Source organism: Peribacillus sp. NPDC076916, assembly GCF_050269675.1.
Lineage (GTDB): Bacteria > Bacillota > Bacilli > Bacillales > DSM-1321 > Peribacillus > Peribacillus aracenensis.
In genome coordinates, this window is record NZ_JBNNIU010000003.1 from 1 (window position 1) to 57,671 (window position 57,671).

Below are 57,671 nucleotides of genomic sequence, written 5' to 3' on the forward strand. Positions count from 1 at the left end.
GAAATGGCGCTGACCGTATCGTTTTTCAAAACATCATCAGTCGCAACCGATTGAGCGAAATCATAAGACTTTGTTAAAATATTCACTAACTCAGTTAGTTTTGGTAACTGCTCAACTAAAGTGTTCAATGATTCCTGAACCTCAGGGTTTAATAATTGGTCCAGTACATCTAATTGTTTTTGGCTGGCATTAAGTTGTTCAGTTTGTGATTGGGTAATCGTTTCTGACATATCCAATTCTCCTTTGCAATAAGCATTTTGTTGATGTAAATAGAAAAACTTGTAAAATATTACACAATGTGTGGCAAGAAAAAATACTAACAAAAATGTAATAAAAGCTAAACTATAGTATATCCCTTTAGTTCCGTGAAAACAGCTGATTTTTAAAAAAAGATTCATAAAATAAACTTTTCTCGCTTATTTAAGTACAGATTCTGCTGGAAGATTCCATTCTTTACCTAAAAAGGACTTTGAGGGTGTCTATCATCATCGCCTGTCATACATATTTCCATCTTGATTTGCCATCCTAAATGATGGAGGTGAAATAATGTGACTGATTCAGAATCTAAACTTACAGAAGAGAATGATGATAAGAAGCTTCATAAACTGGTTGGCAGTATGGAATATACTAAAGCACAACTATCGGAAGGCATGAATGGAATTTCTGAAGTTTACCTCAAAAACAGTGAGGAAGGCACATCGGAAGCACCTGATAAATAATCATGTTGCGTAAGCATAGCGAAACAGTTATGGTTCCTTGATTTTTAGAAACTTCTTACCCTTGTAAGTTGTTTGACTATTCTAAAAATACCCTTGACTTTATGGTGGATTGACGTAAGATAAAGTATATAGCCATAGTGAACAGGTAGTTTTATCTAGCAAATACTACTCTGCCATCGCCTTAAATGGACTTGGGGATTTAAAAGATGAATTCTATAAATAACTGTCGAATCTAATAGACTTCGCCGCCCAGCGAAGCTAAACCTAGATCAAAAACCAGTTATATCAATGATTGCTTATTGATATGACTGGTTTTTTTTATTTCATCATGTTCCTTTTTTGGCTAAGAAAATCCAGCGGCTGACACTCTTTCACACAGTTCCATTAAGTGGTGAAAGGGATACGAAGCAATGTCAAAAGGTATGAATTTTTTAAAATCTTGTAGCAGGGGTGGGAATTAAATGATAGGCACGAAGCAAACTAGGCTCGCAATTGATGTAGGCGGAACATTTACGGATGTGTTCGTTTTTGATGAAAGCACGAAGGAGATTTCAATCACGAAAACGTCGTCGACTCCTCAGAATCCAGAAATCGGCATTTTGGATGGAATTGCAAAGGCGGAAATAGATTGTGAAAATATTAAAGTGTTTTCCCATGGTACAACAGTGGGCACCAATGCCTTGATTGAAAGGAAATTGCCAAAGACAGCATTGATCACATCCACTGGATTTCGGGATGTATCGGAAATCCGCCGAGGAACCAAGCTTGAGTTATGGGATACATATGATGATGTAGCCAAACCGTATATACAAAGAAGAGACCGTTTTGAAGTGGAAGAGCGCATCGATTTTGCAGGGAATGTCTTGACGGAAATCAATGAAGAGGAAGTACGTACACTGGCAAGGAAATTAAAAAGACGCGGTACCGAATCCATTGCGGTTTGCTTCATGAACTCGTATGTAAATGGAAGCAATGAGGCGAAAGTGAAACAAATCATCCAGGAGGAACTCCCGGACGTCTATATATGCATTTCAAGTGAAGTCCTTCCTGAGATTTTTGAGCATGAGCGCATGAGTACGACGATCGTCAATGCGGTTTTAGGACCGACTGTCAGCAACTATATTAAAACCCTTGAAGGTGAAATGAATAAACGGGGGTATGAAGATGATATATTAGTGCTTCACTCCGGCGGAGGGGTAATGACATCCCAAACCGTACCCCGTTATGCGGCAAGGCTCGCAAGTTCCGGAATCGCTGCAGGTGCGATTGCCAGTAAACATATCGCCCAGCTTTGCGGGTTCAATAATGCCATTGGGCTGGATATGGGAGGAACGAGCACCGATATTTCCTTGATGCATGAAGGTGATTTACGGATTACTAAAGATTGGTATATCGAGTATGGATATCCGATCGGTTTCCCAAGTATCGAAATCTTGACGATAGGGGCAGGAGGAGGAAGCTTGGCTTGGGTGGATGAAGGCGGTTCTTTACGCAATGGCCCTCAAAGTGCAGGCGCGGTACCTGGACCTGCTTGCTATAGCAGGGGTGGCGTGGAACCGACCAATTCCGATGCCAATATTGTATTGGGACGACTTGGCACAAAACTATTGGATGGGCAAATGGAACTTGATAAACAAAAAGCGATAGAAGTCGTGGATAAGATCGCCAAGAAATTCGATTATACGATTGAAGAAGCGGCGAATGCCATCACACGGGTGGCCAATGCCAATATGTGTGATGCGCTAAGGCTGATTTCAGTCAGAAGGGGATACGATCCCCGCGACTTTGCACTTGTGGCTTTCGGAGGCGCTGGACCCTTACATGGAGCGTACCTCGCCAAGGAAATGGAAATCCCGACTGTCATCATCCCGCCGCATCCGGGTGTTGCCGCTGCAATGGGATGCCTGTTGGTCGATGTTCGTCATGATATATCCAAAACCTATGTCAAGAATGTCAAGGATGTATCGTTAATGGATTTAGAGAGGGAATTCATCGGAATGGAAAAAGAGGCCGCGGAGTTATTGCAAGAAGAAGGGGTCGCTAAGGAAGCTTCCACATTGGTGCGCTATATTGACATGAGGTATATGGGACAGTGGCGTTCTTTGGCGATAGAAGTCGATTGCCCGATTTCTTCATTGGAAGAGACCCTTGACCGTTTCCATCAAGAGCATGAACGGGAATTTTCTTTTTCCGATAAAGAACAGACCGTGGAAATCTACGGGCTGCTCGTTACGGCTATCGGAACTGTACCAAAACCTGAATTCCCGACTTATGAACCAGGGGGCACACTTGCTGATGCCTTGAAGGAAACGCGTGATGTCTATTTCGAAGAGGAAGGGTATGTGAATACGAACGTGTATAACCGGGAACTCATTCCGGCCTTTTCTGAAATCCCGGGGCCTGCCATCGTGGATCAGCTTGATACAACGACTGTCATTCCGCCAAATTTCACGGCAAAAGTTGATAAATACAGAAACTTGATTCTTTCCCAAAATAAATAAAAAGAGGTGGATTTCATTGTCGAATAAACAGTTAATTGACCAATCTGGAGTTGGAACAGGTTTAGATCCGGTGACATTTGAAGTGATAAAAAATGGCTTCGTTAACCTTGTAGATCAGATGGCTGAACAAATCCTTCGGACATGCTATTCCTTCGTCATTTATAATCGGGATTTCAGTTGTGCGCTTTGTGATGCAGAAGGAAATACAGTCATGCAAGGGACGCAGGATATATCGGTCCATGTAGGAACACTGCATCTAACGGCAAAGGCGGTGCTCGAGGACTTCGGGGGTGATATCCACCCCGGGGACGTATTCTTGGTCAATGACCCGTATCGGGGCGGTACTCATTTCAATGATACACGGGTTCTCTTGCCAGTCTTTCATGAGGACAAGCTGATTGCGTTCATGCAGACGAATGGCCACTGGGCCGACATGGGCGGCTCGACACCTGGCTCCTTCGATATCAATGCCAAGGAACATTTCGGCGAGGGAGTGAGAATTCCGCCGCTAAGGATATATAGTAAAGGAACATTTTTAAAAGATGTGGTCAATGTGCTCGTTTCAAATATGCGCGTCCCTGAGGAACGAGTCGGCGATCTTCGTGCTCAAGTGGAAGCGGCCAAGGTAGGCGAGCGCCAGTTGTTTGCCATCATCGAGAAGTATGGAATCGATACGACTTTGTCTGCCTTTGCGGAAGTGCAGAATTATGTGGAGCGCTTGGCGAGGGCCAAGGTTGCGGCTTTACCGAATGGAACCTGGGAGACTGTGGATTATATTGATATGGACCCGGAAGCCGGAGACGGCCTGATTCCGATCAGGGTTAAGATGACCATCACGGATGACGAGATCCATTATGATCTTTCTGGTTCACATTCTTATATCGGCTGCTTTTTGAATGCCGGTTTCGGGGCATCTTTATCAGCAGCATACTCGGGAACCAAGACATTTTTTCCTGAAATCCCTTTGAACTCCGGCTTTTACAGAGTGGTGAAGATTGAACTTCCGGAAAACTCCGTCGTCAATGCCCCGGCACCGATTGCCGTAACCGGTTTTTGTTCAGGGGCCTATGAAAAAATCATGAGTGCGTGCTTCGAACTCTGGTCCAATATCATGCCGGAAAGAGCGATTGCATGCTCATTTAACCTGGAGTATTTACTTATCGGCGGTTGGGATCAACGCCAGGAGCAAGATAAATACTTCATGTGGTATGACTGGATGGCCGGCGGTCATGGAGGACGCCATGACCGGGACGGTGTGAACGCCACTTCGCCGACATTCGGTTTGGGCCTCAGTGTACAGCCTTGCGAAGGGCAAGAAAGATTGTCACCCGTCGTGACGATGAAGCATGAAATCATCACCGACTCTGCCGGGCCGGGGAAATACCGCGGCGGGTGCGGTGTAGAAAAGGGCGGTACACTCACGAATGTCAAAAACACCGTCATGTCCTATTGCTGTGACCGTTCCCGTTCAATAACATGGGGGATCTTTGGAGGGCTTCCTTCTTCCCCGCATGGAGCATGGCTGAATCCTGGCAAAGAGGACGAACGCTATTTAGGTGCGATTTTCTCAAATGTGAAGGTGCAGCAAGGAGATTCCTTTGTACGCCCATCCGCTGGGGGCGGGGGACTGGGAGATCCGCTTGAAAGAAATCCCGAAGATGTCTTGGAAGATGTGATCGATGAATATGTTTCAATTGAGCGAGCCAAAAAAGATTATGGAGTCGTGATCAAGGAAATCGATAAAGATCTCGATTTATTTGAAATAGATGTTGAAGCAACGGAACAAGCTAGGTCGTATATCAGGAGCAACCGTAAACAATGGCTTGAGGAAAACGTACAAAGAGTCGAAGATAAATTCGCCGATGGCGAGCTGGATAGTCTGGATGTCATTCGCCAGTATGGTGTCATCATCGATTATGCAACGAATAAAGTCCTGCCAGAATCAACAAAACAGTTCCGTGAATCCATGAAAACCCGTTCATTGGCTTATTGGAAGTAACGTGAAAAAGGGTTCCGAATTCATTCGGAACCCTTGATTGTAGATGGAGCCAAGCCGAGGAGGCTCCCCGGCCGCCCGCGGAAAGCGAGCGCCTGAAGCGGAAGACAACCTTAATGGAAGCCCATCAATTCCTTCACATGTTTACAATTATCTTTGGAAGTGAGCATTTCCAAGAGCGTAAAGGCAACATCGAATGCAGTGGAAGGATTGTAGGATGTAATGATATTGTCCGTGACGACAATCGGTTCATTAACGACAATCGCACCAAAATCTTTTAGCTGCCCTTGTCTCATACTGGTTGGGTGGTTGTATGTAGTGGCTTTTCTTCCATTCAATATCCCGCTTTTTCCTAGTGGGAGAGAACCTACACAAATGGTTGCTATGATTTTGTTCTTATCATGAAAATGCTTGATCACATCAAGAAACCTCTGATCATAGGCATCCTCATAGAAACCGGCTTCTTCAAATCCTCCTGGAATGGCCAAAGCATCGTAGTCATCAAGGTTCACTTGATTGAGGGTCAATTCGGGCTGCACGATGAAATTCCATGTGCATTTCAATTGTTCATGAAGTCCAACCGTAACCAGGTCAGTCGTACCATCACCCTCTAATTTATTCCAGCCCAATACATCTGTAAACACACTTGCTTCTACCGCTTCGAATCCATTGGATAGCAGCATCAATACTTTTTTCATCGTGAATCCCCCTTATTTATAGTTGTGTTTATTATATAAAAAGCAAATTCCCTAATACATACAATAAATTATGTAATCATTTCATTTCTGTTTATTTTATAATGTATTTAGGTGAATTCTATTAACAATAAAAAGTGGGTGTGATTGAATTGGATCGAACGGATAAAAAGATACTTTCCTTGCTGGAGAATAATGGGCGCATGTCCATGAAAGAACTGGCACATGAGGTTTCCTTAACGGCTCCAGCAACGAAGGAACGGGTGAATAAATTAGAGGAAAGCGGAGTGATAAAAGGATATAAAACGGAAATATCACTTGAAAAACTTGATAGGCGCATAACGGCATTCATATTATTCGAAACGGATAGATGCAAAGACTTTTATCAATTTAGCTTGAACCATCCGGAAGTACTGGAATGCCACCGGTTAGCCGGTCAATACAGTTATTTGATTAAAATAAGTACATTTTCGATGGAAACGCTGGAAGACTTCGTCGATGAAGCCATTAAATATGGGAAATCGTCCACCCATCTGATTTTTTCCTCCGCATCGAAGAATGTTTTTTCAGGCGAGGAGATGTAAGCAGGATTTAAATTATATGCTGTCTCAAACTCTTTAATATATAGCAATTAGCAGGAAAAAACTCCACCCATCTAGAAAGTAAATAGTAACAAAAATCACAGTTGGAGTTCAAAAAGGGAGTGGGGAAGAGTGAGTTTTGTTTATGAGGAAGAAAAGATAATGGAATTCCTTTTGCAGAATAAAAGTGAATTTGAAGAATATCTTTTATCAGAAGCTGTCAATGTCAGGGATAAAATTGAAGAAATTCTGCTGATTGGAAATGTCGACCTTTTGAATAATGCCCATAAGCTCATCCGTTATATAGTGGAACAGAATGAAAATGATATAGTCGCATTTGCCGAACAAGAGGGAGTTACGTGGGCAACCCACTCTTTGACGCTTTCGTTCAAGCTGGAATGGATTCAGGCCATCCGCAGAACGCTTTGGACATTTCTTTATAAGTTCGAAAGTGCAAAAGTAGTCTTCAGTGAATCCAAAACCTTTTTTGAATTAGAGAAAAAAGTGAATGAAAAGGTTGATGTATTTCTTAAATCCTTTTTCGTCAGCTACTCCGATTACAAAGACAAATTGATTCTTGCTCAGCAAAGCTTGGTGGAAAATCTATCCGTCCCGATCATTCCAGTCACTTCCACTACCTGCGTCCTTCCGTTAATTGGGACAATCGATAATACACGTATACAGATAATCGAGGAAAAAGTATTGCAGGAGATAGGTGAACGGCGGATACAGACCTTGATCTTGGATTTATCCGGTATCATCGAAATGGAAGTTGAAATCATTAATGATTTATTGAAAATCCTCGATGGAACGGCAATGATGGGGTGTAAAGCTGTAGTGACTGGATTACGCCCTGAAGTGGTAACGAAAATGATCCGTTCAGGGGTCCAAATCGAGAATAGAGCTGAAACAAAGGGGACGCTGCAGCAGGCCTTGAAGGACTATCTTGTAGTCACCTAAAATAAGTGAAGTGGGAGTCTCCATGTTTTGGTGACTTTTTTTTGTAGGTAATTTGGAATATAAAGGAAATGGTTTTGCTGTTTTTTTCGACTCGGATAAGTAGATATGTATAGAAATTGACGTACAACGATACATTCATTCATTATGGGAACAAACTTTTACTGATTCTCGAAATGTAGGTATGTAGGAAACTAGGGAGATCACAGTAAATCAAGATCAAAGGATCGTTTGTAGGTGTAAAAAATTCCTAATGAAGGTTAGCCTGAAGCAGGTTAACTTTTTTTATTAATCGTTAAGTAGCGCCGACTATCCGCAAACACCCTCATTCTTATATGGTTTAAGATCCACTTCTGAATCTCCATCTTCTAAAAAAAAAACTTTGTGCCGACTTCTTCCCCTTACATTCCAACCAATAACACCTTTCTATAATTATAGTGAACTTTCTTTCTCACTTGATGCGTAAAAAAACAACTTGTAAGTCACTAAAGAAAAGCAAAATCATGAGTTTCTTAAATGGAAACGCAAAAATCATTATTGAAACAATGTTTGAACTTTTTACTTATATAATGATTTTCATGAAGTTGAACCAAATACATGCAACCTTTCTTGTTCCTTTCCCTATCTAGATAACTTAGGAAACTCATTTTTATTGAAAGGCGCAAATATTCTAGTGATTGGCATCTTGTATGCATTAAAGGCATTGGGTAGCTTCGATATTTATGCAGCAGCCTATCAACCTACAACAGGAGGAATGGAGATGGTGAAAAAATAAGAGGTATGTTCATAGTTTTAAGGTCTTTGGAGAGGGATTCAAGAAAGATATTGTAGCAACTTCATTTATAGGCATTTAAATCTTCATAAAAATTAAAGGGGAATTGAAAAAATGAATTTGAAAAAAGTTATATTTAAAGGAATGGCAGCAACAGCCTTGTTAGTATTCGTGACACCTACATTTGCAAGCGCGGTTGATCCAACTGAAGTATTAGGAAGTGAAAGCGGTAAAGGAGCCACTTCTCATGGCCATATCACAATAACGCCAGCAGATGAAACAACAGGTCCAACTGACCCGATCGTTCCTAGTGAACCGGATGGGGAAACAGGAAATACAGGGGCATTAACAATTGATAATGTCTCGCCTTTAGAATTTAATACCCACCAATTATCCGGTGGAGCTGTGGAATATTCAACAACTACAAAAAATCCAAACGTTCAAATTACGGATATTCGTGGTACTGGTGCTGGCTGGACATTACAGGTGTCAACTTCACCATTCAAGGATCAAACTGATGAAACGAAGATTCTAAAAGGTGCTTCTGTTACACTTCCAATCGGAACTGCAGTTACAACTCCAGGAAATGTTTCGCCTGCACCAGAACTAAGGGCAGTACAATTAGGTACTGATTCTGCAGTAACTACACCACAAATCCTTATGACTGCTGAAAAATTAAAAGGAATGGGAACGTGGGTGGATCAATTTGAACCAAGCAGCTTGAAAATAATTGTTCCTGCAGGAAACTTAGCTGGAGAGTATGTCTCAACATTAACTTGGAGTCTCTTGGATGCACCACAATAATAAAAAATGAGGTGAGGGAGATGAAAGCAATCACCCTGTCAATAGTAGGAAGTGTGATACTGGTTGGAATGATCTTTTCGACAAATTCAGCCGAAGCAGCTGTAGTGAATAGCGCTATTTCCAAAAATTACATTAACTTTATTGCGGATGAGGGTATGACCAAACCGGTAGATCCTGCTAATCCAGATAACCCAGCTCTACCGAGTCCGATTGATCCTATAGATCCAGACAATGGCGGAACGGGAAATAGTGGATCTTTAACGTTGGACTATGTCTCCAACATCCATTTTGGAACACAAAAAATTATGGGTGGGAACACTACTTATAACGCAAATAATAAAGATCCCTATGTACAAGTTTCAGATAAACGCGGAACGGGTGAAGGATGGGCTTTGACAGCAAAGGCCTCTGAATTAAAAATTAGCACTGGGGAACCTTTACAGGGTGCTGAGTTAACATTCAAAAATGGACAAGTAAAATCACAATCATCAAATGTTTCTGAACCGCCAACGGCTTATGACGTTACATTTGATAACCGTGATTCAAAAAAATTCATGGATGCACCTTTAGAAACTGGCCGTGGAACATGGCTGGACGTATTTTCAGGTTCTGACAGCGATAATAGTAATGTGCAACTAAAAGTTTTGGCTGGTTCAGCTGAATCCGAAAGTTACAGTGGTACCGTAACATGGGAATTAACCAACGCACCTAGCCAAATACTCAATAAATAGAGCTTGGCTTTATAAGAAATTATGTAAGCCAAGTTCCATTTATATATCTCACATCATGTTGAAACTAGAGGGGGATATAGATGAAAAATGGTTTCTTTATTTTGATGATGTCCTTATTGATTGGATTGGGAATCATTTCGCAAAATGAAACAGCCTTTGCTGGAACCATGGAATATTCAATCAAAGCCAATATTCCAAAAAATCAAATCAATAAGAAGTTGACTTATTTTGACTTGTACATGAAACCGGGGGCCGAACAAACGATATCTTTAACAGTGAAAAATAACTCGAGTGAAAAAATCGACTTAATGATTGAACCGAATACAGCCGTAACCAATCAAAATGGAGTGATTGATTACAGTAAAAATAATCAAAAAAAGGATAGTTCATTAAAGTATGCATTAACTGATCTCATTTCTCCAAAACAAAAAGTAACGTTAAAAGGAAATCAAACGAAAAAAGTGCCTTTTACGATTCAAATGCCAGATGAATCATTTGATGGAGTGATTTTGGGTGGATTCTATGTGTATGAAATAAATCAAGGAGACAAAAAACAAGAAAATGATAATGTTCAAATCAACAATGAATTTTCGTATGTGATTGGTGTCAAATTGACCGAAACGGATAAAAGGGTAAAACCTAATCTGAAGTTAAATAAAGTTCAAGCAGGGTTGATGAGCTATCGCACAGTGGTGACTGCGAATATACAAAACACGGAAGCTGTGATTGTAAATAACTTGGAAGTAAATGCTCGAATTACGAAAAAAGGAAAAAGGAAGATGCTTCACTCAGCAGAGAAAAGTGACGTATCCATGGCCCCGAATTCTAATTTCGATTTCCCTATTAGCTGGGAAAACCAAGCGTTAGAGCCTGGCAAATATCATATATATATAACGGCAAATGACGGAGATCAAACCTGGAAATTTGACAAAATGTTTGAGATTAAAGGTGATGATTCAAAGAAATTAAATAAAGAAGCAGTTGAATTGGAAAAAGACTATACACTTATTTTTGTAGGAATCGGCGTGCTAATTGCGGTATTAATCATACTGATTAATATTTTACTAAGAAGGAAAAAAAGCGGGGAAAAGCATGAAAAAGAGTAAGATATTTACTAGAATCACTTTCTCATTTCTCATTATTATTGGCTTATTTTTTTCAAGTCTTCAAAGGCTGGGGCCAGTGGACATTCAAGTGGAGGCAGCCGGTCCAGTAGAAGATAATCCTCCATTCAGTATTATTTTGGATGGTCTATTTACCACTCCATCAACAGGGTCAAATAGCTCCATCATTAACAGTCAACTGGTTTCAGTAACCCCTGGAACCGTAAGTCAAAAGGGGGCAATTTGGTCAATCGACGATCTTAAAATGGATTTAACCAAAGATTTTACAGCATCTATGTATTTGTATTTTGGGAATAATGGGGCTAATGCAGCAGATGGTATGGCATTTGTGATGCATAATGATTCAAGAGGTGTAAATGCTATAGCAAAATCTGGGGCAAGCTTGGGGGTTTGGGCAGACGAAGGCTATAATGAATCGAAAACATCGGGCATTCAAAAAAGTTTTGCTGTTGAGTTTGATACCTATAAAAATGATGGTGAAAAGAGTTATTTTGATACTAATGTTAACGATGACCATGTTGCATGGGGTTACCCAGGGAAAACCGACACTTATATAGATTATTCCTTTGGTGTTTGGCCAGTACAAAGTAATAGGAGAACCATGAAACATAATAACGTAGATGGCAATACTGGCGTACAGTATCCTGGTCTGTTATCAAATGGTACATGGCGTAAATTCGAAGTGACATGGGATGCTGCAAGCCAAGCACTTACGTATCAATTAGAAGGGTTAAATGCGATTACTGTTGCTGTAAATGCACAAGATGTTTTTGGCTCTACAAAAGTTTATTGGGGATTCACTGGTTCAACAGGTCCTACTTACAAGCAAACCAATCGTGTCGCTTTTGATAAAATACCGGCTTTAGTAAATGCAGAAGTTGAGCAAACGATAACGAGACAGGATGATTCTGTTGTCGGAGAGGGCTCTTCAGTATTTAAAGGTGATGTATTAACCTATACGCTTTATTCGAAATATAACGGTGGTTTACAAAATTGGAAAAATATCATCTTGAACACGGTCTTGAATGATCATGTTACGTTTATCCCAGGCTCTATGACATTGACAACCCCTGGTGAGACTGCAGCATTAGATGATAATTCGTGGTCAGGGCAATCCTTGGCACTTAGTATTCCAAATATGAATTCCACTCAAAATGTAGCGACCGTCTCTTTTCAAGTGAAAGTCAATGCAACAACGGAAGCTGCCTCAGTTACTGAAACAGCTAGGTTTAATGGAGATAACTTGGTGATTGATACCAATTCAATTGATTATGTCATCCAGCCTAATCAAGCACCAGAAGTAGCAATAAATGATGCTGGCCCTGTTTACGTATCCGAAGGTGAAGATTATGAAGTGTCAGGAACTTGGAAAGACAGTGATAATTCTAAAGGCACTTTTTACTATGAATTGAATTCAGAGGAAATCCAATCTGAAGAAAAAGAGAAAGATGTGTCTTCCGATAGTGCCGACTGGAGTTTTCTCCTTTCAAAAGACCAATTACATATGGGGGAAAACACTTTTGAAGTGTATGTAACGGATGAAAATGGAGGAAAGTCCAATGTAGCAACGCTACTAATCATTGTTGTAGAACCGCCATCTCTTACACTGGTTGATGCTGATACGGAAATACCTATTGATTTAGGAAGTGGCTACACAATAAAAGGGACATGGAGTGATGCAGATAGTGACAAAGTGGACCTATACTATGTGCTGGATAAAGGTGAGCCAATTAAATTTGCATCTGGTTCAGCAAATGTTGCTGATAAAGGGGAAGAAGTCAGCTACGAGTATACCATTCCAGCAGATCAATTATCAGTAGGGACACATGCTGTAAATGTTTATAGTGTGGATGATACTGGTAGACAATCGAACGTGGAAAAACTCACCCTGAACGTCATTGGACAAGTTAGTTTCACCAATGTTGCAACGGATGTTAGTTTTGCAGACATGGAAATTCCTACTCAAGCGACATTTGCAAAACGAAATGCCGATTGGGATATTCGCGTGAAGGATACTCGTGGTACCGGTAGTTCGTGGCGGCTGACGGCTACTTTAAGTGAAGATTTTTCTGATGGAGCTGGACATTATTTATTAGATGCCTTAACTTTTGTTGATAAAGTTGGAAAAGAAGAAAAAATGGTACTAGGAGTTGCCATGAATGTTTTTGAACATACAACCAAAAGTATGGATGAGATATCCATACATTGGCGAGAAAATCAGGGAATATTATTAAAAATGGAACCTTTTGTCTATATAGGTGATTATAAGGGGAGGATTAAATGGGATTTAGTGGATGCGCCATGAAAAATAAAGACTATGGTTAATAATTTTTTAGATGATCGAATAAAACCAAATCAAACGTGTTCTTCTCCTTTTTTAAAGTGACGATAAGTGAATTTAAATTGAACGAGCCGACGAAGCTTGTAGAACATTGTCTATCGTTTGAATGGACGACTTTACAAGGCTTAAGGGTGTCCTAATGGGCATGTATTTGCGTCAGGCATGCCCATTTCGTAGCTAGCTAAAACATCCTATGCATACGATTGGGTCTAGTTTAAATCTAGTTTCAAAATCGGGCAAGTGTACCTGATTTATTTAAAATGAAAAATGTAAAAAGCTCGGTTTCGCTTTTTCTTGTACACTAGCTCCTAATAGACAGCTCATTTTCGTTTTAATAAGTTGGTAAGCCCTTCGATGCATACTGGCTTCCTCTAAATGTGAATGAGGATTTTTTTGTATATTCTTTTCTAAAGAAGTGAGTTTAGGAAACCTGTATAGCCCTTATGATCGGTCAATATAGGTTTCCTTTTTCTTACATATAGATCCTTACTGCGCTTCTCTAAAACGTTCATAGCACTTAGTTCCGGAGAAAGGTTTCCACTGAATAAAAGTCTCCTTCTTTATGATCTTTATACATTTAATCCAATTATTTAGATCCGAGTTTGGAATAGAGGATTCTTTTTCTTCTTGCACTACAAATTTAGCAGCAGGAAATCATTTTAATGACCTTATTGGGTAGGTTCAAAAGCGGTATATAACAATTCATATTTGAACTAGTGTTCCAAGAAAGAAAAGGTGCAGATGAAAATGGGATTATTCAGGGAGTTTACTTAAGTATTTAATGGGTATAAGGTAAATGCATTTAGGGCTAAGGTCTTATTTTAAGTGGACAAGTAAGAAGAGGTGATAGTATGAATCGATTTTATAAACGTTATTCAGACGTGGTTTTTCACTTATTTAAAGATAATAAATGGAGTAATTTGACTGAATTATCTGATAAAACAGGGTATTCAAAAAGTACAATCCGGCGTGATTTAAAATTCCTGGAGACTTTAATCCCAGAGGGATGGGGTTTTGAGAAAAGTGAAAGTCTTGGAATATGTCTTATTAAACCTGAAAATGGTACTTTAGAAAGTTTATTGGTGCAAATAAGAGAGAAGAATTCCTATTTTCACATATTAAAGTTAATCCTTTTGAATGATGGTGTTGATATTTCACAGATTTCTCAAGAGGTGCATATTAGTCGTTCCACCGCATATCGTCATCTTGAAAAATTACAGGAGGTAGTACGGGAAGCAGGCGTTGACTTATCTGCTAGCCCATTCAAAATAGTAGGAGATGAAAAAAAAATCCGACGCTTTATCATGCAAAATTTGGATTTTGCGACATTGGAAACCTATCCCGATAAAGATTCTCTCGATGAAAAGGAATTTCAAACAACTTTACTTCAATTGTTTTCAAAACATTCGATGTCATTTCGGACTGGTGCCTTACACCGACTTACAATGATTTTATATATATCTAACCTTCGTGTTTCCATGGGTTATTTCGTTTCATATCCAAAATCAGTCTTAATTAATTATGAAGGCAGTAAGTATTTTGAATTCTCCAAAGAACTAGGACATTATATGGAAAGATGCCCCACACGAGATATCCAGCTTCAGGAAATATTTTACTTAGCGATTTATCTCATGAGTGAGGAAAAACCACTTAATAGATCACAACATCTTCGATACCTTCGAAACAGAATGAAAAGTAAACGAGGGTTTCCATTGACTCAATTTTTAGACTCCCTTTCTGAATATGTTTGTTTTAATCTATCACAAGATGATATCTTCTTGTTTCATTTATACCAAACATTAAAAAGAATATCACTTGAAACAGAATTTGAAATGGAGACTGTAAGGAATTCCATGTTTCAATATCTTCCATATTTCGAATATAATCCAATTTTTCAGACCATAGAGGAACTGGCTACTAAATCTTTCTTGACAGTTCCGCTTAAAATTAAGAAACTGGATGTTTTGGAAATATTCTCACTCCTTCAGGCAGCCATTTTACGAAATAAGAATCAACACACAATAATAGTTGCTTTAGTATGTCGTACACATACCGAAAAAGATTATATAAGGGAAGTGTTAAAGTATCACTACGGAAATCAGGTTAGAATTTCAACATTCGATCCCTCCAGCAGAGAGTTGATTTACAAGTATGAAGAGATTGATTTAATCATTTCGACGGAAGAAGACACCGGTGTATTTCAGAAAATTCCGGTAATTAAGGTATCCTCTTTTCCAACTCCTTCGGAATTAATGCAAATTAAACAATTTTTTGAAGATCATTTTTTGACCAATTCAGTATGGACCCGGGATTGATTTATCCATATCAAAAAATGAATGCCGTTGTTAAATGATTCACTATGCAGAAAAAACAGATTCGATTTTATTTTGCACAAACGAATGCTACCAACGTCAGGAAAACATTGGTAAAGAGGGAATACCCAAGAAACGGGTATTCTTAGGTACTCCCTCTTTACCAGGGGTTTCACTTCAGCAATGAATACACATATGTATCATGAGGGATACCGTTTTGGTAAATATAACTCCTTAATATTCCTTCCTGGATGAAGCCCAGCTTAAGCAAGAGCTCACTTGATGGCTGGTTTTCCAGGAAAACGACCGCGCCGATGCGGGTTAAATCAAGGTCGTTGAAACCGTAAGCGATAATTTCTTTAAGAGCTTCTGACGCAAATCCTTTCCGCCAATGTGCTGGATGGAGTTCATAACCGATTTCCGCCCGTCTGTATTTGGGACTGTGGGCATGAAAACCGATGGTACCAATCAATTCCCTTGTGTCCTTTCTTTCAATCCCCCATCGGATAGCTCTTTTTTCAAGATAGTTTTTTGCAAAAGACGCAATGATATCCTTCGCCTGTTCGATATTTTCCAATGAATCCTGGCCATAAAAGCGGGTGACTTCATCTTTTGATAAGCATTGGAAAACCGCTTCCGCATCACTTTCACGAATTTCCCGAAAGTGTAACCTTTCCGTGTTCAATTCAGGAAACATGTTAATCCCTCCTCATATATCCGTTTTATGTCTATTCGGCTTCCGCGATGTTTTTTCCTTTATTATGAAGCGCCTATTTTGCCGGTATTTTCAGTGGTAATCGGACAAGCTAACAATAGCTTTGAAAGAAGGGGAGATAGATCATGGGAAAAAAACATCGTAACCGTACTGGTTCACCGAAAAAAAATAACCATATTCCGAAAGCGGACATCATTGCAGAACATGAAGCACATGGTAAAGAATATTCTGCGAATAAACGAAAGAACGGCCCTGGTTCCAATACAGATTGAGTAAACTTGGTGACCGCTCTTGCCTTTAAAGGGAGAGCGGTTATTTGTGTTGCTTGCCACCGGAGGATCCATCCTATATCTTAAAGAATGAAGAAGCATTGAAGGGAGTCAGGATGATGAAAGCACTTGTTTTTGATGATTTCGGCGGGCCCGAAGTTCTGTCTGTAAGGGAAATTGCAGAACCTGAACATTCAAGATCAGCCGTGATCGTACGAATGAAAGCAATCGGATTGAATTTTGCCGATGTATATAGAAGGAAAGGGAATTATCATTTGGTGGGTGATCCCCCATTCATTCTAGGGTATGAGGGGGCAGGGGTCATTGAATATGCCGGGGAAGATGTCCATCATGTGAAAGCTGGTGATCGTGTCGGGTTCGCTGATGTTCCCCATGCCAATGCGGAGCTGGTTTCAGTTCCAGCTGATAAACTGTTGCCTCTGCCTGAGGACATTTCCTTTGAAACGGCCGCATCCGTTTTACTTCAAGGATTGACTGCCCAATATTTAACCCATGACAGTCATCAAGTTAAAGCAGGTGAAACCATTCTGGTCCATGCCGCTGCTGGTGGAGTCGGTCAATTACTGACACAGATGATCAAGATGAAGGGCGGTCAGGTCATCGGCTTGACCTCAACAAATGATAAAGCGGCGGTTGCCAAACAAATGGGGGCGGCTCATGTTTTCCTTTACGGTTCGGACTGGGTGGATTCCATCAAGGCTGTAACAGGGGGGAAAGGCGTTGATGTCGTTTATGAATCAGTGGGCCAAACCTTGATGGATAGTTTCGAGGCGACCAAGACTGGAGGAACGGTTGTATTTTTTGGAATGGCAGGCGGTGATCCAGAGAAAATCGATCCAAGAATGTTAATGGATACATCGAAAGCATTGATAGGCGGAGATCTTTGGAACGTCCTGACTACCCATGAAGAACGGACAAGAAGAACAGCAGAGCTGTTCCAATGGATTCTGTCCGGGGAAATCCTCATCAAGGAACCGACTCTTTTCTCTTTGGAAAATGGGGCCGATGCACATAGACTTCTTGAAAGCCGGAAAAGTTCAGGGAAAATATTATTATTACCATAACAAGTCATAAGGGCCTTCCATTCTAAATGGGGCCCATTTCCTTTTATAGCCTGCCTAGATTCAACACCTTATTCATACTGATGTTCAAAACCTTTTTCAGTTCCTTTATATAGACCCATTCCTAGACCCTTAGAATAACTCCGGATAAATGCCCTTGCCCAGGCAGGGGTCATGGCCTGCCTTCAAAAAAACTGCTGCCCAAGTTCCCTTATCCACAAGGTCCATAGGCAATACACGAGTTCAGGGGAGTAATCCACAATGTGCCAATCACCAAACCCAATCGTCATTCTGCAATTCACAGTCGGCCTTCGTTACAAGCAAAAAAAGAGAACGGATCCGTTCTCTTGGAAAACAAATGACCTATTAAAAGGCTTAAACCGGGTGATTATTTAAGAGGAAATGGGGAGAACGTCGAGACGCTCCTTTTGGATCGCGAAATAGGATTGGAGGGTTTCCTTTTTCTTAGTGAGAGGGAAGTTCCGGACAGCTGGGGCCACTGCATGATTGCCGAACTTAAGAAGCAAGGTCAACAGCCTGTCCAACTGGTCATATGTATCGTTTCTAATGCGCGTCATATATTCTGCCGCGACCTGCTTATCAGCATCGGTACTTTTCCTTTTTCCCTCTGCCCGGAATTCTTCTGTCACTGTCTTTACACGGGAAATGAGCCATGTTTCGCACCAGTCGTTCAGCACATGACGGATGAAGTCTGCTTGATGGTACTTTTGGAGAATGGGTTTGATATGTTCAGCCATTTCCAAATCATTCACTTCCCGGCAGAGAGCTTTCTCGGAGATGTTTCTATGAAAATGAACGCGTTCAAGCAGGCTTTTGATGGATTCCGCCTGGTGGGCATACTTGGCCATCTGTTCCAATGTTTCATTGTACATGATCTTGCTTAAGTAAGCAGAGGCTTGTTTTGGGGCAAGAAGTAACTGTTCATTGGCAGGAATCGCCTGGCCAAATTTCTTAAGAGAATGAGAATAGACGAAACGGGCTAACTTCTGAAGTTCCTTTTGGATATCATTGGAGATGTTTGTCGTTTCCTGCAGAAATGAACGGAAAATATATTTGCCTACCCGTTCCAATTCCCTGCATACAGAATCATTGATATGCCCGAGGTAGCCAGAGTCAAAAATCGTTCTCCGCAACCATGTCCTTTCCGCCCTATTTTCCTTATACTGCTCCAAGACGCCTTCAGTAAAGGTGAATACCAGAACTTCTTTCTTTGAAAAAGCCCTGCTCGCAAAAGAAATCGTCACTAAATGGCCTAAAGCGTCATGGATGGCATCGACTGCATCCAATAAGCGCTTCCTCGTGAATGGCGAATTGGAATCAGGAACGATTTCATTATATTCGAATAGAACTTCTTCAGACTTCAAAACGGACATCCGGAAAGCGCCCATCAGCAGCAGCCGTTTTCCATTAATCGTTAAGGTTTTGAAAGCATCGCAATAAAAGAAACGGTATTTCTTGCAATAACGGTCCGTATGCCTGTTATAGCTAAGATTACTTGCAGGACCAAGGTTAAACTTATATAAAATATCTTCACCTTGATGAACAGGCACAAACACTTTTTTTAGTGATCCTTGTGGTGCGGTGAATTTATTGATGATCTGCCTTAAGTACTTTTCTGTCGTTCCGACTCCCCGGGCCATCATATGAAGAGGGCTCTGGATGACCCCGTCCCAATCACTGTGGAGCAAGGCGTACAAACACGTATCGAATTCAGTGGAAGATACATTCCTTAATAGGTATTGGTAAGTTTCTTCATAAATCATAAGGCTTCGCCCCCTTTGGCATCCTATTCTACAGTCTATATAAACATTAAATCGATAAAAGTAGCATCGTTGGAGTAAATAATATTGGTAGTTTTTTTACGTTATTTCGATATATAAAAAAATAGTAAAATAGTTGTACAAAAGTGATAAAATGGGTATATGGAAACGCACATGACAAGGAGAGATTTTTAAAACTATGATAATTTCACTACTCGTTTTCATCTTGAAAGGAATTTTATTGAAGGTGCCAATTGCCATATTGGGGCTTTCCTTGATTCCGCAGAGATGGACAAACGCAATCACCAAAAAGGAGATACCTTTTTTCATTGAACAGGTGCTGAGACTTTTAGTTTCTGCTGCCATACTTTTTTTCGTTATCGATATCATGCTGCTGGATCTCACTGCCGCTGCATTCTTTTCGAGTTTTGCCCTTATACTTGGGCTCATTCTCATCATCGATTCAAGAATTTATGTGTACAGTGCCAGTGAATCTTCAAGCACCCGACGGAATCGGAGGGGAAATGAAGCAGCAAAGCAAGCAAAAATACCTTGGAACGTACATTTCAACAGTTTGCTAGGTGTCGTTTTAATAGCAGCATGGGTCATCATGCTGTTTTACCCCATCACTTTTGCCGCTGATCTGCATGGACTGGCGAAAGTCGATAAGAAAAAAGAGCTGGAAGAAGTTCAAGATATAAAAACCATGCCGCTTGTTACAGTGAAAATGGCTGACGCAAAAGGCGATGCAGCGATTAATAAAATAGAAAATGCATCATATTTCACTGAAGGCGAATACCGTCTAACCAATATCAATGGTGAATTAGCTTATACATCACCCATTGAAATGGACGGTTTTTTGAAAGCGGGGAAAGCGGAATACACACCAGGTTATAATCTGATTTCCGCCGTATCGACGGATAAAGGGGCAAGTACTGTCAAAGGGAAGATGCTGTATGCCCCCTCACAGTACCTCGATCATGATTTGGAAAGAACGATCCGCAAGGCCTATCCGAATAAAATCATCCATGATTCATATTTGGAACCGAACGAAGATGGAAAGCCTTTCTTCGTAGCTTCAGTCGGACATTATTTGAAATATCGCAGCGGTCCCGTAGTGGACGGGGTCGTATTGGTGAATCCGGAAACGGGGGACACGAAATACTATCCTAAGGGAAAAGAACCTAAATGGGTAGATCGGACATACACATTGGAAACAGCACTGGAATATTGGACCTACTGGGGAAAATATATTCATGGGTGGAAGAACCAGTCCTTGATTGGGCCGAAGAAAGATGTCCTGATTCCTAATGAGGATAATATGCAAGTTACGTTTAACGAAAAAGGCGAATTGATTTATGTAGTGGACTTCACCAGGGCTAAATCAAAAGGCAACTCCAAAACCCTTGTAGGTTATGGTGTTTTCAATGCCAAAACCGGTGAAATGACGTACTATAAAGGCGTCACGTCCGTTCTGACTGGTAAGGAAGCAAAGTCCAACGCAAATGCGAGTGAGTTTTTGTCAAAATATCCAGGGTGGAAAGCCACTAATGGAATTTTCTATACGATTTACGGTGCTCCCACTTATGTGATTCCGGTTACAAAGGGCAGCAAGTTCCAAGGTGTGGCGATCGTTTACGCCAATAGTGATAACCCCCAAGTGGTCTTTGGGAAAACGAAAGACGAAGCTTTCCGCAATTATAAAAAGCTGATTGCCTCTTTAGGGAAAGTCAGCGGTGTGACGCCTCAAAAAGGATTTGAGATGAAAGAAATAAAGGGGAAAGTGACAAGGATCAATGATGCCAATCTTTCAAATGGATACGTATTCTATTTAATTGTAGAAGGCAATGCCAAGAGATTCTCGGTGGACCCTGGAGTCAATGAGCTATCCGATGTTGTGTTGACGAATGTAGGGGACCGGGTTGTGCTGAAGGTGATGGATATGGAAGAAGACATCGTTCCAGTCGATCAATTCACGAATCTGGACTTACCGAAGAAATAAAAGCATGATTGAAGCATGAAAAAAAGCATTGTTATCAGCAATGCTTTTTTTCATGTCTTCGAATGATTGTCATTATAAGTCCGATAGATTGAATGAATGGATGGATTCCATATAATATCCTTTTTGAATGACGGCTTTTATTGCGAAGTGCACATTTATCCGTTTCCGCACCCGGTACAGCAGTGAAGCGATTTCTTCTGCCGTCACAATTTGCTCGGGATCACCGACTCTCTCTGGCCATACTTGCTGGACAATCTCTTCCTTTGAAATTAGGTTGTCCAAATTTTCATAAAGCAGCTTAAAGCAATTGAATTCCTTTGTCGGCATTTTAATGGGTGCTTCTTCATTGATGATCACGGTCTGAAGGTGCTCATTGATAGTGACGGTTTGCTGGAACTCGGGGTTCACCGGAGTGAAATCCCTTGTTAAATCGTTGTCGATGGAAATCATGAATTCAATCAGTCCATTTATCAAAGTAATCGAATCTCCCGGCTCAATGCGACAGGGATTGCCCGGTACGAGCGGCATCTGGTTCACCGAGGTACCGTGTTTGCTTGCCAAATCCTCAATGAAGAGCTGTCCCTCCTCCATATAAATCCGGCAATGTTCCCTGGAAACGAAGTCATTGTAAAGCTTGAAATCAGCTTTGGAGTGCTGGCTTGCACGGCCGATCAGCAAGCTTTTCCCTTCAAAAACATAAGCGAATTCCTCTGTTTGGCCTTTGTGCAAGGCTCTTAATACAACCTTGAAAGTTTTATAGATCATTCACTTCATACCCCTTAAAAAGTCTGAATATTAAAACTATTTTTATAGATTTATCATTTTGGCTACATGGCTGTTTAGCGGGTTCAATTTTATAATTATAAATTATCAGTCGCTTACTTACTAACGAAAAATGAAAAAATGCAAATTAGGCACAAAGCCATTATAACAAAGTGGAATGAAGGATGAAGAAGAAACTCTATTTTTGCTGATGCTCGCTTTGACTGTGGGAGAAGTGCTTCCTCAAAGCCGGCCAGGCAGCACCGGAAGAAGTTTGCGATGAAAATGTACCTTACGCTTGTGGAAAAGGAGTTGACCAAAGGTGAGTATGTGGAGAGATAGGATAAATGCCTTCAGCATCCTGTTGATGATCATTAGTATGATAGTATATATTATTTTTCCCCAGCCCTTTACCCTCATTCTGTACTGTATATTTGGCATTGCCTTTATTAGCCTGACTTTACTGAATTAAGCATATATTGGATTGAAAGAGGGATATAGGAGACGAAGCGGGAGGGAAGCGGACAGAAAAAGGTGGGGTGCATTCAGAAAACATGAATCCTCCACACGATTAGCAAGTTTCTGTTCACCTGTTTGAGAGAATCATGGATGATATAAAAAAGCCCGCCGAATCGATGGCAGGCTTTTTTTGATGAAAAATGATTTTATCCCCTTGTGTGGTTTCATGATGAAATTGTAACTATATAAAAAAGTGAAAAAACATGAAGGGTAATCAAGTCTTCTTTAAAATCATGGTTCGGGATGGGAGTTACTCTTTTTAGACAAGTATGAGATTTCCATAAAAAATTTTGATGATTTTTGTGGTTTTATGCCATTATGGCGCCCGACTCTGGAATATTGAAAAAAAAAAGAGGCCATCCTTTTTTGGACAGCCCCCTTTCCGTTAATTATAAAATTTCTAATAGAAATCCATAGCATTACATTGGTCACTTCAGAATGTTACCCTCTATACTTCAGAGAAGGCATCTCCAAAATGAATTGGCTTTCAATCTTTGAAAACTATGAGAATACTGCAATTTTACGTGCGATGGATTCTGTTAAACGAGATGCTACTTTTGGAACAGCCCATTTAATAATTGGTGTTAACACCGCACCAGATAATCCGCCTGCATGGACTTCCACCGTACAAGTCATTAGTGTTTTACCATTAACATCTTCTGCAGTAAAGTGGCCGCTTCCTGTGAAATTATCTGATAAACCTTTCAGTTCAAACTTAATATTTGAAGGTTCATTCCATTCGGTAATATCTACCTGCGCTTGTATTGTTTTTTTAATACCTTTCACACTACCTTCAAATGTCCAAATAGATTGCTTGTCATTTAAGATTTCATGTTCTTTATAGGCTGGTACTGCCGTTGCCCATTTTTCGAGATCACTGACATAATCCCAAACTGCTTGTACATCTACTGGAACTACTGCAGCATGCGTTCCCGTTGCCATTATGATCCCCACCTTCACTATGTATGAATTGTAACTTTACATTACTACAAAATAATTATTACATAAAAAAGCATAAACTTACATCACTAATTATACATAGATTTCCTTCTTCCAATCCCCCGATTTTTTGTGGAATCAAAATTTTCCAATCCAAATAACACCCCTTTAGATAAACATCAAAGGGGGTGAAACGTCGCAACTTTTTTGAAAACATGTGACTTTATTTCAGATCTACCCTTCATAGTTTAGTTGCCAATTATGAAACGAAAGGTTTTTCATTTTTCGTTGACCTATTAAACCCAGAAGTAAAGAAATGATCTTCGTTTCGTTAAATGTTTGAAGAATACGGGGTCTAAGGAACCGATGAGGGGTGGCGTTTTTCCAATCGTTTTATAAAATCCCGGGGCGTCACGGATTTAACCTAACTTTAAAAGAGCCATTTTTAGGCAGAAACGGTATAATTAATTGTTAGAAGTAGACATTAAAAAATGGACTGCAACCGAGTTTTATACCGTGTTTTAACTGAATCTTGAGAGAATGAACCTTTATACAAAAGTCAAAATAAGAAAAGGAGAAACCATGACTAATGAAACAGGATGGAATTTAGACAATAGCTATGCGCGTCTTCCGGAAAAGTTTTTCACGAGCACGAACCCGACTCCTGTACGTTCACCGGAGTTGGTCATTCTCAATGAGAGTTTGGCTGGAACTCTTGGTTTGGACGTGAAAAAGCTACAAGGAGAAGAGGGCGTGGCGGTGTTTGCCGGAAACGAGGTTCCTGAAGGTGCTTCGCCTCTTGCACAAGCATATGCTGGGCATCAATTCGGTCATTTTAACATGTTGGGGGACGGCCGGGCGATATTGCTTGGCGAGCAGGTCTTGCCAGAAGGAGAGAGGGTCGATATCCAGCTGAAGGGTCCAGGAAGAACGCCATACTCCCGCGGGGGCGATGGCCGGGCTGCACTTGGACCGATGCTGCGCGAATACATCATCAGCGAGGCGATGCATGGGCTTGGCATTCCTACCACCAGAAGTCTGGCAGTTGTGACGACAGGTGAAACGGTAATCCGTGAAACCGGGCTGCCTGGTGCCATCATGACCCGTGTGGCTTCGAGTCATCTTCGTGTTGGAACCTTTCAATTCGCTGCAAAATGGGGCACGCTCGAGGAACTCCGGACACTTGCCGACTATGCGATTAAGCGTCATTTTCCAGATATCGAAGCCGATGAAAGCCGTTATCTCTCGCTGCTGCAGGAAGTGGTCAAGCGTCAGGCTGAGCTCATCGCCCAATGGCAGCTGGCTGGCTTCATTCATGGGGTGATGAACACCGACAACATGACGATCAGCGGGGAAACCATCGATTATGGCCCATGCGCCTTCATGGATGCCTATGACCCTGCAACGGTATTCAGTTCAATTGATAGGCAAGGCCGCTATGCCTATGGCAACCAGCCGGTTATTGGGGGATGGAATCTTGCGCGATTTGCTGAGTCCCTATTGCCGCTGCTGCATGATGACCAAGATCAGGCCGTTACACTTGCCCAAGATAAGATTTCTGTTTTTAATGATCTGTATCACGCTAATTGGATAGCGGGAATGAGGGCGAAGTTGGGAATATTCAACGAAGAGACTCAGGATGAAGCCCTTATTAATGGCATCCTCAGTATGATGAAGAAGCATGGTGCCGACTATACCAATACATTCCGTGCTTTGACCTTTGATAAAGTGGAGGATACGGTCCTATTCGGGACACCGGAATTCGCTCAGTGGCAAGAGCTTTGGCAGGCGAGACTGGGCAGGCAGAAGGAATCGAAAGAAGCTTCGAATCAGTTGATGCAGAACAGCAATCCTGCAGTGATTCCACGGAATCACCGGGTGGAAGAGGCGTTGGAAGCGGCAGTGGAACAGGGGGACTACAGCGTGATGGAACGGCTTTTGGCTGTTCTTGCAAATCCTTATGCACATTGCGAGGAACAAGCTGAATACGCCGCACTGCCTGAGTCAACAAAACCATACCGGACCTTTTGCGGTACCTGATGAAAAAACATGCATGGAGATTATGAAGGAGCTCCCGGGATTGAAGTTGATTATTTGTCAACTTCAATCCCGGGAGCCATTTTTGTTTATTTAGTAAAAAAGTTTTGTTTGAAGAATGTCCAGGGCACGGTCAATATCCGCTAAATCTTCCTTTGATGCATGTTGCAGCCGGCTTTGGAAACGGGATTCCACGATTGCAAAAGCCTTGTTCATCATCATTTCCCCCTCTTTGGAGAGGCGGATGCATTGTTTCCGTCTATCTTCCGAATCACTTATTTTTTCAATTAAGTTCTTTTCGCTTAATTTTTTCAGTTCACGGCTCGTGTTAGGCATGGAAATGTGCTGACAGTCACTGATTTCACTTGGTGTGACAGGCTGACTGACTGTTATATATTCAAGAATTTTATATTGTACCGGCGTGATTGAATCGGATTTGGCGTTTTGGGTCAATTCGTGTGTCACTTGATGTACGGAAGTTGTAAATGTGACCATTTTTTCAAAAAGGGCTTTTTTGTCCATAGCTTTCACCTCTCTTGTGAAGATATCAAAAGTGTTATCAAAATACAATTATCATTTGACAACAAAAAAGGCGCTGTTATATGATTGTTATCAAATGATAAGTAATAGGGGGGACGTCATGAACGTGCTGGTCATCTACACATATCCAAATCAAAAAAGCTTAAGCCATGCTTTTTTAGAAAAAGTCATAAAAGGAAGTAAGGAGAACCCGAACATAAAGGGGCTGCAGGTATTGGATTTATATGAAGAGGGCTTCAATCCGCTCTTGGAGTTCAATGAGCATAAACGAAGGCGTGATATGCATCGTGATCCTCAGCTTGAAAAATATAGAAATCAAATTACCTGGGCCGACAAGATTGTCTTTGTCTATCCAATCTGGTGGGGGAGGCCTCCGGCAATGCTGATGGGATACATTGATCAATTATTTTCTGCGAATTTTGCCTACAGGGATAAAAAGGGATTGTTCCCGGAGGGTCTCCTAAAGGGAAAGTCGGTCGTATGTGTATCCACGATGAAGGGACCGGCAAAGTATCCGCTTCTCTTGTTGAATGATGCGCATAAAATCTTGATGAAAAGAGCGTTATTCAATTTTGTCGGAATCAAAAAAGTGAAGTTTTTCGAATTCGGAAATATGGAAAGCCCAAAGGGGAAACAGACTCAAAAGCTAGAAAAGGTTTATCGGTATTTCAGAAAGGTGGCAAGCTAAGTTATTACGAGATAAAAAGAAGAACCCCATTCATGCGTAATGAATGGGGTTGGCCGTATTCATAGTTTTGTTTTCACGACCCTCCATTTGTTCTTGATGAGGGTAAGGATCATACAAATCACCAGGATCGTCAATGAAGCCAATCCGCTGAACCATATGCTTTGGAATTCACTTACATAAGGCCGGATGATGTATGAAGCCAAAATGGCCAGGACCGCACTTATCGGTATGTAATCAGCGACTTTCCCTTTACTGAATACGATGACCAGGATTGGGGCCAGCAATGCCGAATATATATTGCCTGAATAAAATAAGAGCTCTAAAAGGTTTGGGGAATAAAAGAGTGTAGCAACGAAAACCGATCCTCCAATACAGATTGAAAGCAGGCAGGCCATCCTAATTTTTTGCTGGTCGCTTTTTATTGTTTTCAATGGTTCAAGAATATTGGCTACGATCAGGCTTACCAATGAATGCAGGCAGGCACCGAATGTTGAGGTGATTGCACTGAAAGCGCAGAGCACAAAAAGGATGAAAAAGAATGGTGTCGTTATTTTGTTTGCCAATCCATCCAGGATCGAGTGTATATCAGTGAAGCCGCCCGTAAAGATGACCATGATGAACAGGGAAGAAAAGGAGAGCGGGAATATGATCCAGATAAGGCCGGATAAAGAGAATGTTAAGGGAACCTTTTTCATTTCCATCATGAATAATCGCTGCCATGATGTCAGATCAAAGAAAAACTGGCCGAACCCGACAAGAAGTCCTGCTAAAAGAAAACTCCATAGATCATACTTATTGATTACGAGCATGTATGGATGGTATAAACGAATCCCATCATAAACAGGCTGAATCCCTTCCTTGACGAAAAAGTATAAAGGGATCAAGATTACCGCGGCAAACATGAAGATGACTTGAAAAGCGGCGAATCCATGAATGAGCTTTAACCCGCCGAATCCAGCATAAAGGACACAAAAACCGAAAAAAAAGAACAATCCGACATAGAGCGGGGTGTCGAAAAGAAACTGACATAGGGTGGACGCGGCCATTCCCTGAATGAATAAGATGTGTAAACTGGTTATGACCAGAATCACGATCAATATCCAATATCCGAGGGGGTGAAGCCGGTCTTTTAAATAGTCCCCGATGGTCAGCCCCACGGGGAAATCCTGCCGAACCCGCTTCCCGATGAAGCTGAACATGGACAGGGCGATCGCTCCCATCAGTGCATATCCGATCCCTCCGAAGACTCCATACTTCACCATCGATTCTGGGGAGGATAGTATCGTGGTTCCTGTCACCCAGCGTGCCAGGAGGGAGATGATCCCTAAACCCATCCCGATTTGGATGGGGCCTTGTACGTATTCTTGAAATGTACGTGATCGCAATGTTCATTTTCCTTTCTCGCGGAACTCCTTGGGCGTGATTCCCTCTATCTTCCGGAATAAAGTGCTGAAATAATGCTGGCTATTGAAACCTGAGTTTTCAGCGACGTCTGATATGCTCCAGCTGGCGTTATTGGTTAAGGCCCTTTTAGCGGCCTTTATTCTATAGTGCATTAAATATTCCGAAAAGGAAGTGCCGACTTCCTCATGGAATTTCCTGCTTAAATAAGTAGGATTGGTATGCACTTCACGAGCGATGTCCGAAAGGGAAAGTTTTTCGGCATAATTTTCGTGAATGAATGAAAGTGAATGGTGAATAAGGGTTGAATAGTTTTGAGAAGATTCCCTTTTGTCATACTTGGCCAGGACTTTATGCAGTTCACTTTCTATGACGGGTTTCGTTAAATAATCAACCACGCCTATCCTGATGGATTGCTGGGCATAATCGAAACTTTGATGTGCGGTCACCATTATGATTTCGACTTCTTTGTTCAGTGCCCTTAGGTCTTCACCAAATTCAAGACCCGATCGCCCCGGTAGATTAATATCCAGGAAAGCGAGGTTGATTTTATGATTTTGGTTGAGGGTCAGTGCCTGACAGGCATCAGCAGCTTTATGAAACGTCCAAAAAGGGTATATGGACTGAATCATATATTCCATTTGTTCAAGGACCAATGGTTCGTCATCTACTAATAATACATTCATTCCGGCTCGGCCTCCTCCAATTTCTTTTCAAAAACAAGTGGCCATGATACCTCTACTTTAGTTCCCGATTCATTAGAAGCTATATTCAATTGTGCACGGTCATTAAAATACAAATATAGACGTTTTTGGATATTATCCAGGCCATGGCCGCCTTCGTCCGTAACGGAAGATTCATTTCCCATTAATCCATTATCCGCCACTTCCAGATATACCATCTGCGAATCCAGATGGAACCGGATATGCAGCAGGGCTTCCCCCACTTTTTTTTCCAAACCGTGTTTAAACGAATTCTCCACCAATGTCTGAAGGATGAAGGGGGGGACCAGTGCGATTGATAATGGTTCTGGGCACTCCATGTCAATCTTGAGCCGGTCACCGAAGCGAAGGGTCTGGATGTCGAGATAATGCCGGGTATACTGGATTTCCTGGGAAAGGGGGATCAATGGTTCTGATGCTTTATATTTGAATTTCAGGAATTGCGAAAATGCTTCTAAGGCCCGTATCAATTCAGCCGTCCTGTTCAGGCGGGCCAAGCCCAGTATGACATTCAGTGTATTGAACAAAAAGTGTGGCTGGATTTGCTGGTTCAATTTATTATACTGTGCTTCTTGCAGTGCTTGCTCCAAGCGGATCTCTTTGTTTTTATTTTCAAGAAGGTCGATCCTTTTCTCGAATATGAATAGAAATAAAAGAGCGATAGCCCCCATGATGGGAGCTAAAATGAAGAGCATGATAATTAATGTGAATCCTTCGTAACTTAGCATGGTGAACCTCTGCTGGTTATATTTTTAAATAACTTGAATGATTCTGTTTATTAGTATCATACTAAAGACCCCTCCGGAAATCTACAGCTTATGACACAATGTGACAAGCCACTTGATGATTTTGTGCCGATCTTTTTAGTTCAGGCAGCTGTGTTTTGCAGATATCCTGTACAAATGGGCACCGTGTATGGAAGCGGCAGCCGCTTGGAGGGTCGATGGGTGAGGGTACGTCACCCGTCAAGAGGATCCGTTCTCTTTCATGCACAGGATTGGGTACTGGGATGGCCGATAGCAATGCCCTTGTATATGGATGCTGCGGCTGTTCGAAAATGGACTTTTTATCGGCTATTTCGACTATCTTTCCAAGATACATGACCATTACCCGATCCGAGATATGCCTGACCACGCCTAAATCATGTGAGATGAAAAGGAAGGTAAGGTCGAACTGGCGCTGTAAGGATTTCAATAAATTCAGCACTTGCGCTTGAATGGAGACATCCAGTGCAGATACAGCTTCGTCACATATGATCAATTTTGGGTCCACTGCAAGAGCCCTTGCAATGCCGACCCGCTGTCTCTGGCCGCCGCTGAATTCATGCGGGTATCTTTCCATGGACTCCGGTCTCAGCCCGACATGTCCCAACAATTCTTCAATCCGGCTCTTCCGGTTTTCTTTAGGTACTACATTTTGGATGGCCAAAGCTTCTCTGAGAATTTGGCCGATCGTCTGTCTCGGATTAAGGGAGGCGAATGGATCTTGAAAAATGACTTGCAGATCCTTCCTGGTACGCCTCATTTCCTTTTTTCCTAAACTCAGTAAATCCTTATCCTGAAAGTGAATGCTCCCGCTTGTTGGTTCATCCAATCGAAGGATGGCCCTTCCGGTAGTCGATTTTCCGCAGCCGGATTCGCCGACTATGCTTAAGGTCTCGCCCTGATGGATATCGAAGGTAATGTCATCAACGGCTTTTACATGATTGATGGTCCTTCCGAAAAAACCGCCCTTGATCGGAAAGTATTGTTTTAATTGATCCACTTTAAGCAGAACCTTTTTCTCTGCAGCTGTTACACCCATCATTACATTCCCACCTTCTCTTGAGCATCATATTCCTTCTCCCATTGTGGGGTGTACATCCAGCAGCTGACCTCGGTGCTGGGGCCGATAGCCTGGAGATCCGGAACGGCCTGTTCACAAATGCCCCTCGCATGTGCACAGCGGGGAGCGAAGCTGCAGCCCTTGGGCATGTTGTAAGGACTTGGAACGGTCCCGGGGATTGTAGCCAGTTCTTCCTGGTCCATGTCCAGACGCGGAAGGGAGTTCAATAAGCCAATGGTGTATGGATGTTTTGGGTTTGTGAAAATTTCCTTGGCCAAAGTGTATTCGACGATTTTTCCTGCGTACATGACGGCAACCCGGTCACAGGTTTCGTATACGACACCCAAATCATGGGTGATCAAAATGACAGCCGTCCCGAAATCCTTTTGCAGCGTCTTGATCAGTTCAAGGATTTGGGCTTGGATCGTCACATCCAGTGCTGTTGTAGGTTCATCCGCTATTAGAACCTCAGGGTGGCAGGCAAGTGCCATGGCAATCATGACCCTTTGCCTCATTCCGCCGCTTAGCTCATGCGGCTCCTGTTTTGCCCTTTTTTCGGGTGAGGGGATGCCGACGAGCCGAAGCATGTCGACCGCTTTAGTCCATGCTTCCTTTTTTCCCAGCTTTTGATGGAGCCGGATCGCTTCCGCAATTTGCTCGCCCGCTGGATATACGGGATTCAATGATGTCATCGGCTCCTGAAATATCATCGAAATTTCATTGCCGCGTATGGACCGCATCTGTTTTTCAGACTTCGCAAGCAAATCCTCCCCTTTAAAAAGGATGCTGCCACCGGCAATCTTGCCGGGCGGAGATGGAATGAGCCTTAATAATGATAGTGATGTTATGCTTTTCCCGCTTCCCGACTCCCCGACGATTCCAAGCGTTTCCCCTTTATTAAGGGAGAAACTGATTCCGTTTACTGCTTTACTCGTTCCTTCGTCAGTGAAAAAGTGGGTTTGCAGATTTTTTACCTCCAGTATTTTATCATCAACCTGTTTCATCATCATACCTCCTTAGTTCAAGTCTATTCTTTTGTTAAAGTATCGATAGAGGACATCCACTGCTAAATTCATGAATACGAAGATAACGGAAGCGATGAGGACCCCGCCTTGGACCATCGGCAAATCCCTTGTTCTGATTGCATCGACTATCAATCTCCCAAGTCCATTGATGGCAAAAACGGACTCTGTCAATACTGTGCCGCCAAGGAGTGCACCGAACTGGAGGCCAACGACTGTAATGACGGGGATAAGCGCATTTTTCAGGCCATGTTTATAAATGATGATATATTCCTTTAATCCCTTGGCTCTTGCGGTCCGGATGTAGTCCTGGCGAACGACTTCAAGCATGCTCGACCTGGTCATCCTGGCGACAATGGCCGCTCCGCCGGCCCCAAGCGTTATGGCTGGGAGTACCATGTGGCTGAAAGTTCCCCAACCTGAAACCGGAAACAAATGAAGGTTCACGGAAAAGAAGTAGATAAGCATGAGGCCCAGCCAAAAACTAGGTAACGAGATTCCCAGTAAAGCAACGATCATGATGGAAATGTCAGCTGCCGAGTATTGCTTGGTGGCCGAGATGATTCCTGCAATCATTCCAAGGACGACGGTTATGAAAATGCTGGCAAGTGCCAATTCAAGGGTGATGGGCAAACGGACCATGATTTCGTCCAAAACAGGGCGGCTGCTGCGGAGAGATTCCCCGAAGTCACCTTGAACCGCATGGAGGATATAGTCGACGTACTGATAGAGGATTGGACGATCCAAGCCAAGCTCATGCCGCAGCGATTCAATCGTTTCTTTAGTCGCTCCTTCACCTGCAAGCAGTGTTGCCGGATCTCCAGGGACCATTTGCATGATGAGGAACACAACAAGACTTACTCCCAGTAATACCGGTATGGTTTGAAGTACCCGTCGGATAATAAATACGAACATTTTCTCTCCTCCTTATTTTTTCATTCTTGGATCCAGGGCATCTCTAAGTCCATCCCCGAAGATGTTGAAACCAAGTACCAGTGTTGATATCGCTATCCCCGGAAACAAAGCGATGTGGGGGGCGCTGAACAAATAATCCCGACCGCTGCTCAGCATCGCTCCCCATTCTGGAGAGGGCGGCTGGGCTCCCAGTCCCAGAAATGATAATCCGGCTGCCGATAGAATGGCCGTTGCCAGACGTAATGTGGCTTGAACAATAACGGGTGATAGAATATTCGGAAAAATATGCTTGCATATGATCGTGATATCAGTGGCTCCCAATGCACGAATGGCATCGATATATTCCAGCTTCCTGACTGACAATGTGGAACCGCGTACAATCCGGGCAAACATCGGTATGGAAAAGACGCCGACCGCTACCATTACATTGATTAAACTTGGACCAAGGGCACTGATGATGGCAAGAGCAAGCAAAATTCCCGGGAAAGCCAGCAGAACATCGACAATCCTCATGATGACGGTATCGATCCATTTTCCGTAATAACCAGCTGTTAACCCGAGGAGTATCCCAATGAACGCCCCGAAGAATACAGAGACAAACCCGACCGTTAATGAAAGCCTTGTCCCATATAATAATCTGCTTAAAATATCCCTTCCCTTATCATCCGTACCCATCAAATGTTCGACTGACGGAGGCTGGAGTTTGTTGACCAGATCAATTTCATACGGATCCTGCGGTGAGATCAAAGGTGCAAAGATAGCCAATAAAATATAAAAAAGTACGATGTACCCGCCCACCAATGCCAATTTATTTCGTTTGAATTTTTTATAAAAGGCTTTCCAGTGTCTTAGTTTCGGAGATTTTCTTTCGTTTACATTCAATTCGTTATGATTGATTACGACCTCTGGCTTCATTGGACTTCCTCCTTTTCTTTCATTCAATTTATTCAAAAAAGGAATTGAAGTAAATATGCTGCGGAAAAGCAGTAAAGATAATTAAAAAAAGAGTAAAGATTCTGAAAATATCGAATTTCATTTTTTTTTATAATTTACATAAGCCCGATGTACCCATAGTTGAACGTCACTTGGAGAAACAAAGGGAGGATGAAAAGGGAGGAAATAGAATGAGAAAAGGTATGATTGGGTTGCTTTTTGCCTCTTTATTAGGCATCTCATCCGTTTTATCAGGGTGTGCAACAGAACAAACCGGCAGCAAGGAAACAGAGGAAAAAGCGAAAGAAGGAGGAACGCTGATCGTCGCGCGATTATCTGATGCGACCACCTTGGACCCTCATTTCATAACAGACATTCCATCGGCAAACGTCATTTATGAAAAGGTTTATCAAACATTGGTCGTTCCTGACAAAAACATGAATCCTAAACCGCTGCTCGCAAAAGAGTGGAAACAGCTGGATGATGTCACGTGGGAGTTCAAATTGCAGGAGGGAGTCAAATTCCATGATGGGGCCCCATTCAATGCCGAAGCGGTGAAAACCAATTTCGACAGGATACTGGACCCGGCAACAGCTTCGCCGCAGGCTGGTAAATTGGAAATGATCAAAGAAATTAAAGTCGTTGACGAAACGACTGTACAATTCAAGCTGAAATATCCTTATGCTCCGCTGTTATCGATTTTAGTGAGTAATGAAGGAAGCATCATCAGCCCTAAAGCGATTAAGGAAAATAGTGACAAATTAGCTCAAAACCCCGTTGGGACAGGGCCATTCGTGTTTAAATCGTGGAAGCCTGGTGAAGAAATCACACTTTCGAAAAACAAGGATTACTGGGGGGATAAGCCTAAGATCGATGGAGTGGTATTCAAGGTTGTTCCTGAAGATGCCACGAGGATCGCGATGATTGAAACGGGTGAAGCACATGTGACAGATCAAGTGCCGGTGACGGAGATTGATAGGATCGAAGCTTCGGGCACGATGGATTTATATCGCACGGAGGGACTTGCCGTTGAATACTTAAGCTTCAATGTTAAGAAAAAACCTTTTGATGATGTGCGGGTCCGCAAGGCGGTCGCTCATGCCATCGAGGTGGATTCCATTATCAAAGGGGTTTATAACGACATCGGTACGAGGGCAAATTCGACAATGAGCCCAAAGGTGTTTGGATATGACCCGGATATAAAAGGCTACGACTATGATATTAATGAATCGAAGAAGCTTTTGACTGAAGCGGGTGTCAAGGATGGTTTGGAGTTTACACTGACGACGAGTGATCGTAAGGAAAGGATCAATATGGCCGAGGTGATTCAATCCCAGTTAAAAGGAATCGGAATCAAGGTCAAGATTCAAGTCCTTGAGTATGGGGCTTACATTGACGCGACAGCCAAGGGCGAGCACCAGGTAGCGATAGGCGGCTGGGGCAATGCCACTGGCGATGGAGATTATAATCAATTCAATCTTTTCAATAGCAAATCCCAAGGTGCTGCGGGAAATAGTGCATTCTACAGCAACCCGGAAGTGGATGAATTGATTGAAAATGCACGTAAAGAATCGGATGGCGATAAACGTAAGGAACTATATTCCAAGGCACAAGCAATTGAAAGGGAAGAAGTTCCATATGTTCCGATCCGTAACTATGAACACTTGGCCGTATATGGCGAAACGGTTAAAGGGCTTTGGCTGAATCCGGCAAATTATTTAATGCTTGATGACGTAACCGTGAAGTAGGCATTCATCACAAAAGGAAGGCAGCATAAGGATGTTATGCTGTCTTCTCAATTAGGAGGGGAAAATATGATCGATTTATTGCTAATCCATGGGACCGTGATAACCATGGATCAAAACAGGAGAATTCTGCCGGATGGCGCCGTCGCCATACATCAAGGAAGGATTTTAGCCGTTGATTCAAGCGAAAAACTGAAATTGCAGTATGAGGCTGTAAAAGTCATCGATTGCAGCCATCAATGCATATTGCCGGGATTGATAGATGTTCATGGGCATGGGGGGCATTCCATGTTCAAAACGATCGCAATGGAAAATATTGATTTTTGGATGCCCATCATGACGAATGCGTATAAGCATTTTGTTACAGATGACTTTTGGTATTACGAAGGAAAGCTATCCTCACTTGAGAGATTAAAGGCGGGCGTGACAACCGGGGTGAGCGTGTTAGGATCCATGCCGCGGTCCGATGAACCGATTTTTGCCATCAATCATGCAAAAGCATACGCCGAAGTGGGGATCAGGGAAGTGGTATGCACAGGGCCTTGTAACCCTCCATGGCCCCATTCATTCAGCCGGTGGATTGACGGAGAGAGGGTGGTGAAGGAAGTTACCTATGAAGAGGTGCTACAGGGGGCGGAAGCTGTAATCGAGGCGCTGAACCATGCGAATGAAGACCGCACCAGAGCGTTCATTACGCCATTTGTCATCGTGACATCCGTGGATCCCTCCAATCCCACATCTCCTGACAGACTTTATGGGCTGAATGATCATGACCTTTATCAAGCGAAGAAAATTAGGGAGATTGCCAGGAAATATAATACACGCATTCACTCTGATGCCTTTGGCGGGATGATTCATTTAGCGATACAGGATAAGGAAAATGCCCTATTGGGTCCGGATGTCCATTTACAGCACTGTCGGGGCATTTCCTTCGATGAGGCAAGAATACTGGCAGAAACAGGTACCAACGTCAGTGCATCACCTGGATTTGGCCAGGTTCATGCCCGTACCCCGATAACTGAATTATTGGAGATGGGTGCAACTGTGGCAATCTCCACGGATGGGACTTCCCCTTCCACAAGTTTCGATATGTTTCAGGCAATGAGGAAAACACAGTTCGTTCACCAGGCAGCACTTAGGGACTACTATTATTTACCGCCAGGCAAGCTGTTGGAAATGATCACGATAGATGCCGCGAAATGCATTGGCTGGGATGATGAAATAGGCTCCCTTGAGATCGGGAAAAAAGCGGATGTCATTACGGTCAATCTGCATCAGCCTCACCTGACACCTGAATTCATGCATGTTCACCGGCTTGTATTTCAAGCAGTGGCGAATGATGTGGAGCATGTCATCGTGGATGGGAAATTGATCATGGAAGGGAGGAATGTACGGACGGTCCATGAAAGTACAGTGCTTGATGAAGCGAATGAGGAGGCCTTTTCAACGATAAAGCGGGCGGGGCTCGAAAAGTATATGCAACCGACGAAATATTTCTGGGGCCATGCCAGGGCATATGTAGATGAAAGGCGATATGACGAAAGAGAAGATGCTGCCGCGATGGTGAAAGGGGAATAAGATGAAAACCAAGCTTAAAGGAAGATATGTAATTGGGTATGATGGATGCGATCATGTCATTTTGGAAAACGCGGAAATCGTTTATGAAAAAGACACGATTCTGTATGTCGGAAAAAATTATCCAGGAGAAGTGGACGAGGTAATGGATGCCGGTAACGCCATTATCAGTCCCGGATTCATAGATTTAAATGCATTAGGGGACATTGACCATGATATTTTACATTTTGAAGCCGGTGCCGACAGACAGAAAAACCTTCTCTGGTCGGAGAAACATATAAAAAGCGGACATCCTGAATTAATGACCGGGGAAGAAGAAGCTTTTAAATCACTCTATGCTTATTCACAACTCATCCTTCATGGCGTGACGACGGCGATGCCCATTACTTCCGTTTTTTATAAAAACTGGGCTGAAACCTATGATGAATTGGCAGCTGCGGCAGAACATGCAGCTGGATTGGGATTAAGGATTTACCTTGGCCCGAGTTTCCAATCAGGAATGAGAGTCGTCCAGCCTGACGGGAATATTAAACTGCATTGGGATGGAAAAGCCGGGGAAGCGGGATTACGGAAAGCGGTCGAGTTTGTGGATAAATTCGATGGAGCTTATGAAGGCATGGTCAGAGGGATGCTTGCCCCAGAACGTATAGAGTCCCAAACGGCAGATCAATTAAAGCAGATTAAATATTACAGCGAAAAATTGGACGTACCCATAAAGCTGCATGCTGCACAAGGAAGTTTTGAATTCAACACCATCTGGAATGCCCATCAAGCTACACCAATCAGATATTTGTACGACCTTGGATTTCTCGGTCCAAGAACAGGGATCCCGCATGCCCACTTTGTTTCAGGATATAGTAAAGCGAAATATGGACAGGGTGATGACTTGGCGCTGCTTGCTGAAACGAATACAACGGTGATTCATTGCCCCCTGATCATCGGGAGGCATGGGGAGGCGCTGGAATCTTTCGCTGAATATAAACGGGCTGGGATCAATATAGCCCTTGGAACGGACACATTCCCTCCGGATATGTTCCAGAACGTCAGGGCAGGCAGCATGCTCTCACGGATGGTGGAAGGAGATACGGAAGGCTCTGTCTATGCCGACTTCTTTCGGTCAGCCACACTTGATGCGGCCGCTTTTCTTGGCAGGAACGATTTAGGACGCATCGCTGCGGGGGCCAAGGCGGATATCATCGCGATTGACTTGGACGGTTTTCATATGGGTGTGATCGATGATCCCATTCGAACCATGTTCGTAAGCGGGTCTGGGAGGGACGTTAAATTATCGATCATAAATGGAAAAGTAGTCATGAAGGATCAAATGGTCCCCAATCTGGATTTAACGGAAATCAGATATAAGGGACAACAATATTTTAAGAAGATGAGAAGAGGATATATGAAAAGGGATTATCAGGAGCTTGCCGAGAAAGAATTGTTTAAGCCATCATTCAAGGTCGTGGAATCGATAAGCGAGACGGAAGCAATTCTTGATAACAAGTAAAGAAAATGAAAAACATAGTAAAGATATTCGAAAAAAATAGTCAGAATATTTCCTATAATTAGATAAATGTTCAAAAAATGAAATTGGGAGGCAGAAGACCATGGGGTTAAAACGTGGGACAGGTAAGGTTTTTCTAGTCATGATCATGGCTATCATCATTACGGGCTGTTCTTCTAACAATGACGTAAACACAACGGCAAGTGATCCGAACCGGGCATCAAAAGAAGGGGGGACATTGGTCATTGCCCGCTTATCCGACGCTGAGAATTTGGATCAGCAGTTCATGTCCACGATTAACGCCGCTAGCGTCACTCACCATAAAGTTTATGAAGGTCTTGTACAACGGGATGAGAATAGTGAGATACAGCCAATGCTAGCAGAAAAATGGAAGCAAATAGATGACACGACCTGGGAATTCAAGCTTAGGGAAGATGTAAAGTTTCATGATGGCACGCCATTTAATGCAGACGCAGTAAAAAAGACGTTTGATCGACTATTAGATCCGTTGGTCGCTTCTCCGAGGGCAGTCGTGTTCGAAATGGTAAAAGAGGTGAAACCGGTTGATGAATTTACCGTTCAATTCATTTTAAAGGAACCATTTTCCCCTCTCCTTTCCATATTGGCGAATCACGAAGGCGGAATCATCAGTCCGAAAACGATTGAAAAGTATGGAAAAAAGATCATCCAGGAACCGAATGGAACCGGTCCTTTCGTTTTTGATTCATGGTCCCCAGGACAGGAAATCACATTGACGAAAAACGACAGCTATTGGGGAGACGAGCCAAAAGTGGACAAGGTCATCTTCAAGGTCGTCCCTGAAGACTCCACGAGGATATCGATGATTGAAACCGGTGAAGCGCAAATCGCAGAGCCTCTTCCTGTAGCTGTCATGGACCAGGTTGAATCTTCCCCGGCAATGGATGTTTACCGCAGTGAAGGGTATGGTACCGAATATTTAGGGTTCAATGTCAATAAAGAACCGTTCAATGATGTAAGGGTTCGTAAGGCCATCGCCCATGCCATTGAAATGGACTCGATTATCAAGGGCGTCTTTAATAATGTGGGGGTGAAGGCGAACTCCTTGATGGGATCTAAAGTATTCGGTTACAACGAAGACCTCGAAGCCTATGATTACAACCTGAAGGAAGCGAAGAAACTGATGGCCGAAGCCGGATATTCAGACGGCTTGGATGCAACCATCCTGACAATGGACAGTAAAGAAAGAGTTAATTTGGCCGAGGTCCTGCAATCCCAACTAAAAGGTATTGGGATTAATTTGAAAGTACAGGTGATGGAGTACGGTTCGTTCGTGGAACAAGTGAATAAAGGGCAATCGGAAATGTTCATCATCAGTTGGAGAAACGCGACCGGGGATGCCGATTATAATCAATATAATCTATTCCATACGGAATCACAGGGAGCGGCAGGAAATACATTCTTTTACAGCAATCAAAAGGTTGATCGTTTAATAGATGCCGCCAGGAAGGAAAAAGAAGAAGGGAAACGCAAAGAACTATACGCAGAGGCACAAGAAATCGAGATGGGTGACACCCCGTATATTCCTGTAAGGGTCATAGAGAATGTTGCTGCAGTCGCTAAAGAAGTAAAAGGATTTTCAATCAGCCCTTCAGGCTATCTGGAGATAAATGACGTAACGATAAAGTGATGGGGAGATAAGACGAAAGGGGTTCATCCATTTTAGGGTGAATCTCTTTCTTTGGTGCAATAAGTAAAAATAACATAAAAACGAGTAAAAATTCTGAAATGATTTGTTGATTTTTAGAACTATAATGAAAGTGATGCATATTCAATCTGGAGTGGAAGGGTGAGTTTAATGTCTCAATCGTATTGGCTGACGAATGTACGCTTGGAAAATGGGTTTACTTATAATGAAAATGAAACGATCACCGGCACTGAAACCGGAAATTACCACATCAAGATTGAAAATGGAAAAATATCCTCGATTCTATTGGCAAAGGAATCGATAACGGATCAGGACCCACAGCATGATGTTCGCGGTCTCCTGATGGTCCCCTCGTTTAAGGAAATGCATATCCACATTGATAAAACCTACTATGGCGGTCCGTGGAAGGCTTGCATGCCTGCCGTTAATGGCGTGAAAACCCGGATAGAAGAAGAGCAGGCCCTACTGCCGGAATTATTGCCTACCGCTAAAGTGAGAGCGGAAAAAATGCTGGATTTATTATTGGACTTCGGCTCTACCCATATACGCACACATTGCAACATTGACCCCGTCATTGGTCTGAAAAACTTGGAGGCCACCATTCAGGCACTGGAAGGATATAAGGATAAATTGACGTATGAAATTGTCGCATTCCCACAGCATGGACTATTACGCAGCAATTCCGTCGGTTTGATAAGGGAGGCCATGAAGAATGGCGCGAATCTGGTAGGCGGCGTCGATCCCGCCACCATTGATGAAAACATAGAGCGATCACTTGAAACAATCATGGATATCGCGGTCGAACACAATTCCGATATCGATGTCCATTTACATGATCCGGATCACCTTGGACTCTTCACCATGCAGCGCCTCGCTTCACTGACGGAAGAAGCAGGCTGGCAAGGAAGGGTCACGGTTAGCCACGCAAGCGGTTTGGCAGATCTTTCAGTCCCGGAGGCAGCGGGCATAGCCGAAAGGTTTTCGGAAACAGGAATATCGATTACATCCACAGTGCCGATCTTCAGAACGATTCCCATCCCCCTTCTTCATGAAAAAGGGGTGAAAGTCGAATTGGGTAATGACAGCCTTACTGATCATTGGACACCCTTTGGCATCGGGGACAATCTGGAAAAGGCCGGTCGCCTTGCGGAGAGGTTTCGCATGATTGAAGAACGTTCCTTAGCGCAAAGCCTGCAATTCATAACAGGAGGGAAAACCCCATTAAACCAGGACGGGATCAAGGCGTGGCCTAATGTCGGGGATGAGGCGAATATCGTGTTGCTTGAAGCCAGCTGTTCTGCGGAAGCGGTGGCTAGAAGGGCAAAGCGTGCCGCTGTCATCTTCAGAGGCAAGGTTGTTAGCGGTTCTATTTCATCTTTCGAGACGACAGGTGTTTAATCTTCTATTAAAGAGAGTGATTTGATGAATGAAGCATACTGGCTTACAAACGTTACACTTGATAGTGGATTTGTTTTTGAGAATGGACGGATTAATCGGACGAAGACAGCTGCATATAACATGTATATAAAAAATGGGGTCATAATGGAATTGCAATTGGCTTCAAGTATGCCTTTGAAAACGGATGATCCTGTTCACGACGCGGGAAAGCTGCTTGCACTTCCTTCTTTCAAGGAGATGCATAATCATCTTGACAAGACTTATTTAGGACTGCCATGGAAATCATGCATTCCGGTTCCGAATTTAATTGAACGCTTAAAGTTAGAAGCAAAAGAGCTTGCTGAACTGGCTGAAACCGGTCGGCTCCGGGCTGAACGGATGCTTCAACTATTGTTAAGCGGCGGGGCGACGCATGTAAGGACGCATGTTAACATCGATCCATACATCGGTATGAAGAACTTGGAAGAGATTCAAAGTGCATTATATCGTTTCAAAGGGAAAATGACATACGAGATCGTGGCTTTCCCTCAGCATGGACTGCTAAGAACGAATTCAAAAGGGTTGATGAGACAAGCGATGAAAGAAGGGGCGTCTTTGGTGGGCGGCCTGGATCCTGGCGGCGTGGATAATAATATAGAAGCTTCCCTATATGAAATGGTCGATTTGGCCGTTGAATTTGATGCGGACATTGATATTCATATTCATGATCCCGGTCATCTAGGTTTATATACGATCAAGAAACTCGCTTCTTTGATCGATGAAGCAGGGTGGAAAAATAGAGCGGCCATCAGTCATGCTTTTGCACTTGGTGATGTTTCAATAGGAGAATCAAATGAACTGGCCAGTGAATTATCAAAACTGGGGGTATCCATCATGTCTACAGTTCCGATCAACAGGGTCATTCCCCCGATTGATTCACTGCATGAAAAAGGTGTCCATGTTGCCCTCGGATGCGATGGCTTTTATGACTCCTGGTCCCCGTTTGGTACAGGGGATATGCTGGAAAAGGCAGGCCGATTGGCCGAGAGGTACAACTGGAAGGACGAGTATGCATTGTCCCAATCGCTCCAATTCATTACGGGAGGGATCAAGACACTGGACCCTGAAGGAAATCGTTTATGGCCGAATGTGGGAAATGACGCTAGTATGGTTTTTGTGGATGCATCTTGTGCTGCCGAGGCAGTTGCCAGGAGATCGGAGCGTGCTGCGGTTATGGTCAATGGAAATCTGGTTTACGGTGGACTCGATCGCGAATCTGCCTTGAAGTCGAATTGAAGGTCTATTTCAAGAAGGGATGAAGATCATGAATACAATCTATTGGTTAAAGAATGTTCGTTTGGAATGTGGTTTCAAGAAAGAGAATGAAAGAGTTACAGGAACGATGACCGGGCTATTTCATCTGTTGATGGAGGATGGAAGGATTGCGAAGATTGTCAAAGATGGGGAAGCCATACATGATGATTTAGCGGTGGAGGATGCAAAAGGGTTGCTGGCGTTACCATCCTTCATCGAAAAGCATGTTCATCTTGATAAGACACTGATGGGGGATGTTTGGAGAGCGTGCACTCCTTCTTCAAGTGTCATTGAACGCTTTGAAAATGAGAAGCGGGTTCTGCCTTCCATTGCAACAAGCACATGTAAACGTGCAGAATCTTTACTGGAAATCCTATTAGCTTCCGGCTCTGCACATATACGGACCCATGTTGATATTTATCCTGAAGTGGAATTGCAAAACTTAGAGCAAGTGCAGCAGGCGCTTGCTGCCTATTCTAATAGACTCAGTTCAGAAATAGTCGCATTTGCGCAGCACGGATTGTTGCGGTCCGGTTCAGTCCAACTTGTCAGGGAGGCATTGCGAAACGGGGCAGGAATCGTCGGGGCGGTCGATCCAGCAACAGTCGATAACAATATTGAAGCATCGCTGGTTCAATTGATGGATTTAGCAGTGGAAGCGAACGCTGATGTGGACTTGCATTTGCATGATCCAGGCCATCTGGGCACGTTCACCATGAAACGCTTGGCAGCTCTGACCAAGCAGGCGGGCTGGGAAGGCAGGGTAGCATTAAGCCATGCTTTCGGTATCGGGGACGTATCCAAGGAAGAAGCCTATGATTTGGCTGACATTCTTAGGGATGCGGGGATTTCCATTGTCACCAGTGTCCCTATTAACAGGCAGATGCCCCCTGTTGATTTATTACATGAAAGAGGGGTTGAAGTATCAGTAGGGAATGATAATATCTTTGATGTATGGTCCCCTCTTGGGAATGGTGACATCTTGGAGAGAGCAGGAAGGCTCGCAGAACGTTTCAAATGGATCGATGAAGTTTCACTTTCCCGGACACTCGGGTATATAACCGGCGGAAAGACCCCGTTGGACGAAAAGGGTAACCAGGTATGGCCGAAAGCGGGAGATGCCGCAAGTCTGGTGTTAATTGACGCAAGCTGTTCTGCAGAGGCAGTTGCCAGGCGTTCTGAACGTAAAGCAGTCATTTATAAAGGAAACGTAGTTTCCGGTTCACTGTCTAAACAAAGGCAGTCAATTGAACGGTAAGACTAATCGAAAAAGGATTTCCGGATACTTCCGGATTTCCTTTTTCGTTTTGGTTATGGAACGGCTTCCGCTTCCATGTACTTTTACTTACTTATGTTATATGCTGTGGAAGTGATTTTTTTCTATATTGGTTAAGGACTCCGTTCCGTGTCATTGTCGTTATTACACAAATATATTTTAAGCAGACTCGTTTATCCCTGTCCATTTGCCTTGCAGCCTTAGTCAAGCCAACAAATTAGCTGGGAGCCGCAGTCTTTGTTACTATTAATGGTAACGTTATCATATCGCATGCCCCGTCCGGGGACCGCGTTTATTAGCATGGTGCTGTCTTATGCCTTTTTCAATGGAAGGGCAATTGAAATTCACCATGAGCTTCAAAAGTATCATGTTCAAAGGAGATGGAATCTATGAAAAGTTGGAGTTCTTCTGTGACTCTATTTTCTTCTTTTCAATGGTTGTTTTTTATTTTTGCAAATACGGTAGTAGTGCCCATATCGATTGGCGCAGCTTTTGATCTTCCTCCCGATGTTACGGAAATGACCATGAGAAGCTCGCTCATTTTCACCGGGATCGCTTGCGTGTTTCAGGGGTGGAAGGGGCATAAGTATCCACTTATGGAAGGTCACTCCGGTCTATTGTGGGGAGTGATGCTGAATTTAGGGTTATCAGCACCATCCATAGGGCTCGGTTATGCCGAGATAGGAGGGGGAATTGCTACTGGCCTCATTGCAGCTGGTGTCGTGACCCTCATTATTGCTGCCTTCAACCTGATTTCTTTTGTCCAGAAGATTTTCACCCCCATGGTCATGACGGTTTATTTATTCCTTCTGACGTTCCAGCTCATCTTTGTCTTTTTCAAGGGGATGCTTGGGATTACGGAGAATGGGGAAATTAACATCCCGGTCAGTTTCCTATCAGTGGGGATTGTACTTTTAGTAAGTATATTAAAGATAAAAGGACCAAGGACCATAAGCAATTTCTCCATATTGATCGGGATTATGGTGGGATGGATTTTTTACGAGCTGCTATTTCCGGAGGCGGGGGGAGAAATGGGATCGACGGGTGCCGCTTTTTCATTTTTCCCATTAGGTGCTCCAAACCTGGAATTCGGGATCATAGCGATTTCCTTTTTTGCAGGATTACTGAATTTGTGTAACACATTCGCTTCCATTCAAGCCGCATCGGAATTAATCGGTGATGAAGCTGAACACAAGCAGTATCGAAATTCTTTATTCATGACTGGCGGTTTTACCATTTTCGCTCCGTTGCTTGGACTTGTTCCGTATACACCTTTTACTTCATCCATCGGATTTTTGCAGAGCACTCAAATCTATGAACGGAGGCCCTTCTTGCTTGGAGGCATGTTATTGACCATAATTGGGCTCATTCCTCCTTTCATCGCTTTCCTGGCCACCATGCCGATAACAGTCGGGAATGCAGTATTGTTCGTTGCTTACCTTCAGCTGTTCGGTACGGCTTTCAATAGCGTCAAGGGCCAGCATTTCACTTCAGACACGATATTCAGGCTTGCCGTACCAGTATTGATTGGAGTGAGCTTGATGAACATCCTGCCAAATGCATTTTCGAACGTTCCCACGCTTTTACAGCCATTTTTGACGAATGGGCTCATAATGGGCGTATTGATATCAATCGTGCTGGAAAAATCGGTGAACTGGAATCGTTATGAACAGCTGCAGAACTAAGATGACTTCGAAAGTAATGGCTATACATAAAAGTTTGAAATAAGGAAAACAAGAAAACCGGAAGGGTGTTAACCTTCTGGTTTTCTTGTTTTTTCAGTGATCGTCCAGGTATTCATCGTAAACGGTCATTGCTGAAATTAGGCGCTATAATCAGTGGCAATACCCACTCCCCTGACATATTTTGTTGGAGGAAGTATTTGACGTGGTATCAATTCCCTGACCATTTCGTTCAGATTTCCTGTTCTAAGCACTACCTTATAAATAATAAACGGAGGTTATATAATATGTATGAATTTCAAAATCAATTGCAAAACCTGTATGTCGATGATTTCCAGGTGACTCAGCCAGTTCCTTGGGATCAAAGCCAGTACCAGCCAGGATATTCTGCTGACGATTCCCGACTCATTGGTTTCGGTTTTGGTTGTTTTGGTTGCCTTGGTTGCTTTATTGGGGGCTGTGGGTTCGGTCGTTGCGGCGGTTGTGGGTTCCGTTGCGGAGGTTGCGGACGCTGCGGAGGTTGCGGCGGACGTTGCGGACGTTGCGGCGGTTAAGTATCCAGATTTTCTAAAGGAAGTCCCTGCATGTACAGGGACTTTTCTTTATTGCATTAGACATAAGGGACAAATTGTTGTACATAGGATTAAAGTGAAGTGCTGTGCTAATAGCGGTACTTAAAATGCATCGGGTTAGGAGGAGCGGAATGATGAATTTGACCCCTTCTATGCGTTTGAAAGTGAAGAGAGATACGTTTTTTCTTCCGGAACCGAATAGAGGTGTGTATTTCAGGAATAACATAAGTTCGTTCCGTATGGAGGGCGGCTCGATCGTCCAGTGGATTGAAAAGCTATTACCGATGTTCAACGGAAACCATACATTGAGCGAGTTGACGGATGGATTGCCTGGCCCATACCGGAACAGGGTGATGGAAATTGCCGAGGTTTTGTACGGCAATGGGTTTGTACGGGATGTAAGTCAGGACAGTCCCCATCAATTGAGGAATCAAGTACTTGAAAGGTATGCTTCACAAATCGAGTTCCTGGAAAGCTGCGGCGATTCCGGGGCTTACCGTTTTGAAACTTATCGAAAGAAAAAGGCGTTGGCCATAGGCTCTGGTCCATTGTTCCTTTCATTGGTGTCCTCGCTGTTGGAATCCGGATTGCCCGCATTCCAAATCTTCATTACGGACACGATACCGACCAATAGAAAAAGATTGAATGAAATCGTGGCGCATGCGCGTAAGACGGACGACGAGGTTTCCATAGGGGAGGTCGTGCTTGAAAAGGGAGAAGAGATTGAATGGCAGGAAATCGTGCAGCCTTTTGACACAATTTTATATGTGTCACAAGAGGGTGATATAGAGGAGTTAAGAGAACTTCATTCGGTTTGCAGGCAAGGGAAAAAGATCCTGTTTCCTGCATTGATCATCAATCAAGTAGGCATGGCTGGTCCGCTTGTCCATCCGGATTCCAAGGGGTGTTGGGAGTCAGCCTGGCATCGTTTACATCAAGCTGAGCTGGAAAAGAACCAGGCACCATCTTCCTTTTCCGCGACAGCCGGAGCGATGTTGGCCAATATAATGGTATTCGAATGGTTTAAAGAGGCTACAGGCGTTACGACTGCAGAACAAGCCAATCATTTTTATCTGTTGGATATGGATACAATGGAGGGAAAATGGCATCCATTCATTCCCCACCCGGGAGTGACGGGAAAGGGGACTGCTGCATGGATTGAAGATTTTGATCAGCGGCTCGAACAGAAATCGGAACCGAGTAAGCCGGGTAAGGTGTTTATGTATTTCAGCCGATTGACATCCTCGGAATCCGGGATCTTTCATCGTTGGGATGAGGGAGATTTAAAACAGCTGCCGTTGGCCCAATGCCGAGTTCAGGTTGTTGATCCGCTGTCGTCCGGTCCGGCCGAACTGCTGCCCGAAATCATCCGTTCAGATCTGACGCATGAGGAAGCGAGAAGGGAATGCGGTTTTTCAGGAGTTGAAGCATATGTATCCCGAACACTCAGCCAGCTCATTCCCACTCTTACACCGCTTCAGGGGGCAGAAGATATAAAGGAGTCGGTCGTCGGTATCGGAGCAGGGGAAACATTTGCTGAATGTGTATGCCGTGGGCTGCAAAGCTATTTGGATAAAGAGCTTGACAATAAGCGTTTCAACCAGGAGAAACTCGTGTCGGTGCAGTTGGCTCAAGTGGAAGAAGAACGCTGCAGGTATTATCTACAAGCGCTGACCCGTCTGCAAGGAGAACCGATCATCGCGTTGGGTGAGGAAGTGTCCGGTTTCCCGGTAGTTTGGGCAGGAACGAGCGACGGCTGGTCCGGAGCTGTCGGTTTGAATGTAACGATCGCATTACGGAACGCGTTGCAAAAGGCCGTCATGAAAGTCCAAAACCAGACCGTTTGCCTCACAGCTCCAGATTTAGTGGCATCGCCTGTTCTTAAGGAAGAAAAGCCCTTGAATCTTGTGATTCCTTCGTGCGGGGTGACGGGGAATTCCGAGATATTAAAGTCCGCCATTCAAGTCTTGAAGAAGAATAAGAAGCGAATCTTCGTATTCGAATTAGAGTTGGAAACTTTCTTGAAGGAAGAAATGGCAGGAGTGTTTGGGGTGCTTTTGCGAGAGGAGGAATCAGGGTGAAAACTGACGTATTGGTTGTCGGGGAAGGAGTGCTGGCCGACTATGTTCATGGGGACCTGTCCGGCCAATATCAGGTGAATCGCCAAACCGATTTCGAGGCAGGAATACCGCAAAAGACGGCTATGGTCCTTCTGCTGCAAGATGCCTGGAATCCAGCTGTCCATTTCAAGGCGGAAGAGGTGATAAGGCAAGCGGGCGTTCCATGGCTGCGGGGGTTCGTTTCATTTGGAGAGGGAGTGATAGGTCCGTTGGTGCGCCCGGATGTTCCTGGCTGCTCACAATGTGGGGACCAAAGGCATCTCATGGCTGGGCGTGATCGAAAAGAAATGTGGGAAATCCGCAAACAGCTGGAGGAAAATGGGGGGATGGATCGTGATGCGGCTGCATCACGCACAGGCCTTTTACAGATGGCCCACTTGATTTGTGCAGAGGTAAGGAAGGCGATGAAAGGAGAACGCGCCTGTTCGGAAGGGCGTGTATCAATCATCAACTTGAAAACGCTGAATGGCTCGTGGCACTCCTTTTTACCAGATCCATTGTGTCTGGTTTGCTCAACATTACCTGATGACTCGAAGGAGAGTGCCAGGATTACGTTACAGCCAAGTCCGAAAATCAGTCCCGACAGTTACCGTACCCGTTCAATGGAAGACCTGAATGAAGTTCTGGCCAAGGATTACTTGGACCATCGCACAGGTTTCTTGAATAATAAAATGATCGACCTTGTGCCGCCATTTGCCGATGTAAGTGTTAATTTGCCTTTATTCATAGGAGATGAGGGGGCGGCAGGCCGTACTCTCTCATATGCGGCCAGTGAGATGACGGCCATATTGGAGGGATTGGAAAGATATTGCGGTATGGAGCCCCGCGGTAAACGGACAGTCATACATGACAGTTACAACAACCTTAAGGATTTTGCGCTCGATCCGATCAGGATAGGGGTACACTCGAAGGAAAATTATGCACAGCGGGATTTCCCGTTTCAACCGTTTAATCCTGACCGCTCGATAGATTGGGTATGGGGCCACTCATTTTTGCAAGAGCGGCCGATCTTGGTCCCGGAATTGCTTTCCTACTACAGCTTGGGCTGCGGTCATGGGTTTGTCTATGAAACTTCTAATGGCTGTGCTTTAGGGGGAAGCTTGGAGGAGGCCATTTTCTACGGCATCATGGAAGTGGTCGAACGTGATTCGTTTCTTCTGACCTGGTATGCGCAGCTGCCGCTCACACGTCTTGACCCTTATTCTGCAAATGATAAAGAACTGGAGTTGATGATTGACAGGGCGAGGGCGGCAGCGGGGTATGATATCCATTTGTTTAATTCGACCATGGAACATGGTATCCCGAGCGTATGGGCGTTGGCTAAAAACAGGAAACAAAAAGGATTGAATATCATATGTGCGGCAGGGGCCCATCTGGACCCGATCCGGGCCGTGAAAAGCGCGGTCTTCGAGTTGGCTGGCATGATGCTGACACTTGACGATAATTTGGAAGAGAATCTGGATGAGGTTGAGAAAATGCTGCATGATTCTTCACTGGTACGGAAAATGGATGATCATGGCATGCTGTACGGTTTACCGCAAGCCGAAGAGCGACTGCAGTTTTTGCTTGATGATGACCGCCCGATGCGAACATTCGCTGAAGAATACGGGGAAAAGGTGAACCATCCGGACTTGACTGAAGACTTGCAGGAAATCCTTCAGGAGTTTCGCCGATTGCAACTCGAGGTGATTGTGGTGGATCAGACGACACCGGAAATTGCACGAAATGGATTACATTGCGTGAAAGTGCTGATACCGGGGATGCTGCCGATGACATTCGGCCATCATCTTACCCGCATAACGGGGCTTGAGAGAATACTGAGGGTTCCGATGGAACTTGGGTATGCTGAACGGCGGCTTGAATTCGAACAGCTTAATCCGCATCCGCATCCTTTTCCATAAGCGGTGATTTAGGAGGTTGGAGGATGAGTCTAGAAGCATTTTTGCACAATTTGCATTTTGATATCGAAAAGGCAAGTCCGCCGGATTGGGAAGTGGATTGGGAGGATGCACCGCTGACGTATAAGCTTTACCATGACTTGCCTGTTTTTCCGCTATCACTGGAGGTGCCGCTGACGCTGGAGGGTTGCAGCGGGCCTTCAAAACAGGACCTTAAAGGAATCGGTCATTTCCTCTGGTATGCATATGGCCTGACCCAAGTCAGTCAGGTATCGAGCTCCTCGGAATCTGCGGACCTCATGCAGTCATTCCGGCGTTTTCCACCATCAGGGGGAGCTTTGTATCCAAGCGAATTGTACGTGTACTTGAAGATGGAGGGATTACCTGCTGGTGTATACCATTATGATGCGGCACACCACCGGCTGGTATTGCTGCGGGAAGGGAATTTTGATTCATATATAACAAAAGCCCTTGGTGAAAACTTTGATATGTCCGCATGCTTTGGCACGGTTTTTGTATCGACGATGTTTTGGAAAAACTTCTACAAATATAATAACTTTTCATATCGTCTGCAAGGTCTGGATGCAGGCGTGCTTCTTGGACAGTTGCTCGAAGTGGCGAAACGGTTTGGAATCGCCGCTGGGGTGTGCTTCCAGTTCCTTGATCGAGCCATCAATCACCTTCTCGGGCTTTCCGATGAGGAAGAGAGCACATATGCGATGATCCCCTTATCGGCAGACCCCGCGTTTTGGTGTACGGATGAAAGTAATAGTAATGGACCTGTCACTTCGACAGAATTATTGCCGGAATTGACGGTCATTCAGCCTGAACACTATGTTCGGTCGCAAAGAATCAGGGAATTTCCGATGCTGACTAAACTGAATGCAGCATCCATGATCGAATCCACCCAATCATTCCGGAGGATCAGTCCGAAGAATGGGACGAAATCCGAAGGAAATATTGTAGCCCTTCCTATCGTGAAGCGGCTGTCCTATGACTTGGCATCAGTTTGCCGGAAGCGGTTTTCACCTGAAATGGACTTCGCACTCGGGAAAGTCAGTCAATGGCAGCTGGCTTCTCTCCTGCAGGAGGCAACCGCTTCGTTCTCCTATCGAAATGACTTGGATGGAAAAAACGGGAACGATGAACATCGCGTTTCATTATATGCTTGTTTGTATAATGTGGAAGACATACAAGATGGTGCATACCATTACGACAGCACGACACATACATTGCAACAGATACAATCGGGAGATCAGCGGCTCCGATTGCAATACGGAATGTCCCTCGATATCATGAATTTTCAGCAAGTGCCAATCTGCATACATGTAGTTGGCGAGCGGGAGCATTCCAAAACGCAACTTGGATATAGAGGATACCGCATCCAGCAAATGGAGGCGGGGATGCTCGTTCAGAAATTACTGCTAGCTTCGTCAGCCCTCGGAATGAACGGGCACCCGCTGCTCGGCTTTGATGTGGAAATGTGTGATGAACTTTACAAGATCGGTGGTGGTCCTCAAGGAAAAACGAGCCTGATCCAAATCCCGATCGGCCATTATCGGAATCGTCCCTGGCTGAAGGGAAGTTTGCATAGTTAAAAATGTAACGATAGCCTTCATTCCTTTTAAAGAATGAAGGCCGTTTCTATTCAATGAGGAAAATCCAATTATTAATAAAGGCTCTTTTCGTAAAGATTGTTGTTTCTAAAACGAAACGATTTAAAGTGGATCGGAGCGCAAGTGCGAGACTCCTGCGGGAGCAGCGGGACAGGTGAGACCCCACAGGCGTTTACGCCGAGGAGGCTCACCGCCCGCCCCGCGGAAAGCGAGCATCTGGAGGGGAAATCAACCACACCACATTACTTGGAAAATGGCAGCAAAGTATGCGGAAACAGCCTTAATAAAAAACTGGAGCTTGAAAAATGGTATAGCTTCCAACCTAAGAGTGCAATAATCCCGGCCTAGGATTATACTGATATAAAAGGTTTTATCATTTAAGGGAATGAATAAGTAGATAAAAAAGCCAATAATTTGGAACGCTTTTAACAAAACCAATTTAAAGGATGTAGCTTATGGAATGGAGAACGGATAGAAAATCCAAGAAGCCTTTATATAAACAAATAGCTGGTTATATTGAGAGTGGTATTGCTGATGGAACATTTTTACTAGATAAGCCGTTACCTTCTGAGCGCTTCTTGGCACATGAACTGGGGGTTAACAGAAGTACAGTTGTAGCAGCTTATGATGAATTGGAAGCAAATGGGTTAGTTGAACGAAAAAAAGGAAGCGGAACGATGATCAGCAAGGATATATGGGGAATCAACAGAAAACGTATGCCTAGTTGGAATAGATACATCGAAGCTGGTTCATTTTTACCTAATTTGCCGGTAACCCAAAGAATACGTAAAGAAACGGAAGGAAATAATCTAATAAACTTAGCTAGTGGGGAGGTATCAGAGGACTTATTTCCGGTCCAATCCTTACGTGAAATCATTTCGAATAGGTCCTTTATTGGAAGTTTAGGTTATGATCACCCCCAGGGCAATGCAGTTTTAAGGGACACAATTACTAATCATGTAAAACAGTATAGAAAAATTGATACTCATCCATCTTCCATACTCATTACCTCTGGTGCACAACAAGCCATACATCTCGTTGTCCAATGCTTGCTAAAGCCAGGCGATGCCGTTGCATTGGAAGATCCATCATACGGTTACAACCTTCCCATTTTTCAATCCGCAGGACTAAGGACTTTTCTTTTACCAGTTGATAAGGATGGCATCAACCCAGAGGATTTACTAGCACTACATAAAAAACATCGAATCAGGATGATATTTTTGAACCCTGTTTTTCAAAACCCAACAGGAACTGTACTTCATATCAACCGACGTAAAAGGATTCTAGAGATTTCATCCGAATATGGAATACCGGTTGTAGAAGACGATCCTTATAGTTTAACTTCCTTTTCTGGGGAAAAAATCTCTACTCTTAAATCGATGGACAACAACGGAAATGTTTTATATATAAGCTCTCTGTCAAAAATTGTTGCTTCTGGCTTAAGAATTGGCTGGATAATAGGACCGAAACAAGTTATAGAGAGACTGTCTGATGCTAAGCAGCAGGTTGACTTCGGCCATGGCTCCTTCACTCAATGGATAGCAAATGATTTCTTGGATTCAGAATATTTTCCTGCCCATATTACTTATTTAAGAGAGCAGCTAGAAAAAAGAAGGGATGCAATAGTTTCGAGTCTGAACGAATTCCTGCTTAAAGAAGTTGAGTATTTTTCGCCAAATGGTGGAATTCATTTGTGGTGTAAGCTGAAGGTGCCTTTGAACGAAATAAAGTTACTGGAGGAATCTATCAAAAGAGGAGTTATATACGTTCCTGGTTCAACATTAGGTACAAATAAGGAATATGTACGCTTTACTTTTGCAAGGGAAAATGAGGCTTCCATTCACGAAGGCATCAAAAGGTTTGCAGAGGCTGTAAAAAGTTTATAAGGGTCTTCTCAGACTGTAGACAAACTCGATTTCAATGAGTTTGTCTACAGTCTTTTTATGGCTTGGACAATTGAACGTTGATTTCCGCTCCAGGCACTCGCTTTCGGCGGGCGGTCCGGGAGCCTCCTCGACGAATCGCGCCTTCCGTTCCAATCAACTATTTATAAACTTTAGTTAGGAATCATACCCGAGGAGTTAAAGGTGTTGTTTTGGGTCAGTTGTTCAGGCATATCATTTGATGAAAGTTATGTTTTTCGACCAACTTTTGTCTACAGTCTTTTTATGGCTTGTACAATTGAACGTTGATTTCCGCTTCAGGCACTCGCTTTCCGCGGGCGGTCCGGGAGCCTCCTCGACGCTTCGCGCCTGCGGGGTCTCCCCTGGCCACGCTTTCCCGCAGGAGTCTCGCGCCTTTCTCTCCAATCAACTTTGTTTTATCAGTAAGAAAGAGCTTCTTTTGTCTACAGTCTTTTTATGGCTTGTACAATTGAACGTTGATTTCCGCTCCAGGCACTCGCTTTCCGCGGGCGGTCCGGGAGCCTCCTCGGCTTGTGCCTGCGGGGTCTCCCCTGGCCACGCTTTTCCCGCAGGGAGTCTCGCGCCTTTCTCTCCAATCAACTTCTGCTATAAAATTTTGGTGAAAACCTACCTGAGATTTGGAGGTGTTGCTTTGTTCGGAACCATCATTGATGAAAGAGATATTTTCCAACCCCTTTTATCTACTAACTTTATGGCTTGTACAATTGAACGTTGATTTCCGCTCCAGGCACTCGCTTTCGGCGGGCGGTCCGGGAGCCTCCTCGACGCTTCGCGCCTGCGGGGTCTCCCCTAGACGCGCTTTTCCCGCAGGAGTCTCGCGCCTTTCTCTCCAATCAACTTTGTTTTACCTTTTAGATGGAACCCTTTTGCCTAAAGTCTTGGAATAGAATCATGTTTAGAAAGCATCCTCATCTCTAAAACAATAGTCTTTGCTCCTTTCTATGTATATGAACGGAAGAATTCAGCAAGTGGATGGTGGAAATTTCACTTAATTGGATGGTCCTAAAATTGGTTGTTCTTTTATTATAGAGAAGTAGGGTTTTCTAATATATTTACGATGAGCGATCGACCTGCCAATCAGGAACGATTTTTTGTGTAGTTTCACTACGATATACGATGAGAATCGGAATAATTTGAAATGGCTCAAGGAAATGGATAATAATATGGGGAGGCATTGGATCATGACGATAAGTATAATATTAGTAGTAGCCATTAGTTTAGTTGCCCTGGTTGGGACCCTTTCGCTAGCGGGGAAGAGTGATAGTGATTATTCCGCAGCAACGAGAGGGAATTTGTTGAACCTTAGTTATATTTATATGGGTCTTGCCCTAATTTTAACTGTGGGCATCGTCTACTTCGTAATAAAATTAGCCTAAGATATCACGTGAATTATTATTATGATAGCATATCAAAATGGATAGAAATAAAGGCTTAATTGTAAAAAGATCATGTTTTGTACGAGTGATTTACAAGACATACTCTATTTGTGGGGAATTGTGAATTTGTTCACATATGTGGCGAAAATGTGAACGAAAAGAATACTGATTGATTCGTGAAAAAATCACTATTGCAAGCTGGGTGAAATTAGAACGGTCACTTCAAAGAAAAACTGACCGCCTCTTTCAATTAAACTTTAAATTAGGCTCTTTTCGTTAAGATTGTTGTTTTTAAACCGAGACTATTTAAGGTTGATTGGAGTGGAAGTGCGAGACTCCCGCGGAAAGCGAGCATCTGAAGGGGTAATCAACCACACTACATTACTTGGTAAATAGCAACAAAGTATGCGAAAACAGCCTTAAATTATAACGTAGCGGAGATGATGAAATATGACAGTGCCTGTATTGATTTTGACTATTATCTTAGGTTTGCTTAAATTATTAGTTACCTGCCTACCAACCGATGCAGTGAATTGGATTCTGAGTAAATTTAAAATACATTCGGAAATTAGTGGCGCGAATGCAATCGTAACCTATGATGGAAATCGTTTGGAGGGTGAAGACAAAGTTCAAGTCATTAATTATTTTAACGAAGCTAAGTTCTTGAAAAAGAATCATATATTCCCAGGGAACGAGCAATTGTTTTTACATCCAGAAAACAGTGGGATTCCAATAATGATTGATACTAAAAGAGGAAAAAACGATGTTCGATTATTTGTGTACATTTACAACGACCATGTGGATGTAGTCAAACAGTACAAGAATAAAGTAGTTGCGTATAGTCTTCTTTCCGAGAGGCTCCAAGAGCGTTCCATGCCAGTCATAAGGAATTTAGTTTAAAAGGAATATATAAAGTGGACTGCATCCCAATGCTAGTAACATCCAAGCATTGGCGATGCAATTTTTTATATGATTCGTGCATTGGTAAGTAATGCACTTTTTTAACAGTCAGTTGTTCTCGGTCAATACCTTTAAAGTCTTTTCCCTGATGCTTATCCTTTTTTTATAATCTTTAGCGACCAACTCTGTATATATTAAATCAAAAAGTAATAGCAGCGGAAGCAATGGAGAAATGTTTTGCCCCATATGCATGCTGTTCTTGCTCGTGACCAATAGCGATATATCGCCAAGCTGTGAGAGCTCGGACTTCTTATCTCCAGTAAAGATCAAGATACGTGAGCCTTGCTTCTTTGCAATTTTAACTGCAGAAATCACTTCTTTCGTTGTTCCGGAAATGGAAATGCCGATGACGACGCTATTCTCGTTACTTAAAGCTGCATCCATCATTGACTGATGGGGATCTGTAATGGCTTCAACAGTTAAGCCGATACGGAAAAACTTGGACTTGAACTCCTGGGCCGCTATACCTGAACTCCCTATTCCATAAACATGAATCTTATTTGCCTGTGTAAGGTAAGATACAGCTTTTTGGATATCGTCATATGTGGTTATATGAAAGGTATTATCAATGATACCTAAGTGATCTTGATACAGTTTAGCGAAATAATCCACCTGCTTGATGTTCTTCATATTTTTCGGTGTATTGCGGAGATCCACGAACCTTTTTAACTCATGCTTGAACTCATTGAACCCGGAAAAGGCTAATTTCTGGCAAAAACGTGTAATGGTTGCAGGTGAAATATGAAGCTTTTTAGCTATTTGACTAATGGTTAACTGACTTACTTCTTCAGGGCGCTGCAGAATGTAATTGGCCAATTCTTCTTCTGTTTTGGTGAATTTGTCCATGCTGCACTCAATGCCATATATGAGGTTTTCTGCGAGATATTCCATTTGACCACCCATTTCAAATTTCTTATATGTATTCATAGTTTAATGTATCCATTAGGGACGTCAATAACCGAATGATCCATGAATCGTAAAAAAGACCCAAACTGTTTCCAGTCTGGGTCTTTCATTACTATGTGCAGCGTTCTATTCTTGGATGGCATCCACGAATCTTTTAGTGATTTGCTGCGGTCTGGTAATGGCACCGCCCACTACTACTGCATGGACATTCATATCCAATACAGAGCGGGCGATTTCCGGTGTTATGACATTTCCCTCAGCGATCACTTTCGCTCTTTTCACTGCTTTTACGATCTCTTTGAGCACAGCATAGTCATCCTGATATATTTTCTGGCCGAACGTTTCGTCCGTATAGCCGTATAAAGTGGGCGCTACGATATCGAATCCTAGATCGTCAGCGAATATAGCTTCCTCAATGGTGGATACATCCGCCATTAGTAAAACATCCGGATATTTT

General features: G+C 43.2%; 48 protein-coding genes and 1 pseudogene (1 of these 49 running past the window's edge). 33 read left to right on the forward strand and 16 right to left on the reverse strand.

The genetic code is table 11. The features are described 5' to 3' along the window. A pseudogene (locus ACQKFG_RS09510) lies at window positions 1–230 on the reverse strand (DUF1641 domain-containing protein); the annotation flags it as partial. Window positions 231–548: 318 nt separating this feature from the next. Here ACQKFG_RS09510 and ACQKFG_RS09515 point away from each other — a divergent pair. The 3 genes from ACQKFG_RS09515 to ACQKFG_RS09525 all read left to right on the forward strand — a co-directional run bounded on the left by ACQKFG_RS09515 (window position 549) and on the right by ACQKFG_RS09525 (window position 5,219). Next, window positions 549–719, forward strand: coding sequence for a hypothetical protein (locus ACQKFG_RS09515; protein WP_192206534.1), 171 nt, complete (start codon window positions 549–551; stop codon window positions 717–719). 461 nt (window positions 720–1,180) lie between these two features. After that, window positions 1,181–3,220, forward strand: coding sequence for a hydantoinase/oxoprolinase family protein (locus ACQKFG_RS09520; protein WP_427558262.1), 2,040 nt, complete (start codon window positions 1,181–1,183; stop codon window positions 3,218–3,220). 16 nt (window positions 3,221–3,236) lie between these two features. Continuing rightward, on the forward strand, window positions 3,237–5,219 hold the full coding sequence (locus tag ACQKFG_RS09525) for a hydantoinase B/oxoprolinase family protein (RefSeq protein WP_228467535.1): 1,983 nt from the start codon (window positions 3,237–3,239) through the stop codon (window positions 5,217–5,219). Window positions 5,220–5,329: 110 nt separating this feature from the next. On the opposite strand, the gene ACQKFG_RS09530 is transcribed toward ACQKFG_RS09525, so the two are convergent. After that, window positions 5,330–5,914: a DJ-1/PfpI family protein gene (locus ACQKFG_RS09530; RefSeq protein WP_427558265.1), complete on the reverse strand. Its 585-nt coding sequence runs from the start codon at window positions 5,912–5,914 to the stop codon at window positions 5,330–5,332. Window positions 5,915–6,063: 149 nt separating this feature from the next. On the opposite strand from ACQKFG_RS09530, the gene ACQKFG_RS09535 reads away from it, so the two are divergent. The 8 genes from ACQKFG_RS09535 to ACQKFG_RS09570 all read left to right on the forward strand — a co-directional run bounded on the left by ACQKFG_RS09535 (window position 6,064) and on the right by ACQKFG_RS09570 (window position 15,536). After that, a complete protein-coding gene (locus ACQKFG_RS09535) occupies window positions 6,064–6,495 on the forward strand; it encodes an Lrp/AsnC family transcriptional regulator (RefSeq protein WP_342614571.1) in 432 nt (143 codons plus the stop codon). Window positions 6,496–6,624: 129 nt separating this feature from the next. Next, a complete protein-coding gene (locus ACQKFG_RS09540; protein ID WP_427558268.1) occupies window positions 6,625–7,452 on the forward strand; it encodes an STAS domain-containing protein in 828 nt (275 codons plus the stop codon). 649 nt (window positions 7,453–8,101) lie between these two features. Further along, window positions 8,102–8,224: a hypothetical protein gene (locus tag ACQKFG_RS09545; protein WP_427558271.1), complete on the forward strand. Its 123-nt coding sequence runs from the start codon at window positions 8,102–8,104 to the stop codon at window positions 8,222–8,224. Between the two features lie 111 nt (window positions 8,225–8,335). Continuing rightward, on the forward strand, window positions 8,336–9,025 hold the full coding sequence (locus ACQKFG_RS09550) for a WxL domain-containing protein (RefSeq protein WP_427558274.1): 690 nt from the start codon (window positions 8,336–8,338) through the stop codon (window positions 9,023–9,025). A 20-nt stretch (window positions 9,026–9,045) separates the two neighbouring features. Next, on the forward strand, window positions 9,046–9,756 hold the full coding sequence (locus ACQKFG_RS09555; protein ID WP_427558277.1) for a WxL domain-containing protein: 711 nt from the start codon (window positions 9,046–9,048) through the stop codon (window positions 9,754–9,756). Between the two features lie 80 nt (window positions 9,757–9,836). Further along, window positions 9,837–10,862 (forward strand): DUF916 and DUF3324 domain-containing protein, encoded by a 1,026-nt coding sequence (locus ACQKFG_RS09560; RefSeq protein WP_427558279.1) that lies wholly within the window; start codon window positions 9,837–9,839, stop codon window positions 10,860–10,862. Continuing rightward, a complete protein-coding gene (locus ACQKFG_RS09565) occupies window positions 10,849–13,185 on the forward strand; it encodes an L-type lectin-domain containing protein (protein WP_427558282.1) in 2,337 nt (778 codons plus the stop codon). Before ACQKFG_RS09560 ends, ACQKFG_RS09565 begins: the two co-directional genes overlap by 14 nt. Before the next feature lie 887 nt (window positions 13,186–14,072). Further along, window positions 14,073–15,536 (forward strand): BglG family transcription antiterminator, encoded by a 1,464-nt coding sequence (locus ACQKFG_RS09570; protein WP_427558285.1) that lies wholly within the window; start codon window positions 14,073–14,075, stop codon window positions 15,534–15,536. 169 nt (window positions 15,537–15,705) lie between these two features. On the opposite strand, the gene ACQKFG_RS09575 is transcribed toward ACQKFG_RS09570, so the two are convergent. Continuing rightward, complete coding sequence (locus ACQKFG_RS09575; RefSeq protein WP_427558288.1) at window positions 15,706–16,230, reverse strand: GNAT family N-acetyltransferase; 525 nt, start codon at window positions 16,228–16,230, stop codon at window positions 15,706–15,708. A gap of 143 nt (window positions 16,231–16,373) precedes the next feature. Here ACQKFG_RS09575 and ACQKFG_RS09580 point away from each other — a divergent pair, with 143 nt between their 5' ends. From ACQKFG_RS09580 to ACQKFG_RS09590, 3 genes are all read left to right on the forward strand, one after another. Next, window positions 16,374–16,520, forward strand: a complete 147-nt coding sequence (locus ACQKFG_RS09580; RefSeq protein WP_141994063.1) for a hypothetical protein — start codon at window positions 16,374–16,376, stop codon at window positions 16,518–16,520. Window positions 16,521–16,636: 116 nt separating this feature from the next. Continuing rightward, window positions 16,637–17,602, forward strand: coding sequence for a quinone oxidoreductase family protein (locus tag ACQKFG_RS09585; protein WP_427559678.1), 966 nt, complete (start codon window positions 16,637–16,639; stop codon window positions 17,600–17,602). Between the two features lie 258 nt (window positions 17,603–17,860). After that, complete coding sequence (locus tag ACQKFG_RS09590) at window positions 17,861–17,995, forward strand: hypothetical protein (RefSeq protein ID WP_349730549.1); 135 nt, start codon at window positions 17,861–17,863, stop codon at window positions 17,993–17,995. Here the strand turns inward: ACQKFG_RS09590 and ACQKFG_RS09595 are convergent. Beyond that, window positions 17,992–19,383 carry a hypothetical protein gene (locus ACQKFG_RS09595; RefSeq protein WP_427558291.1) on the reverse strand — a complete coding sequence of 464 codons (1,392 nt, stop codon included), beginning with the start codon at window positions 19,381–19,383 and terminating at the stop codon, window positions 17,992–17,994. The two genes, ACQKFG_RS09590 and ACQKFG_RS09595, sit on opposite strands and share 4 nt — an antisense overlap. Before the next feature lie 196 nt (window positions 19,384–19,579). Here ACQKFG_RS09595 and ACQKFG_RS09600 point away from each other — a divergent pair, with 196 nt between their 5' ends. Next, window positions 19,580–21,382, forward strand: a complete 1,803-nt coding sequence (locus tag ACQKFG_RS09600; protein ID WP_427558294.1) for a hypothetical protein — start codon at window positions 19,580–19,582, stop codon at window positions 21,380–21,382. Window positions 21,383–21,454: 72 nt separating this feature from the next. Here the strand turns inward: ACQKFG_RS09600 and ACQKFG_RS09605 are convergent, their stop codons facing one another. After that, window positions 21,455–22,147 carry an FHA domain-containing protein gene (locus tag ACQKFG_RS09605; protein WP_192206521.1) on the reverse strand — a complete coding sequence of 231 codons (693 nt, stop codon included), beginning with the start codon at window positions 22,145–22,147 and terminating at the stop codon, window positions 21,455–21,457. A gap of 1,017 nt (window positions 22,148–23,164) precedes the next feature. Continuing rightward, the gene (locus ACQKFG_RS09610; protein WP_427558298.1) at window positions 23,165–23,605 is read right to left on the reverse strand and encodes a CoxG family protein; all 441 of its coding nucleotides are present in this window, start codon (window positions 23,603–23,605) and stop codon (window positions 23,165–23,167) included. A 579-nt stretch (window positions 23,606–24,184) separates the two neighbouring features. Here ACQKFG_RS09610 and ACQKFG_RS09615 point away from each other — a divergent pair. Next, a complete protein-coding gene (locus ACQKFG_RS09615) occupies window positions 24,185–25,642 on the forward strand; it encodes a protein adenylyltransferase SelO (protein WP_427558301.1) in 1,458 nt (485 codons plus the stop codon). Window positions 25,643–25,732: 90 nt separating this feature from the next. Here ACQKFG_RS09615 and ACQKFG_RS09620 read toward each other — a convergent pair whose 3' ends face one another. Further along, on the reverse strand, window positions 25,733–26,161 hold the full coding sequence (locus ACQKFG_RS09620) for a MarR family winged helix-turn-helix transcriptional regulator (RefSeq protein WP_427558304.1): 429 nt from the start codon (window positions 26,159–26,161) through the stop codon (window positions 25,733–25,735). A 118-nt stretch (window positions 26,162–26,279) separates the two neighbouring features. On the opposite strand from ACQKFG_RS09620, the gene ACQKFG_RS09625 reads away from it, so the two are divergent. Then, on the forward strand, window positions 26,280–26,867 hold the full coding sequence (locus ACQKFG_RS09625) for an NAD(P)H-dependent oxidoreductase (RefSeq protein ID WP_192206517.1): 588 nt from the start codon (window positions 26,280–26,282) through the stop codon (window positions 26,865–26,867). 59 nt (window positions 26,868–26,926) lie between these two features. Here the strand turns inward: ACQKFG_RS09625 and ACQKFG_RS09630 are convergent, their stop codons facing one another. The 7 genes from ACQKFG_RS09630 to nikC all read right to left on the reverse strand — a co-directional run bounded on the left by ACQKFG_RS09630 (window position 26,927) and on the right by nikC (window position 33,666). Continuing rightward, window positions 26,927–28,252: a sodium:solute symporter family transporter gene (locus tag ACQKFG_RS09630; protein ID WP_427558307.1), complete on the reverse strand. Its 1,326-nt coding sequence runs from the start codon at window positions 28,250–28,252 to the stop codon at window positions 26,927–26,929. Between the two features lie 3 nt (window positions 28,253–28,255). Next, window positions 28,256–28,954: a response regulator transcription factor gene (locus tag ACQKFG_RS09635; RefSeq protein ID WP_427558310.1), complete on the reverse strand. Its 699-nt coding sequence runs from the start codon at window positions 28,952–28,954 to the stop codon at window positions 28,256–28,258. Next, window positions 28,951–29,718: a sensor histidine kinase gene (locus ACQKFG_RS09640; RefSeq protein WP_427558313.1), complete on the reverse strand. Its 768-nt coding sequence runs from the start codon at window positions 29,716–29,718 to the stop codon at window positions 28,951–28,953. The genes ACQKFG_RS09635 and ACQKFG_RS09640 overlap by 4 nt, the downstream gene beginning before the upstream one ends. Window positions 29,719–29,806: 88 nt before the next feature. After that, on the reverse strand, window positions 29,807–30,796 hold the full coding sequence (locus tag ACQKFG_RS09645; protein WP_427558315.1) for an ABC transporter ATP-binding protein: 990 nt from the start codon (window positions 30,794–30,796) through the stop codon (window positions 29,807–29,809). Further along, on the reverse strand, window positions 30,796–31,818 hold the full coding sequence (locus tag ACQKFG_RS09650; protein ID WP_427558317.1) for an ABC transporter ATP-binding protein: 1,023 nt from the start codon (window positions 31,816–31,818) through the stop codon (window positions 30,796–30,798). The genes ACQKFG_RS09645 and ACQKFG_RS09650 overlap by 1 nt, the downstream gene beginning before the upstream one ends. A gap of 12 nt (window positions 31,819–31,830) precedes the next feature. Beyond that, window positions 31,831–32,751 (reverse strand): nickel ABC transporter permease, encoded by a 921-nt coding sequence (nikB, locus tag ACQKFG_RS09655; protein ID WP_387549037.1) that lies wholly within the window; start codon window positions 32,749–32,751, stop codon window positions 31,831–31,833. 12 nt (window positions 32,752–32,763) lie between these two features. Then, on the reverse strand, window positions 32,764–33,666 hold the full coding sequence (gene nikC, locus ACQKFG_RS09660; RefSeq protein WP_427558319.1) for a nickel transporter permease: 903 nt from the start codon (window positions 33,664–33,666) through the stop codon (window positions 32,764–32,766). Window positions 33,667–33,875: 209 nt separating this feature from the next. Between nikC and ACQKFG_RS09665 the strand changes: the two genes are divergently transcribed. The 16 genes from ACQKFG_RS09665 (at window position 33,876) to ACQKFG_RS09740 (ending at window position 56,248) form a co-directional block, all read left to right on the forward strand. Further along, window positions 33,876–35,432: a glutathione ABC transporter substrate-binding protein gene (locus ACQKFG_RS09665; protein ID WP_192206510.1), complete on the forward strand. Its 1,557-nt coding sequence runs from the start codon at window positions 33,876–33,878 to the stop codon at window positions 35,430–35,432. A gap of 66 nt (window positions 35,433–35,498) precedes the next feature. Next, window positions 35,499–37,007, forward strand: coding sequence for an amidohydrolase family protein (locus ACQKFG_RS09670; RefSeq protein WP_427558323.1), 1,509 nt, complete (start codon window positions 35,499–35,501; stop codon window positions 37,005–37,007). A gap of 1 nt (window position 37,008) precedes the next feature. Further along, window positions 37,009–38,508 (forward strand): chlorohydrolase family protein, encoded by a 1,500-nt coding sequence (locus ACQKFG_RS09675; protein ID WP_427558325.1) that lies wholly within the window; start codon window positions 37,009–37,011, stop codon window positions 38,506–38,508. Window positions 38,509–38,608: 100 nt separating this feature from the next. Next, entirely contained in the window at window positions 38,609–40,174 is a 1,566-nt protein-coding gene (locus tag ACQKFG_RS09680) for a glutathione ABC transporter substrate-binding protein (RefSeq protein WP_427558327.1), read from the forward strand. 168 nt (window positions 40,175–40,342) lie between these two features. Then, window positions 40,343–41,590 (forward strand): amidohydrolase family protein, encoded by a 1,248-nt coding sequence (locus tag ACQKFG_RS09685; RefSeq protein WP_427558330.1) that lies wholly within the window; start codon window positions 40,343–40,345, stop codon window positions 41,588–41,590. 24 nt (window positions 41,591–41,614) lie between these two features. After that, window positions 41,615–42,865, forward strand: a complete 1,251-nt coding sequence (locus tag ACQKFG_RS09690; protein WP_427558333.1) for an amidohydrolase family protein — start codon at window positions 41,615–41,617, stop codon at window positions 42,863–42,865. A 28-nt stretch (window positions 42,866–42,893) separates the two neighbouring features. Beyond that, window positions 42,894–44,141 carry an amidohydrolase gene (locus tag ACQKFG_RS09695; protein ID WP_427558336.1) on the forward strand — a complete coding sequence of 416 codons (1,248 nt, stop codon included), beginning with the start codon at window positions 42,894–42,896 and terminating at the stop codon, window positions 44,139–44,141. Window positions 44,142–44,548: 407 nt separating this feature from the next. After that, entirely contained in the window at window positions 44,549–45,844 is a 1,296-nt protein-coding gene (locus tag ACQKFG_RS09700) for a uracil/xanthine transporter (RefSeq protein ID WP_349730565.1), read from the forward strand. 284 nt (window positions 45,845–46,128) lie between these two features. Continuing rightward, on the forward strand, window positions 46,129–46,395 hold the full coding sequence (locus ACQKFG_RS09705) for a heterocycloanthracin/sonorensin family bacteriocin (RefSeq protein ID WP_192206502.1): 267 nt from the start codon (window positions 46,129–46,131) through the stop codon (window positions 46,393–46,395). Window positions 46,396–46,544: 149 nt separating this feature from the next. Continuing rightward, window positions 46,545–48,494 carry a putative thiazole-containing bacteriocin maturation protein gene (locus ACQKFG_RS09710; RefSeq protein ID WP_427558340.1) on the forward strand — a complete coding sequence of 650 codons (1,950 nt, stop codon included), beginning with the start codon at window positions 46,545–46,547 and terminating at the stop codon, window positions 48,492–48,494. Beyond that, window positions 48,491–50,434 (forward strand): TOMM precursor leader peptide-binding protein, encoded by a 1,944-nt coding sequence (locus tag ACQKFG_RS09715; protein ID WP_427558343.1) that lies wholly within the window; start codon window positions 48,491–48,493, stop codon window positions 50,432–50,434. The genes ACQKFG_RS09710 and ACQKFG_RS09715 overlap by 4 nt, the downstream gene beginning before the upstream one ends. A 23-nt stretch (window positions 50,435–50,457) precedes the next feature. Further along, complete coding sequence (locus ACQKFG_RS09720) at window positions 50,458–52,029, forward strand: SagB family peptide dehydrogenase (protein ID WP_427558346.1); 1,572 nt, start codon at window positions 50,458–50,460, stop codon at window positions 52,027–52,029. Window positions 52,030–52,502: 473 nt separating this feature from the next. After that, window positions 52,503–53,933: a PLP-dependent aminotransferase family protein gene (locus tag ACQKFG_RS09725; RefSeq protein WP_427558349.1), complete on the forward strand. Its 1,431-nt coding sequence runs from the start codon at window positions 52,503–52,505 to the stop codon at window positions 53,931–53,933. 238 nt (window positions 53,934–54,171) lie between these two features. After that, window positions 54,172–54,687 (forward strand): hypothetical protein, encoded by a 516-nt coding sequence (locus ACQKFG_RS09730; protein WP_427558352.1) that lies wholly within the window; start codon window positions 54,172–54,174, stop codon window positions 54,685–54,687. Window positions 54,688–55,153: 466 nt separating this feature from the next. Then, the gene (locus tag ACQKFG_RS09735; RefSeq protein WP_349730605.1) at window positions 55,154–55,348 is read left to right on the forward strand and encodes a hypothetical protein; all 195 of its coding nucleotides are present in this window, start codon (window positions 55,154–55,156) and stop codon (window positions 55,346–55,348) included. Window positions 55,349–55,798: 450 nt separating this feature from the next. Continuing rightward, complete coding sequence (locus ACQKFG_RS09740) at window positions 55,799–56,248, forward strand: YfmQ family protein (protein WP_427558355.1); 450 nt, start codon at window positions 55,799–55,801, stop codon at window positions 56,246–56,248. 108 nt (window positions 56,249–56,356) lie between these two features. Here ACQKFG_RS09740 and ACQKFG_RS09745 read toward each other — a convergent pair whose 3' ends face one another. Continuing rightward, entirely contained in the window at window positions 56,357–57,235 is an 879-nt protein-coding gene (locus ACQKFG_RS09745; protein ID WP_228467533.1) for a MurR/RpiR family transcriptional regulator, read from the reverse strand. A 105-nt stretch (window positions 57,236–57,340) separates the two neighbouring features. Then, window positions 57,341–57,671, reverse strand: the 3' portion of a protein-coding gene (locus ACQKFG_RS09750) for an N-acetylmannosamine-6-phosphate 2-epimerase (RefSeq protein ID WP_369619535.1). 362 nt of this gene lie beyond the right edge of the window; the window shows 331 of its 693 coding nt (coding positions 363–693); its start codon lies beyond the right edge, outside the window; its stop codon occupies window positions 57,341–57,343.

Coding starts and splice junctions, on each gene's coding strand:
- ACQKFG_RS09625 (WP_192206517.1), top strand. CDS start 26,280: ATGAACGTGCTGGTCATCTACACATATCCAAATCAAAAAAGCTTAAGC.
- ACQKFG_RS09690 (WP_427558333.1), top strand. CDS start 41,615: ATGAATGAAGCATACTGGCTTACAAACGTTACACTTGATAGTGGATTT.
- ACQKFG_RS09615 (WP_427558301.1), top strand. CDS start 24,185: ATGACTAATGAAACAGGATGGAATTTAGACAATAGCTATGCGCGTCTT.
- ACQKFG_RS09685 (WP_427558330.1), top strand. CDS start 40,343: ATGTCTCAATCGTATTGGCTGACGAATGTACGCTTGGAAAATGGGTTT.
- ACQKFG_RS09610 (WP_427558298.1), bottom strand. CDS start 23,605: ATGGCAACGGGAACGCATGCTGCAGTAGTTCCAGTAGATGTACAAGCA.
- ACQKFG_RS09645 (WP_427558315.1), bottom strand. CDS start 30,796: ATGATGGGTGTAACAGCTGCAGAGAAAAAGGTTCTGCTTAAAGTGGAT.
- ACQKFG_RS09570 (WP_427558285.1), top strand. CDS start 14,073: ATGAATCGATTTTATAAACGTTATTCAGACGTGGTTTTTCACTTATTT.
- ACQKFG_RS09620 (WP_427558304.1), bottom strand. CDS start 26,161: ATGGACAAAAAAGCCCTTTTTGAAAAAATGGTCACATTTACAACTTCC.
- ACQKFG_RS09605 (WP_192206521.1), bottom strand. CDS start 22,147: ATGATCTATAAAACTTTCAAGGTTGTATTAAGAGCCTTGCACAAAGGC.
- ACQKFG_RS09550 (WP_427558274.1), top strand. CDS start 8,336: ATGAATTTGAAAAAAGTTATATTTAAAGGAATGGCAGCAACAGCCTTG.
- ACQKFG_RS09730 (WP_427558352.1), top strand. CDS start 54,172: ATGAAAGTTATGTTTTTCGACCAACTTTTGTCTACAGTCTTTTTATGG.
- ACQKFG_RS09590 (WP_349730549.1), top strand. CDS start 17,861: ATGTGCCAATCACCAAACCCAATCGTCATTCTGCAATTCACAGTCGGC.
- ACQKFG_RS09520 (WP_427558262.1), top strand. CDS start 1,181: ATGATAGGCACGAAGCAAACTAGGCTCGCAATTGATGTAGGCGGAACA.
- ACQKFG_RS09595 (WP_427558291.1), bottom strand. CDS start 19,383: ATGATTTATGAAGAAACTTACCAATACCTATTAAGGAATGTATCTTCC.
- ACQKFG_RS09745 (WP_228467533.1), bottom strand. CDS start 57,235: ATGAATACATATAAGAAATTTGAAATGGGTGGTCAAATGGAATATCTC.
- ACQKFG_RS09600 (WP_427558294.1), top strand. CDS start 19,580: ATGATAATTTCACTACTCGTTTTCATCTTGAAAGGAATTTTATTGAAG.
- ACQKFG_RS09675 (WP_427558325.1), top strand. CDS start 37,009: ATGAAAACCAAGCTTAAAGGAAGATATGTAATTGGGTATGATGGATGC.
- ACQKFG_RS09665 (WP_192206510.1), top strand. CDS start 33,876: ATGAGAAAAGGTATGATTGGGTTGCTTTTTGCCTCTTTATTAGGCATC.
- ACQKFG_RS09560 (WP_427558279.1), top strand. CDS start 9,837: ATGAAAAATGGTTTCTTTATTTTGATGATGTCCTTATTGATTGGATTG.
- ACQKFG_RS09555 (WP_427558277.1), top strand. CDS start 9,046: ATGAAAGCAATCACCCTGTCAATAGTAGGAAGTGTGATACTGGTTGGA.
- ACQKFG_RS09710 (WP_427558340.1), top strand. CDS start 46,545: ATGATGAATTTGACCCCTTCTATGCGTTTGAAAGTGAAGAGAGATACG.
- ACQKFG_RS09650 (WP_427558317.1), bottom strand. CDS start 31,818: ATGAAACAGGTTGATGATAAAATACTGGAGGTAAAAAATCTGCAAACC.
- ACQKFG_RS09705 (WP_192206502.1), top strand. CDS start 46,129: ATGTATGAATTTCAAAATCAATTGCAAAACCTGTATGTCGATGATTTC.
- ACQKFG_RS09575 (WP_427558288.1), bottom strand. CDS start 16,230: ATGTTTCCTGAATTGAACACGGAAAGGTTACACTTTCGGGAAATTCGT.
- ACQKFG_RS09635 (WP_427558310.1), bottom strand. CDS start 28,954: ATGAATGTATTATTAGTAGATGACGAACCATTGGTCCTTGAACAAATG.
- ACQKFG_RS09530 (WP_427558265.1), bottom strand. CDS start 5,914: ATGAAAAAAGTATTGATGCTGCTATCCAATGGATTCGAAGCGGTAGAA.
- ACQKFG_RS09695 (WP_427558336.1), top strand. CDS start 42,894: ATGAATACAATCTATTGGTTAAAGAATGTTCGTTTGGAATGTGGTTTC.
- ACQKFG_RS09565 (WP_427558282.1), top strand. CDS start 10,849: ATGAAAAAGAGTAAGATATTTACTAGAATCACTTTCTCATTTCTCATT.
- nikB (WP_387549037.1), bottom strand. CDS start 32,751: ATGTTCGTATTTATTATCCGACGGGTACTTCAAACCATACCGGTATTA.
- ACQKFG_RS09700 (WP_349730565.1), top strand. CDS start 44,549: ATGAAAAGTTGGAGTTCTTCTGTGACTCTATTTTCTTCTTTTCAATGG.
- ACQKFG_RS09580 (WP_141994063.1), top strand. CDS start 16,374: ATGGGAAAAAAACATCGTAACCGTACTGGTTCACCGAAAAAAAATAAC.
- ACQKFG_RS09680 (WP_427558327.1), top strand. CDS start 38,609: ATGGGGTTAAAACGTGGGACAGGTAAGGTTTTTCTAGTCATGATCATG.
- nikC (WP_427558319.1), bottom strand. CDS start 33,666: ATGAAGCCAGAGGTCGTAATCAATCATAACGAATTGAATGTAAACGAA.
- ACQKFG_RS09670 (WP_427558323.1), top strand. CDS start 35,499: ATGATCGATTTATTGCTAATCCATGGGACCGTGATAACCATGGATCAA.
- ACQKFG_RS09725 (WP_427558349.1), top strand. CDS start 52,503: ATGGAATGGAGAACGGATAGAAAATCCAAGAAGCCTTTATATAAACAA.
- ACQKFG_RS09640 (WP_427558313.1), bottom strand. CDS start 29,718: ATGCTAAGTTACGAAGGATTCACATTAATTATCATGCTCTTCATTTTA.
- ACQKFG_RS09740 (WP_427558355.1), top strand. CDS start 55,799: ATGACAGTGCCTGTATTGATTTTGACTATTATCTTAGGTTTGCTTAAA.
- ACQKFG_RS09735 (WP_349730605.1), top strand. CDS start 55,154: ATGACGATAAGTATAATATTAGTAGTAGCCATTAGTTTAGTTGCCCTG.
- ACQKFG_RS09720 (WP_427558346.1), top strand. CDS start 50,458: ATGAGTCTAGAAGCATTTTTGCACAATTTGCATTTTGATATCGAAAAG.
- ACQKFG_RS09585 (WP_427559678.1), top strand. CDS start 16,637: ATGAAAGCACTTGTTTTTGATGATTTCGGCGGGCCCGAAGTTCTGTCT.